The organism is Caulobacter sp. (assembly GCF_017744445.1).
GTDB lineage: Bacteria > Pseudomonadota > Alphaproteobacteria > Caulobacterales > Caulobacteraceae > Caulobacter.
In genome coordinates this window covers 1-57671 of sequence record NZ_JAGIBH010000019.1, presented here as the reverse complement: position 1 = coordinate 57671, position 57671 = coordinate 1, and the positions used below count along the sequence as shown (strand labels likewise).

At 67.5% G+C, this 57671-nt stretch carries 39 protein-coding genes and 2 pseudogenes (1 of these 41 running past the window's edge); 16 read left to right on the top strand and 25 right to left on the bottom strand.

Features of this window, described 5'->3' with window-relative positions; all coding sequences use genetic code 11:
• The 5 genes from J7528_RS21590 to J7528_RS21570 form a co-directional block, all read left to right on the top strand.
• Window positions 1-2027: the 3' portion of an acetylxylan esterase gene (locus J7528_RS21590; RefSeq protein WP_291878825.1), read on the top strand. The gene continues 58 nt to the left of window position 1, outside the view; only the last 2027 of its 2085 coding nucleotides appear in the window; the start codon falls outside the window, past its left edge; it ends in the stop codon at window positions 2025-2027.
• Window positions 2024-3400 carry a glycoside hydrolase family 28 protein gene (locus J7528_RS21585; protein ID WP_291878824.1) on the top strand — a complete coding sequence of 459 codons (1377 nt, stop codon included), beginning with the start codon at window positions 2024-2026 and terminating at the stop codon, window positions 3398-3400. Before J7528_RS21590 ends, J7528_RS21585 begins: the two co-directional genes overlap by 4 nt.
• 26 nt (window positions 3401-3426) lie before the next feature.
• Window positions 3427-4854 (top strand): glycosyl hydrolase family 28 protein, encoded by a 1428-nt coding sequence (locus J7528_RS21580; RefSeq protein ID WP_291878822.1) that lies wholly within the window; start codon window positions 3427-3429, stop codon window positions 4852-4854.
• Window positions 4855-4866: 12 nt separating this feature from the next.
• A complete protein-coding gene (locus J7528_RS21575; RefSeq protein ID WP_291878820.1) occupies window positions 4867-5877 on the top strand; it encodes an alpha/beta hydrolase in 1011 nt (336 codons plus the stop codon).
• A gap of 183 nt (window positions 5878-6060) precedes the next feature.
• On the top strand, window positions 6061-7083 hold the full coding sequence (locus J7528_RS21570; protein WP_291878818.1) for a helix-turn-helix domain-containing protein: 1023 nt from the start codon (window positions 6061-6063) through the stop codon (window positions 7081-7083).
• 300 nt (window positions 7084-7383) lie between these two features.
• Here the strand turns inward: J7528_RS21570 and J7528_RS21565 are convergent, their stop codons facing one another.
• Window positions 7384-10173, bottom strand: coding sequence for a TonB-dependent receptor (locus tag J7528_RS21565; RefSeq protein ID WP_291878816.1), 2790 nt, complete (start codon window positions 10171-10173; stop codon window positions 7384-7386).
• A gap of 379 nt (window positions 10174-10552) precedes the next feature.
• Between J7528_RS21565 and J7528_RS21560 the strand changes: the two genes are divergently transcribed.
• From J7528_RS21560 to J7528_RS21550, 3 genes are read left to right on the top strand one after another with little or no spacing between them, the layout of a single operon-like run.
• On the top strand, window positions 10553-11869 hold the full coding sequence (locus tag J7528_RS21560) for an MFS transporter (protein ID WP_291878813.1): 1317 nt from the start codon (window positions 10553-10555) through the stop codon (window positions 11867-11869).
• Window positions 11870-11871: 2 nt separating this feature from the next.
• Window positions 11872-13716: a hypothetical protein gene (locus J7528_RS21555; RefSeq protein ID WP_291878811.1), complete on the top strand. Its 1845-nt coding sequence runs from the start codon at window positions 11872-11874 to the stop codon at window positions 13714-13716.
• A 17-nt stretch (window positions 13717-13733) separates the two neighbouring features.
• Complete coding sequence (locus tag J7528_RS21550) at window positions 13734-15224, top strand: right-handed parallel beta-helix repeat-containing protein (protein WP_291878808.1); 1491 nt, start codon at window positions 13734-13736, stop codon at window positions 15222-15224.
• Between the two features lie 156 nt (window positions 15225-15380).
• Here J7528_RS21550 and J7528_RS21545 read toward each other — a convergent pair whose 3' ends face one another.
• From J7528_RS21545 to J7528_RS21485, 13 genes are all read right to left on the bottom strand, one after another.
• Window positions 15381-16946 (bottom strand): carboxylesterase/lipase family protein, encoded by a 1566-nt coding sequence (locus J7528_RS21545; RefSeq protein WP_291878806.1) that lies wholly within the window; start codon window positions 16944-16946, stop codon window positions 15381-15383.
• A gap of 61 nt (window positions 16947-17007) precedes the next feature.
• Window positions 17008-18018, bottom strand: coding sequence for a LysR substrate-binding domain-containing protein (locus J7528_RS21540; RefSeq protein WP_291878804.1), 1011 nt, complete (start codon window positions 18016-18018; stop codon window positions 17008-17010).
• 50 nt (window positions 18019-18068) lie between these two features.
• Window positions 18069-19013 carry a 5-dehydro-4-deoxyglucarate dehydratase gene (gene kdgD / locus J7528_RS21535; protein ID WP_291878803.1) on the bottom strand — a complete coding sequence of 315 codons (945 nt, stop codon included), beginning with the start codon at window positions 19011-19013 and terminating at the stop codon, window positions 18069-18071.
• Window positions 19014-19180: 167 nt separating this feature from the next.
• Complete coding sequence (locus tag J7528_RS21530) at window positions 19181-20545, bottom strand: DUF1501 domain-containing protein (RefSeq protein ID WP_291878800.1); 1365 nt, start codon at window positions 20543-20545, stop codon at window positions 19181-19183.
• Window positions 20546-20550: 5 nt separating this feature from the next.
• The gene (locus tag J7528_RS21525; RefSeq protein WP_291878797.1) at window positions 20551-22248 is read right to left on the bottom strand and encodes a DUF1800 domain-containing protein; all 1698 of its coding nucleotides are present in this window, start codon (window positions 22246-22248) and stop codon (window positions 20551-20553) included.
• Between the two features lie 67 nt (window positions 22249-22315).
• Window positions 22316-23299 (bottom strand): P-type DNA transfer ATPase VirB11, encoded by a 984-nt coding sequence (gene virB11 / locus J7528_RS21520; RefSeq protein ID WP_291878794.1) that lies wholly within the window; start codon window positions 23297-23299, stop codon window positions 22316-22318.
• Window positions 23296-24405, bottom strand: a complete 1110-nt coding sequence (locus J7528_RS21515; RefSeq protein ID WP_291878793.1) for a TrbI/VirB10 family protein — start codon at window positions 24403-24405, stop codon at window positions 23296-23298. Before J7528_RS21515 ends, virB11 begins: the two co-directional genes overlap by 4 nt.
• Window positions 24402-25145, bottom strand: a complete 744-nt coding sequence (locus J7528_RS21510) for a TrbG/VirB9 family P-type conjugative transfer protein (protein ID WP_291878790.1) — start codon at window positions 25143-25145, stop codon at window positions 24402-24404. The genes J7528_RS21515 and J7528_RS21510 overlap by 4 nt, the downstream gene beginning before the upstream one ends.
• Window positions 25142-26308 carry a type IV secretion system protein gene (locus tag J7528_RS21505; RefSeq protein ID WP_291878788.1) on the bottom strand — a complete coding sequence of 389 codons (1167 nt, stop codon included), beginning with the start codon at window positions 26306-26308 and terminating at the stop codon, window positions 25142-25144. Before J7528_RS21505 ends, J7528_RS21510 begins: the two co-directional genes overlap by 4 nt.
• Window positions 26308-28680, bottom strand: a complete 2373-nt coding sequence (locus J7528_RS21500) for a VirB4 family type IV secretion/conjugal transfer ATPase (protein ID WP_291878785.1) — start codon at window positions 28678-28680, stop codon at window positions 26308-26310. Before J7528_RS21500 ends, J7528_RS21505 begins: the two co-directional genes overlap by 1 nt.
• Window positions 28659-28946, bottom strand: coding sequence for a type IV secretion system protein VirB3 (locus J7528_RS21495; RefSeq protein WP_056045755.1), 288 nt, complete (start codon window positions 28944-28946; stop codon window positions 28659-28661). Before J7528_RS21495 ends, J7528_RS21500 begins: the two co-directional genes overlap by 22 nt.
• Before the next feature lie 4 nt (window positions 28947-28950).
• Window positions 28951-29259 (bottom strand): TrbC/VirB2 family protein, encoded by a 309-nt coding sequence (locus J7528_RS21490; RefSeq protein WP_291878778.1) that lies wholly within the window; start codon window positions 29257-29259, stop codon window positions 28951-28953.
• A complete protein-coding gene (locus tag J7528_RS21485; protein ID WP_291878776.1) occupies window positions 29259-29870 on the bottom strand; it encodes a lytic transglycosylase domain-containing protein in 612 nt (203 codons plus the stop codon). The genes J7528_RS21490 and J7528_RS21485 overlap by 1 nt, the downstream gene beginning before the upstream one ends.
• Window positions 29871-30452: 582 nt before the next feature.
• Between J7528_RS21485 and J7528_RS21480 the strand changes: the two genes are divergently transcribed.
• The 3 genes from J7528_RS21480 (at window position 30453) to J7528_RS21470 (ending at window position 35600) form a co-directional block, all read left to right on the top strand.
• Window positions 30453-30974 (top strand): MarR family transcriptional regulator, encoded by a 522-nt coding sequence (locus J7528_RS21480; RefSeq protein WP_291878773.1) that lies wholly within the window; start codon window positions 30453-30455, stop codon window positions 30972-30974.
• Between the two features lie 525 nt (window positions 30975-31499).
• Complete coding sequence (locus tag J7528_RS21475; protein WP_291878770.1) at window positions 31500-34445, top strand: TonB-dependent receptor; 2946 nt, start codon at window positions 31500-31502, stop codon at window positions 34443-34445.
• Between the two features lie 57 nt (window positions 34446-34502).
• Window positions 34503-35600 (top strand): pectinesterase family protein, encoded by a 1098-nt coding sequence (locus tag J7528_RS21470; RefSeq protein ID WP_291878769.1) that lies wholly within the window; start codon window positions 34503-34505, stop codon window positions 35598-35600.
• Between the two features lie 6 nt (window positions 35601-35606).
• Here J7528_RS21470 and J7528_RS21465 read toward each other — a convergent pair whose 3' ends face one another.
• Window positions 35607-37832, bottom strand: a complete 2226-nt coding sequence (locus tag J7528_RS21465; RefSeq protein ID WP_291878767.1) for a TonB-dependent receptor — start codon at window positions 37830-37832, stop codon at window positions 35607-35609.
• Window positions 37833-38007: 175 nt separating this feature from the next.
• On the opposite strand from J7528_RS21465, the gene J7528_RS21460 reads away from it, so the two are divergent.
• On the top strand, window positions 38008-39075 hold the full coding sequence (locus J7528_RS21460) for a sterol desaturase family protein (RefSeq protein ID WP_291878765.1): 1068 nt from the start codon (window positions 38008-38010) through the stop codon (window positions 39073-39075).
• Here the strand turns inward: J7528_RS21460 and J7528_RS21455 are convergent.
• The 3 genes from J7528_RS21455 to J7528_RS21445 all read right to left on the bottom strand — a co-directional run bounded on the left by J7528_RS21455 (window position 39072) and on the right by J7528_RS21445 (window position 45246).
• Window positions 39072-40019 (bottom strand): UDP-glucuronic acid decarboxylase family protein, encoded by a 948-nt coding sequence (locus J7528_RS21455; protein WP_291878763.1) that lies wholly within the window; start codon window positions 40017-40019, stop codon window positions 39072-39074. The genes J7528_RS21460 and J7528_RS21455 overlap by 4 nt on opposite strands.
• 80 nt (window positions 40020-40099) lie before the next feature.
• Window positions 40100-42397 (bottom strand): acyl-CoA dehydrogenase, encoded by a 2298-nt coding sequence (locus tag J7528_RS21450; RefSeq protein ID WP_291878761.1) that lies wholly within the window; start codon window positions 42395-42397, stop codon window positions 40100-40102.
• A gap of 59 nt (window positions 42398-42456) precedes the next feature.
• Entirely contained in the window at window positions 42457-45246 is a 2790-nt protein-coding gene (locus J7528_RS21445) for a PAS domain S-box protein (RefSeq protein WP_291878759.1), read from the bottom strand.
• Window positions 45247-45406: 160 nt separating this feature from the next.
• Here J7528_RS21445 and J7528_RS21440 point away from each other — a divergent pair, with 160 nt between their 5' ends.
• From J7528_RS21440 to J7528_RS21425, 4 genes and pseudogenes are all read left to right on the top strand, one after another.
• Entirely contained in the window at window positions 45407-46372 is a 966-nt protein-coding gene (locus J7528_RS21440; protein WP_291878756.1) for an ABC transporter ATP-binding protein, read from the top strand.
• A gap of 1 nt (window position 46373) precedes the next feature.
• Window positions 46374-47111: an ABC transporter permease gene (locus tag J7528_RS21435; protein ID WP_291878753.1), complete on the top strand. Its 738-nt coding sequence runs from the start codon at window positions 46374-46376 to the stop codon at window positions 47109-47111.
• A gap of 2 nt (window positions 47112-47113) precedes the next feature.
• A pseudogene (locus tag J7528_RS25635) lies at window positions 47114-47809 on the top strand (histidine kinase); the annotation flags it as partial.
• 429 nt (window positions 47810-48238) lie between these two features.
• Window positions 48239-48844 carry a response regulator transcription factor gene (locus tag J7528_RS21425; protein WP_291878833.1) on the top strand — a complete coding sequence of 202 codons (606 nt, stop codon included), beginning with the start codon at window positions 48239-48241 and terminating at the stop codon, window positions 48842-48844.
• Here the strand turns inward: J7528_RS21425 and J7528_RS21420 are convergent.
• The 7 genes and pseudogenes from J7528_RS21420 to J7528_RS25630 all read right to left on the bottom strand — a co-directional run.
• Window positions 48841-50412, bottom strand: a complete 1572-nt coding sequence (locus tag J7528_RS21420) for an MFS transporter (RefSeq protein ID WP_291878750.1) — start codon at window positions 50410-50412, stop codon at window positions 48841-48843. The two genes, J7528_RS21425 and J7528_RS21420, sit on opposite strands and share 4 nt — an antisense overlap.
• A 197-nt stretch (window positions 50413-50609) precedes the next feature.
• The gene (locus J7528_RS21415; RefSeq protein ID WP_291878748.1) at window positions 50610-51719 is read right to left on the bottom strand and encodes a glycoside hydrolase family 88 protein; all 1110 of its coding nucleotides are present in this window, start codon (window positions 51717-51719) and stop codon (window positions 50610-50612) included.
• Window positions 51720-51742: 23 nt separating this feature from the next.
• Window positions 51743-55507, bottom strand: coding sequence for a beta-galactosidase (locus J7528_RS21410; RefSeq protein ID WP_291878745.1), 3765 nt, complete (start codon window positions 55505-55507; stop codon window positions 51743-51745).
• A gap of 2 nt (window positions 55508-55509) precedes the next feature.
• Window positions 55510-55845: an L-rhamnose mutarotase gene (rhaM, locus tag J7528_RS21405; RefSeq protein WP_291878742.1), complete on the bottom strand. Its 336-nt coding sequence runs from the start codon at window positions 55843-55845 to the stop codon at window positions 55510-55512.
• A 45-nt stretch (window positions 55846-55890) separates the two neighbouring features.
• Window positions 55891-56796 (bottom strand): amidohydrolase family protein, encoded by a 906-nt coding sequence (locus J7528_RS21400; RefSeq protein WP_291878740.1) that lies wholly within the window; start codon window positions 56794-56796, stop codon window positions 55891-55893.
• Window positions 56797-56809: 13 nt separating this feature from the next.
• Complete coding sequence (locus tag J7528_RS21395) at window positions 56810-57562, bottom strand: SDR family NAD(P)-dependent oxidoreductase (protein ID WP_291878737.1); 753 nt, start codon at window positions 57560-57562, stop codon at window positions 56810-56812.
• Window positions 57559-57671, bottom strand: a pseudogene (locus J7528_RS25630) (2-hydroxyhepta-2,4-diene-1,7-dioate isomerase); the annotation flags it as partial. The pseudogene J7528_RS25630 and the gene J7528_RS21395, both read right to left, overlap by 4 nt.

The following is a 57671-nucleotide window of genomic DNA, read 5'->3' as shown; positions in this document are numbered from 1 at the left end:
TGGCTCAATCCGCGCCCGCCAATGGCCGCGCCGAGCTCACCGCCTATATCGACGGCCTGGCACGCGACCGCCTGAAGGTGCGCGAGGCCAGCGTCGCGGGGCTGAAGTCCCAGGCTGACGCCGAGGCCCGCAAGGCCGCCAATCGCGCCAAGATCCTGAAGCTGATCGGCGGCCTGCCCGAGCGCACGCCGCTGGCGGCCAAGACCTGGGGTGTCGTCCAGGAGGACGGCTTCAAGGTCGAGAAGGTCACCTATGACAGCCTGCCGGGCTATCACGTCACCGCCAATCTCTACGTCCCTGAAGGGAAGGGGCCGTTCCCAGCCATCATCGTCGCCCCGGGGCACGGCCTGGACGGCAAGATCGGCAACCGCAACTTCGCGGTGAACCTGGCCCGCGCCGGCATGATGGTGCTGGCCTACGACATCGTCTCCGAGGGCGAGCGGCTGCAGCACTACGATCCCGAGCTGGGCGCCTCCAAGGTGGGCCGGCCGACGGGCGAGCACAGCCTGGCCGCCTGGCAGACCGCCCCAGTGGGCGACCACGTCTCGCGCTACTTCATCTGGGACGCTGTCCGGGGGCTGGACTACCTGGCCGCCCGGCCTGACGTCGACGCCCAGCGCCTGGGCGCGTTCGGGTGCTCGGGCGGCGGCACGCTGACGGCGTTCCTGTCGGCCCTGGACGACCGGGTGAAGGCCACCGGCACAGCCTGTTTCATCACCGACTTCGACCACCTGCTGTCGACTGTCGGACCGCAGGATGGCGAACAGTCGATCCCAGGCTTCCTGGCCTCGGGTCTGGATCTCGCCGACTTAGTCGAGATGGCCGCGCCGCGCGCCTATGCGGTGATCTCGACCACCGAGGACATGTTCCCGTTCGAGGGGGCGAAGAAGGCGGTCAAGGAAGCGCAGGGCGTCTATGCCCTGTACGGCGCCGAGGACCGGTTGAGCTTCATCCACGGTCCGGGCGGCCACGGCGCCTTGCAGCCCATCGCCTCGGATATCGTCGCCTTCTTCAGCCGCTGGCTGAAGGACGTGCCGGAAAAACGCCCCTTCACACCGCCGCCCCGTCTCTCGCCGGAGAGGCTGTGGGTCACGCCGACCGGCCAGCTCTCGACCTCGATCGGCGGCGAGACGATCCAGAGCCTGAACGCCAAGCGGCTGAAGACGGTGATCGCGGCGCGGCCAACCGTGGCGTCGGCTGCCGAGGTCGCGGGCCTGCGCAAGCGGCTGGCGACCGACATCCGCGCGGTGACCTTCGCCACGGTCCAGCCGGGCGGCGCGCCGCCTGAGGTTGCTGAGGGCGCGAACGGCGGGCTGCGGTTCAAGGTCGAGGACGGCCAGTGGGCCGATGCAATCCTCACCAAGCCCGACGGTGACGGCCGCAAGCCGGCCGTGCTGCTGCTGACCAAGGATCCTCAAGCGGTGAAGGCCGAGGCCGCGCGGCTGGCCAAGGCCGGCCATGTGGTCCTGACCCTGGTCGCGCGCGGCGCGGGTGGGACCGAAGAACTAAAGGCTAGCGTCCTGGGCGACTGGAACCTGCTCGCCACCCGCATGCTGCTGGTCGACAAGACCCCATTGGGCGTGCGCCTGGACGACGCCGTCCACGCCATGGACTGGCTGGCGGCGCGGCCGGATGTCGATGCCAAGGCGATCAGCGTCTACGGCCTGGGCGCGCTGGGGCCGGTGGCCCTGCACCTGGGCGCGATCGATGACCGGGTCGCGGCGATCTATGCCGACAACAGCCTGACCGCCTTCCGCATGGCCGTGAACCAGCCGATCCAGCGCGAGTTGCCCGAGGTGCTGCCGCCCGGCGTGCTGCGCCGCTATGAACTGGGCGATCTGGCGCTGGCGGCGTTCCCGCGTCCGGTGACCTTCGTCAATCCGACCGACGCCGTCGGCACGCCGCTGACGCAAGCCGCCTTCGACAAGGAGCTGGCCTATGTCCGCGCGGCTGATCGCAAGCTGGGGCAGGGCGATCGTGTCCGCTGGACCTGGAGGGGCGGCCGCGAGCCGCTCGTGCTGCCATGAGCGTTTCCCGCCGTCATCTCCTGGCCTCGGGCGCGGTGCTGGCCGCCGCGCCTAGCCTGGCCCGCGCCGCCGACGACGCCTGGAAGGAAGCCGACGCCATCCTGGCTCGTATCAAGCCGCCGGCGATCCCGCGCCGCGACTTCCCGATCACCAGGTTCGGGGCCAAGCCGGGCGGTGAGGCCGACTGCACGAAAGCCATAGCCGCGGCGATCGCGGCCGCCGCCAAGGCTGGCGGAGGTCGCGTGGTGGTCCCGGCCGGTGTCTGGCTGACGGGCGCTGTCCATCTGAAGAGCCGCGTCGAGCTGCACGTGGCCAAGGGCGCGACCCTGAAGTTCTCGCGCGATCCGGCCGCCTATCTGCCCGCCGTGCTGACCCGGCACGAGGGCGTGGAGCTGATCAACTACTCGCCCTTCATCTACGCCCTGGACCAGCACGACATCGCCCTGACCGGCGAAGGAACCCTGGACGGCCAGGCCGATGCCGACCACTGGTGGCCCTGGGTCAAGCGCAAGCCGCCCGGCGTGGTCGACGACCGCAAGCGCCTGACCGAGATGGCCGAGAAGAGCGTGCCGGTCGAGCAGCGAGTGTTCGGGGCCGGCACGACGATCCGTCCGATGTTCGTCCAGCCCTATCGCTGCCGGAACGTGCTGATCGAGGGCCTGACCATCGTCGGCTCGCCGATGTGGGAGGTCCATCCGGTCGCCTGCGAGAACGTCATTGTCCGTGGGCTGCAGATCCACAGCCACGGCCCCAACAACGACGGTTGCGACCCGGAGTCGTGTCGCGACGTGCTCATCGAGAAATGCGTGTTCGACACCGGCGACGACTGCATCGCCATCAAGTCGGGCCGCAACGCTGATGGCCGCCGCCTGAACCGTCCGACCGAGAACGTCATCATCCGCGACTGCGAGATGAAGGACGGCCACGGCGGCGTCACCCTGGGCAGCGAGATCACCGGCGGCGTGCGCAACGTCTTCGTCGAGCGCTGCAAGATGGACAGCCCGCGCCTGGATATCGCCATCCGCTTCAAGAACAACGCCATGCGCGGCGGCACGCTGGAGAACATCCACGTCCGCGACATCGCCGTCGGCCAGGTGGCCAAGGCGGTGATCACCGTCGACTACAATTACCAGGAGGGCGCGAACGGGCCGTTCACGCCGGTGTTCCGCAACCTGGTGGTCGAGCGCCTGGTCAGCGGCAAGAGCCCGCGCGCGCTCGACCTGCAAGGCTTCCCCGCCGCGCCGATCCGCGGCGTGACGCTGAAGGACTGCGTGTTCGACGGCGTCGCCCAGCCCGACATCGTCAAGCATGTCGAGGGGCTGACCTTCGAGAACGTCCGCATCAACGGCCAGCCGGCCACGCCGCCGGCATGAACAAGTTCAGTGAGTTAGAGACGCCCATGACCCAAAGCCCAGTCTCCGCCACCCGTCGCCTGATCGTTGGCGGGATCGGTCTCGCCGCCGCTGCCGCCGCCTTGCCGGCGCAAGCCCAGGCCTCGAAGGCCAAAGCGCCCGCGCGTCCGGTCCTGCCAGCGCGCAAGCTGAAGAACCCCCTGGTGCTGGATCCTCGCGACTTCGGCGCCAAGGCCGATGGGGTAACCAAGGACACCGCCGCGATCCAGACCGCGCTCGACCGTTGCGCCACGCTTGGCGGTGGCGAGGTGGTGCTGAGCGGCGGGACCTTCCTGAGCGGCGCCATCCGCATCGGCTCGCGCACGACGTTGCGCATCGAGGCCGGTGCGACGCTGCAAGGATCTCCCGATCTGGCCGACTATCCTGTGGTGCAGGTGCGCTGGGAGGGCCGCTTCGTGCCGGGCTATATCGGCCTGGTCTGGGCGCGGGAGGCGCACGACATCGCCTTGACCGGCAAGGGCCAGATCGTGGCTTCGTCGGCGATCAAGCGGCGGATCGAGACGGCGACCGGCTATCGGCATCCGGCGCTCCTGGAATTCGTCGACGTGAAGGGCCTGAGCGTCACCGACCTGCGCACCGAGCAGAACGACATGTGGTCGATCCATCCGCTGTATTGCGAGGACGTGGTGTTCCGCGACGTGATCGTGCACGGCGGCGCCGACGGCATCGACGTGGACTCGTGCAGCCGCGTGCTGATCGAGCGCTGCGACTTCGACGTGGCCGACGACTGCATCTCGCTGAAGTCCGGACGCGGGCTGGAAGGCAACATGATCGCCCGGCCGACCGAGGACGTGACCATCCTGGACTGCGTGTTCCGCGACCGCCGCTGGGCTTGTATCGGTATCGGCAGCGAGACCTCGGCCGGGGTGCGCCGGGTGCTGGTCGAGCGCTGCAAGTGCCTGTCGGCCTACACCTTCGCCATCTACATCAAGAGCCGTCCGGGGCGTGGGGCGTTCATCGAAGACATCGTCATGCGAGACCTCGAGGTCTCGAACACGGGGCAGGGCTTCCTGCGGCTGAACTTCCTGGACAGCGGCAAGCAGGACCAGTTCCCGGTGCCGGGCCTGGCCGGCATCCCCACCGTGCGCAACCTGGTGTTCGAGCGCATCAAGGTCACCGACGTCCCGGTGCTGGTCGAGGCGGTGAACGTTCACCCCGACAAGCCGGTCGAAGGGCTGGTGCTGAACGGCGTCACCGGCACGGCCAAGCGCGGCATCCGCCTGGCCAACCTGCGCAATGTCGACCTGAAGGGGATCAATGTGACGATCGCGGAGGGACCGAAGCTGGCGACCAACAATGTCACCGGTCGCGGGCTTGAAGACGCGGTGGCCGGCGATCCTACGCCGCGGCCGGCTGACGTCGTGGCAACGGAACCTGCCTACCGCTTCGGTCAAGCCAGTGGCCGGCCCAACTAGGGAGAGACGAGCGTGCGAGACCTCCACCTGAACCGGCGGGCGCTGACTGGCGCCCTGGCCCTGAGCCTGGTCGCAGGGCGGGCCTTGGCCCAGGCCGCCAAGCCGGCGGATGCGACCCTGACCGGCACGCCCGCCGCGCCGGTGATCATCCCCGCGCCGCTGGAGCCGGCGGGCCTGCTGTCCAAGGAAGTGGTCGAGCTGTGGCCGGTCGGGCGCGTGCCGGGCTCGGCGGGTGTCACGGCCACGCGCCAAGTGCTGGAGCGCGGCTCGCCCGCCGCCCATGACCGCGCGGTGATGCATGTCTCGCGACCGATCCTGGAGGTCTTCCGACCCGAAAAGCCGAACGGCGCGGCCATGGTGATCCTGCCGGGCGGCGGCTACATGCGGCTGGCGGTGGACAAGGAAGGGGCGGGCGGCGCCCGGCGCCTGGTCAAGGCGGGCATCACCTGCTTTGTGCTGAACTACCGTCTGCCGGTCGACGGCTGGGCCGACGGCTATGACGCCGCGTTGCAGGACGTGCAGCGGGCCGTGCGCCTGATCCGCGCGAACGCCAAGACCTGGGGCGTGGATCCGGCCCGCGTCGGCGTCATGGGCTTCTCGGCTGGCGGGCACCTGGCCGCCGCGTCCCTGACTCGCTACGACGCCAAGGTCTATGAACCGATCGACGCGGCCGACCAGCTGTCGGCGCGGCCGGACGTCGTCATGGTGGGCTACGGCGTCATGACCGCCACGCCGCGGCCGGGCATCGCCACGGTCAGCGCCGAGACGGCCAAGCCGTTGAACGAGCGCGTCCGCAAGGGCCTGCCGCCGACCTTCGTCGTGCATGCCGCCGACGACCGGACCGTGCAGGTGACCAACAGCCTGACCCTGTTTCAGGCGCTGAAGATCGCTGAGGTCCCCGCCGAGCTGCATGTCTACCAGGAAGGCGGCCACGGGTTCGGCTTCAGCCTGCCGGCCGAGAACCCGGCCTCACGCTGGCCGGACGCCTTCGAGGCCTGGCTGCGTCGTCTGAAATTCATCTGAGTTGGGCGATCGGGTCGTCGAACCGGCGGGGTTCGACGACCACTCGCTTTCGCACCCCGTGCCCCACCGACATCTAGCGTGCTGCTGCACGTGGTTCTCGCTCACGGGGAGGGGGGCTGTCATTGATCAGAAATCCACGTTTTATTGTCCGCTGGTCCCCGAGTCCCGCCCGTAGAGACGTCCTTGCCCGATACCGCCTTGCGTAAAGATGTCTGGCTGCTGGACGCCAGGGAGCACGACGACGCCTTCGAGCAGTACCGCAAGGGCTGCGCGCACCTGTTCGACATCACGCTGCAATCGCCCGAAGCGACCTTCTTCAACAGTCTGGTGGCCCACCACCTGGGTCCGGTCGTCCTGGCCAAGTGCTCGGGCGTGCCGCAGCGGTTCGAGCGCAAGCTGTCACACATCCTGATCGATGGCGGCGACACGGTCCTGGTGGTGGTCGAGTTGGAGGACAGCGGCTGGCGTGGCGACTATGACGGTCGGGCGGCCGGCGGTCACATGGGGTCGATCCGGCTGATCGACATGGCCCGGCCGTACGAGATGTCGACCGGCAGCTATCGCTCGCTCTACGTCATGTTTCCACGGGGCTTGCTGGACGAGCAGGGCGATCTCGATTTCCACGGCCTGGTGGTTTCCGAGGACGGCGTCAGCGGCCGCCTGCTGGGCGCGCACGTCCGGACGTTGGCGGAGGTCGCCGACCGGATGACGCCGGATGAAGCCGAGGCCGGCGCCCGGGCCATGGTGGCCCTGATCTCCGGCGCCATCACTGCCCATGCCGCGCCCGCGACCGGCGATCATCGTCCCGTCGAGAAGATGCTGCTGGCCTCGGGCCGCCAGTTCGTCGAACGCAATCTGGAGGATGTCGAGCTGTCGCCTGAGGCCGTCCGCCGGCATCTGGGTGTGTCGCGCAGCCTGCTCTACAAGGTGTTCGAGCCCCTGGGCGGCGTCAGCGCCTTCATCCAGGGACGCCGGCTGGATCAGGCCTTCGACGCCATCCTGCATGACCGCGCCGAGCAATATACGCTGGGCGAGATCGCCTATCGTCACGGCTTTCGGTCCGATGCCCACTTCAGCCGCGCCTTCCGCGGGCGGTTCGGCGTCACGCCCGGGCGCCTGCGCCGGGTGGGCGAGGCGGCGCGGCGGGAAGGGCTGTCGGCGCTGGAGCGGCCGGACGACGTCTTCACCTGGCTGCGCGGCCTTTAGGCCGATCGACGCCCAGGGCGCCCAAGGTAAAGCTTCTTACGGTTAAGCTTCACGCATAGGGTGAGTGGGATTGCCTTACGCGGCCTCGGCGACGTAGGGTCCGCGCCCTCTCGTCACCCCACCGACGAGCAACTCGCCGGCGGCGTTCAGCGAATGCCGCCGGTCCTCTCCCTCCTAAATCCGCTCGAATCCGACGGCAGGCGCAAACAAACGCGCCGCCTCCGGGAGGAGAGGCGGCGCGAGTCGAACCAGGCGGAGGTAAAGGAAGGACGCCTGGGAAGTCCGGGGAGGACGTTCGGCTTAGAAGTTGTAGCGAAGGCCGACGATGAACTGGCGGCCGCTGTGGGTGTAGACGTTCAGGCGGTCGCTATCGCCGACGTACTGGTCGTTGAACTCGTCGGTCAGGTTCACGCCTTCGAGCGACAGCTTCAGGTTTTCACGGATGTTCCAGCTGGCCTGCATGTCGACGTTCAGGGTCTCGTTGGTGCCATGGACGGTGTTGCCGTCGCTGCCAGGGACCTGGCTCAGGTAGCCGTCACGATAGGCCAGCGAGCCGCGGATGCTCCACTTGGGGGTCTCGTAATAGAGCGTCGCGTTGGCGGCGTTCTTCGACAGGCCGATCAGGTCGTTGATCACCACCGGCGAGTTGGCCGCCGACGAGGTCGGGTATTCGATCTTCGAGGCGACATAGGTGTAGTTGGCGATCACGCCGAAGTGGCTCAGCCAGCCCGGCAGGAAGGTGAAGGGCTGCTGGACGTTCAGCTCGAAGCCTTTCAGGTCGCCGCCCTTGGTGTTCACCGGCTTGGAGACCTGGAACAGCATGTCCGGGGTGGCGGTGGTGCCGGCGATCAGCGAGTCCGGCAGGCCCAGGGTGTTGTAGACGCGCTGCTCGCTCTGGGTGGCCACGAAGGTGTTGATCTTCTTGTAGAAGAAGCCGGCCGCGAACATCGTGCCCGACGACGGGTACCATTCCAGAGAGACGTCCAGGTTCTTGGACTGGGTCGGGTTCAGGTACGGGTTGCCCGAGCTGAAGCTGCGGTTGGCGCCTTGCACCGAGACGTCACCGCCGGGCGACAGCGAGCCGATGCCCGGACGGGCGATCGTCTTGGCGGCGCTGAAGCGGGCCACGAAGGTGTCGGTGACGTCGGCGGCGATGTTGAACGAGGGCAGGGTCAGGTCGTAGTCGCGCTTGACCTCGACACGCTGGATCGAACCGCCGACGGCGGCGTAACCAGCCGACTCCTGCTCGGTGTGGACGCGGCGCAGGCCGGCGTCGCCACGGAAGGGCAGGCCCAGGGCCTCGAAGCGGAACTCGGCCTGGACGTAGGCGCCCGTGTCACGCTCCTCGACCGCGCCGTACTGGCCGCGCGCCGAGGTGTTGTTGGTGCCGGTCAGGGCGTAGATGCCGGTGTTGCTGTAGATGTTCAGCAGAGCGTTATACTTGTCGATGTCGGGCACCAGCCAGGCGGTGGCGTTGCCGGACGGCATGTCCAGACCCTTGCCGAAGCCGCTGTACACCGTCGACACCGAGGCCAGCTGGGCCGGGGTCAGGGTCTGGCTGACCGTCTCGCTGGTCCGGTACAGGCCGTAGCTGTCGTACTCGAACTTGCGCCAGTCGACGCCAGCCTTGAGCTTCAGGTTCTGGCTGGCTTCCCACTCGCCATAGACCTTGGCGGTCGAGAACTGGTTCTCGACGAAGGTCGGGCGGATGCGGACTTCCGAGGTGCCGTTGATGGCCGACCAGTTGGCCGGATTGGTCGGGTCGAAGCCCAGCGTGATCCCCGGGGCGCGGCCGTTGCGGAAGTCGTAGGCGTAGCCCTGGCTGTTCAGGCGGTCGAACGTGATGATCGTCGAGATCGGCTGGGTGAAGGTCGAGTCCGCAAAGCCCATCAGGCCGCCAAGGACGAAGCGCTCACCGAAGTTGTGCTTGGCCGACAGGGTGGTCTGCTTGAACTCGGTGTTCAGCTCGTCATAGGCTGACTGGGTGCGCAGATCGACATTGTCGATACGGGCGTAGACCAGATCCGTGCCTTGGACGACGCCATCGCGGATGATCGCTTCAGGCTTGCCGGTGCCGGCGCGCGACAGGCCGATGGCCTGCAGCTGAGCTTCCTTCCGCACGCCGCCGAGGTAGGCGTACAGCATGTCGAGATTGATCTCGGTATTGGCGTCCGGCTTGTACTGGATCGAGCCGGCCAGGCCCGTGCGCTTGTTCTTGATGTCGTAGCTGACATAGGCGGGGATGCGCGGGGCGAAGATGCCGGTGGTGGTGTTGGTGTTGTTGATCTGGGCCAGGGTGTAGCCCGGCACGGTCGAGGCGCTGTTGAAGCCGCCGTTGCTGCCGCCGACGGCCCAGCGGGTGATGTTGGCGCCTTCTTCCTTCAGGTGGCGCTCTTCGTAGGCGGCCGAGATCAGCACGCCCAGCTTGCCGTCGAAGAAGGTGCGGCTGGCCAGGGCCGAAACGCGCGGCGTCGTCTTCTCGGCGAGGTCGTTGTAGCTCGCGCCGGCCGACAGCACGAGCTGGGGCTTGCGGCTGTCGAAGGCGCGCGAGGTGTTCAGGTCGACCGTGGCGCCCAGCGAGCCTTCCTCGACATCGGACGAGGCGGTCTTGCGCACCGCCAGGCTGCTGAAGAGATCCGAGGCGAAGACGTTGAAGTCGAAGCCGCGGCCGCGGTTGGTGCCGCCGCTGTTGGCCGTGCCGCCGGTGGTGGAGATGGCCTCCATGCCGTTGATGCGGACGCGGGTGTATTCCGAACCCAGGCCGCGCACGGTGATCTGGCGGCCTTCGCCGTTGATGCGCGAGATCGAGACGCCGGGGATGCGCTGCAGCGACTCCGCCAGGTTCAGGTCGGGGAACTGGGCGATGTCCTCGGCCTTGATGGCGTCGACGACGCCGCTGGAGTTGCGCTTGATGTTCATCGCGCTCTGCAGGCTGGCGCGGAAGCCGGTGACGACGATGGCGTCGACTTCATCGGCGGCGGGGGCGGCCGGAGCGGCCTCCTGCGCGGCGGCTGCGGTGGCCAGCGTCAAAGCCAGGGCCGAAGCGCTGATCGCTAGGGCGGCGCGCGCGGGTTTGCGGTTGATCGACATCATCCCTCCCAGTGCCCGCGTGTCGCGGGTCTCTTTCGATCCGAAGGCGGCCGAACCACCTTCTTTGTTGGCTTCAGGATAGGAGCGGCTTTTCGTCGAGGGCCAATCTCAATCAGGTATGGACTGATGCGTGTTCGGCACGGATCGCGGCCGTGCGGCGCTCAAACGCTCGAGTTTCGATCCAATTTTCCGTGTTTCAGCCGGGGCCGCCTCGGCTTAAGGGGCGATCTGGACACATTTCGATACAGGAATGGCCTCGATCCATGTCGCCCGTGGATCGGTCGATAGGCTAATTGACTTAGACCTGGGGAACGGGCGCCTCTAGCGTCACCCTGAACGATGCCGACGACAGATCGGCTCTCAAAGGGAAGGGACGCGTATGACCGACACCACCAAGCGGACGCGGGTGCGCTGGCTGATCATCACGGTCCTCTTCATCATCACCACGATCAACTACGCCGACCGCGCGACCTTCTCGATCGCGGGCCAGTCGGCGTCGAAGGAGCTGGGCCTGGACCCGGTGGCGATGGGCTACATCCTGTCGGCCTTCGCCTGGGCCTATGTGCTGGGCCAGATCCCGGGCGGGGCGCTTCTGGACCGCTTCGGCTCCAAGAAGATCTACACCATCGCCTTGGTGGTCTGGTCGGCCTTCACGGCCCTACAAGGCTTCGCCGGCTTCTTCACTGGGCTGATGGCCGCTAGCGTGCTCTTCGCCATGCGCTTCGCCGTGGGGCTGGGGGAGTCGCCGTCGTTCCCAGCCAACGCCCGCATCGTCGCGGCCTGGTTCCCGGGCTCGGAGCGGGGCACGGCCTCGGCGATCTTCAACTCGGCCCAATACTTCTCGCTGGTCGCCTTCGCGCCGCTGATGGGCTGGCTGGCTCACAGCTTCGGCTGGCGCTCGGTGTTCTGGGTGATGGGCGTGGTTGGCATCCTGGCGGCGCTGGTCTTCGTCAAGCTGATCCACAGCCCGCTGACCCATCCGGCCGTCAACAAGGCCGAGGTCGACTATATCGAGGCCGGCGGCGGCCTGGTGCGGATGGAAGAGGCTGAGACCAGAAACGGCGCGGCCTTCACCTGGGCCGACGTCAAGCAGGTGCTGTCCAGCCGCATGCTGCTGGGCGTGTATCTGGGCCAGTACTGCATCAACGTACTGACCTACTTCTTTGTCACCTGGTTCCCGATCTATCTGGTCAAGGAGCGTGGCCTGTCGATCCTGCAGGCGGGCTTCACCGCCGCGCTGCCGGCCCTGTGCGGTTTCGCCGGCGGCATCCTGGGCGGGATGATTTCGGACGGCCTGCTGAAGAAGACCGGCAACCTGGACATCGCCCGCAAGACGCCGCTGCTGCTCGGCATGGTGCTGGCCACCTGCATCATCGTCTGCAACTACGTCGAGCAGGAGTGGCTGGTCATCGTGATCATGGCCGCGGCCTTCTTCGGCAAGGGCGTGGCGTCGCTGGGCTGGGCGGTGGTGGCCGACACCTCGCCCAAGGAGATGGCCGGGGTCACCGGCGGCATCTTCAACACCTTCGGCAATGTCGCCGGCATCGTGACCCCGATCGTCATCGGCTACATCGTCAAGGCGACCGGCTCGTTCGACGGGGCTCTGATCTTCGTCGGCGCCCACTGCGTGATCTGCATCCTGGCCTATTTCCTGATCGTCGGGAAAATCCAGCGTCTGGAACTGAAGACGGCTTGAGCATGACGACCCGACGTTCCGTCCTGGCTGGCGCCTCGGCCCTGGTCTTCGCCGCCCTGGCGCGTCCTGCCGCCGCCGCGCCGATCCTGTCGGTCTCGACGCCGATGGCGCCGCCCGAGTGGGCGCTGCTGCAGCGCGAACTGCTCAAGGCCAACGAGGAGGCCTGCGCGGCGTTCTTCGCCCGTTATTTCGACGATCGCGGCTGGCTGCGGGCGGTCGAGCGCTGGGGCGCCAATGACGGCCCCGACGACGCCATCGAGAACGTCAACGATTGGCCGACCCTGCACGCGCTGGGCGCCGGCGACCAGGTCCTGGCCATGGCCAAGAAGGCCTTCGACGGCAATGTCGCCCAGTACACGGCGGCCAAGACCATCGAGGTGCCGTTCGCCCGTGAAGGCATGTACTTCCGCGAATTCCCGGTCATGACCGACTGGCAGCACCTGTCCGAAGGGCTGTCGGTGTTCAACCTGCTGGGCCTGTCGGACCCCTACGACGCCCGCTATCGCGATCGGGTGAAGCGCTTTTCGGGCTTCTATACGGGCGAGGACAAGGCGGTCCCGAACTACGATCCCAAGCTGAAGATCATCCGCAGCATGATCACGGGCAGCAAGGGGCCGATGCTGCGGCAGGCCACGCCCCTGGACTGGGCCGGCGACCGGTTCGACCCGACCCACTTCTTCATGGAGCACGGCGAGACGACCTATCAGCAGACCCTGGATCACTATGCCGAATATGGCGACGTGGTCGGCGATGCGCCGCTGAACCTGCAGGCCACCAGCCTGGTCCTGAACGCCTACATGCTGGACCACGAACCGAAGTACCGCGACTGGATCGTGAGTTACGTCGACGCCTGGATCGATCGCGCCAAGGCCAATGGCGACGTGCTGCCCAGCAAGATCGGCCTGGATGGCAAGATCGGCGGACCCAAGGGGCAGTGGTGGAGCGGAACCTATGGCTGGGGCTTCAGCCCCATCGCGCCCCCGACCGGCAAGCGCGAGGACCGCAACCGCGTGCCGCGCGCCGTGGTCGGTTTCCTGAACGCCTATCTGCTGACCGGCGACGACAAGTATCTCGATGTCTGGCGTCGCCAGAACGACGTGATCAACGCCCAGAAGAAGACCGTCGACGGCAAGGTCATGACCCCGCGCATGTACGGCCCCAAGGGCTGGTACGGCTATGCGCCCGGCGAGTACCGGCTGAACGGCCTCGAGATCTGGTACATGTCGCAGAAGGCCAGCGACCGCGCCCGCGCCGCCGACCATCCGTGGGTCTCGTACCTGGAGGGCAAGGACGCCGGCTATCCGGTCAAGGCGCTGCGCGCCGACCTGGAGCGGGTCCGCGCCAAGGCCCAGGCTCAGCGGGACGACAACACCTCGCCCGACACCCGCCTGGCCGACGCCACCCTGGACATCACCCCGGCCAGCGTCACGGCGCTGATCCACCTGATGGAGGGCGGCATCAACATCGCCCGGCCCGCGTGGTCGGGGACCTCGCCGTCGCAGGGCGGAGCGCTGCGCTATGCCCGCCTGCGCTGGTTCGATCCCGAGCGCCGCCGCGCCGGCATTCCGCCGGACGTCTCGGCCTTGGTCGAGAAGCTAGGCGAGGACGAGACGGTGGTGACCCTGGTCAACACCAATCAAGTCGCCGCGCGCACCGTGACGGTGCAGGGCGGCGCCTATGCCGAGCACCAGATCCTGAGCGCGGCGGTGGGCGAGGGGCCTGCGAGCGCGGTCGATTCCTCGGCATTCACGCTGCGCCTGGCGCCGGGCGCCGGTGCGAGGCTGACGCTGAAGATGAAGCGCTATACGAACGCCCCGACCCTGACCTTCCCCTGGGACCGGGCTTAGTCTTTTAGGAGCGATCGATGATCGGTGTTGTCCTGGCGCTGGCGCTCGCCCAGACGCCTGATCCCAAGCCGATCGCGGCCGTCGCCGCCGGCGGTCCCGCCAACACTGGCGCCGAGACGACCTTGCTGTTGGTCGACCGCGAAACCGATGACGACGCCCAAGGCTCGCTGCGCTGGGCGATCACGACCAGCAACGCCGATCCCGGTCGCTACCGCATCGAGATCGCCGCCCCGACCATCGTGCTGAAATCGGCCCTGCCGGCGATCAAGGGCCCGGTCTCGATCGAGGGGCGCGCCTTCGCCCGCTCGGGTGGCCACAACGTGGTCGATGGTTCGGGCTACCTGCCGCGCGACCTGAAGTCCTGCCCGGGCATGGTGCCTGGCCAGTACGGCACCAATGTCCGCACCGCCAGCAATCCCGGCTTCGCGCTAGTCGACACCAAGGGCGTGACCTTGCGCGGCCTGGAGATCCGCAACTTCTGCATCGGCGTGCTGATCCTGCGCACCTCGAACGCGGTGGTCGTCGACAACCGCATCGTCCGTAACATCGGCGGCGCGGGGGTCATGCTTAGCGGCGACGACGGCAAGGGCGGCTCGACCTCGAACACGACCCTGGACAACAAGGTGCTGCGCAACACCTTCTTCGAGAATGGCGACGGCCTGGAGCTGACGCGTGGCGCGGCCTTCAACCTGATCGCCGACAACGTCTTCGACGGCGGGACCGACAATCTGGAGCCCTCGCAGGGCATCGAGATCCTGTGGGGCAATGACAACACCGTCGTGCGCAACCGCTTCCTGCGCTACTCGGACGGCCTGCAGTCGAACTGGGGCGCGCGCAACTACATCGGCGCCAATGTCTTCGAGGGCAACGCCTTCGGCGTCAGCCTGACCGGCGCGGGCAACATGGTCGTCGGCAACGAGATCAAGGGCAACGGCATCGGCATCGCCGTTCGGCCCGAAGCCAAGGTCGCCGTCAACCGCATCAGTCAGAACAGCATCGCCGGCAACGGTCTGCCGATCATGCGCTGCTCGGCCGGCGGCTCGTGTGATCCGAAGATGGCCCGGGGCGGCATCGTCATCGGCCCACCGGGCCTGGAGCACGGCAGCTTCGTTGGCTCGCGCGGCATGGGCGTGGTGTTCGACAAGGCCGGAGCGGCGACGATCTGCCTGAACCAGGACGACGCGAAGGACTGCCACGCGCAGCCGCAGTTCGGCTTGGCTCCGCCCAAGCTCTCGGTCGTCGCCCGGGCCGCCGGGAAGCTGTTGGTGAAAGGCGCGCTGCAAGGCCCGCCGGCCAGTATGGTCACGGTCGAGGTCTTCGCCGGCAAGGCCGGAACCGCTGAGGGCGAGCACTATCTGGGCGCGATCCAGGCGGTCACCGACGGCGTCGGCAACGCCGCCTTCGCCGGCGAGGTCGAGGGCGCGGCGGCCGGCTCGGCCATCACGGCGACGAGCACGACGGCGGTGGCGGCGACTTCGGCGTTCTCGAAACCTCTAGCACTGAAATAATACCCGCCTTCCTGGGCCTTGTGCCCAGGACCCATGGCGCCGCTAGGCATCTGCGATGGCGTTGTCGCAGAGCCTGTCCGCCTGGCGTAGCGCGCGCTGAACGATGGGCCCTGGGCACAAGGCCCAGGAAGACAGATTTATGGAATGGCGAAGCGCCTAAGTCCCTTCCTTGAGGAACGGCGCGGCCGAGAAGATCTCGCGCTCTTCCTTGCGCGGATCGTCGACCATCTTCGAGGTCTCGTTGAACAGCAGGGTCGGACGGCGGGGCAGGGTGTATTGCTCCCAGGCCGGGATCGCCGCGCCGTTCGGATTGCCCGTTCGCGCGAAGTTGACGAAGGCCCCGCTCATTTGATCTCGAACTTTCTGGGCCGCTGGCCCAGTGCCGGTCTTCGACTCCTTGGCATCCAGCGTGCCGAACACCAGCGGGATGTCGTAGGTGTGGTAGGCGCCCATCTTCGGGTCGGTCTGGGCGCCGAAGTCCAGCTGGTACATCCAGGCCGGCGCGCCGATCTTGGCGCGCTGCTCGGCCTGGATCAGGTGGCCCGGCCATGACCGGCCCGCCGTGGTGATGGCGAAGAAGCAGTCCGACGGGCTGTAGTTCGGATAGAGCGCGCGGTACCTGGCGACCAGGTAGTCGGGCGACATGTCCAGCACCAGCTCGTTGTCCAGCTTGCCGGGCAGCTCCTCCCAGGTCAGTTCGAAGTTCTTGGGATCGCCGCCCAGGAAGGCCTTCGTCTCGTCGTGGGTGTTGCCGATGATCATCGGGATGTGGCCGCTCTCGCGCGGGGCGTCCGGATAGAACGGGTGACGGGCCAGGACGCCGTGGTCCAGCACCGACCAGAAGATGATGTTGCCCTTGCGCTCCAGCGGGTCCTTCATCTTCAGCGCCGCGACCAGCTGGGCGGCGGGCAGGGTCTTCAGCGCTTCGGTTTGGTCGGGCTTGAGGCCCAGCTTCTCCATGAAGGCCTTGGCGCGGATGGTGGCGTGGATCGGGCCCATGGCGGTGACGTGCTGGCCGCTCATGGTCGCGACCTTGTGGTACAGGCCCGCCGCGCGCGGCATGGCCATCAGGGTGACGCACTTGCCGCCGCCGCCCGACTGGCCGAACGTCATGACGTTGCCAGGGTCTCCGCCAAAGGCGGCAATATTGTCGCGCACCCACTCGAGGGCCAGGATCAGATCCAGGTTGCCGACATTGCCGCTGTCGGCCAGCTCGGCCCCGCCCAGCCGCGCCAGGTAGCTGTAGCCGAAGCAGTTCAGGCGGTGGTTCACCGTCACCACCACCACGTCATAGGTCTTGGCCAGCCAGGTTCCGTCGTACAGCGGGCTGGAGCCCGAGCCGTTCGCGTGGGCCCCGCCGTGGACGTAGAACATCACCGGCCGCTTCTTCCCGTCGGCGATCCCCGGCGTCCAGACATTGAGGAACAGGCAGTCCTCGCTTGTGCCTTCGTCTGCTTTGCTCTGGGGGGAGGCTGCGCCGTAGGCCAGCGCGTCGGCGACGCCTTTCCAAGGCTGAGCGGCCTGCGCAGGCTGGAAGCGACGCGCCGAGGTGTCGGCGCCGTAGCGCACGCCCTTGAAGACCTTGATCCCGTCGACCTGCGCGCCACGCACTCGGCCCGCCATGGTGGTCGCGACCGGCGCGGCGACACCGGCGGCGTTCACACGGGTCGCGGCGGCCACGGCGAGTGTTCCCGCCAGGACAGCGCGGCGATCGAAGGTCATCTTGTCTCTCCCAAACTCTATCGTTGGGCGTTGGCCCGCCTTGGGAGAAGACAGCACGCTGCTAGCGCGCGTCGGTTCCCGTCGGCGAGGCCTCGGCCAGGCACAGGTCGATGAAGGTCTGCAGGATCGGGCTCTCGTTGTCCTTGCGCCAGGCCATGTAGAGCTCGACCGGCCGGTCGGGCGTGGTCGCGACAGGGCGGAACTGCACGTCGTCGAAGTGCAGGCTCATGGCGGCTTCGGGCACGATCGCCGCGCCCAGGCCCGCATGGACCAGGGCCAGCATCGAGTGGATCTGGGTGACGTGCTGGACGTAGTTGGGGCTCACGCCGTTGGCGTCGAACAGCGTCGTCAGCATGTTGTAGAAATAGCCCGCGCCCTCGGGCGAATACATGATCAGCGGCGCGGCGTCGAAGTCGGCCAGGGTCAGGGTGGCCTTGGCCAGGCGCGCGTCGCCGGTCGGCAGGGCCGCGACCAGGGGCTCGGACAGCACGCGGGCGGTGGCGAACTCGACCCGCTCCATCGGCGGGCGGACCAAGCCGATATCGATGCGGCCGGTCAGCAGGGCCTCGACCTGTTCGCGGGTGACCATCTCGCGCAGGGTCAGGTCGGCGTTGGGCAGACGGGCTTTGGACAGGATCACCAGCTGCGGCAGGAAATTGTAGCCCGAGGCGGCGGTGAAGCCGATGGCGATCTGGCCGGCCTCGCCGCTGGCGATGCGGCGGGTAGCGAGAGCAGCGCTCTCGGCCAGGCGCAGGATGCGGCGGGCTTCCAGCAGGAAGGCGCGGCCGGCGGGGGTCAGGCGGACCGAGCGGCTGGTGCGGTCCAGCAGAGTGACGCCGAGAATGCGTTCGAGAAGCTGGACCTGCCGGCTCAGCGGCGGCTGGGTCATGTTCAGCCGCTGGGCGGCGCGGCCGAAGTGCAGCTCCTCGGCCGTGGCGACGAAGCAGCGCAGCTGGCTCAGTTCGAACATCGGAAAACGCCCATCGACCACACCCTGGAGGCGCGACGCCAGGCGCTCGTTCGGACCGATCGCCAGCGTCTTCTTGCCAGGGAGAGGCGTGAACGCGTTCATGGGATGTGTAAAGCGGGTCGATGCGCCGAACGCATCGACCCGCCTGTCCTTTAGCCGTTGGCGGCGCGGCGCAGGTCGCCGGCGTTGGCGCGGGCGATCAGGCCCTGCAGCTCGCCATATTCGGCGGTGGTCAGCTCGGTCAGCGGCAGGCGCACCGGACCGGCGTCGCGGCCGATGGCCTTCATGCCGGCCTTCACGATCGAGACGGCGTAGCCCTTACCCTTGTTGCGCAGCGAGATGTACGGCAGGACGAAGTCGCGCAGGCCGGCCATGACGGTGTCGCGGTCGCGGGCGCGCACCGCCTTGTAGAAGTCCAGCGCCCACTCCGGCATGAAGTTGAAGATGGCCGACGAATAGGTCGTCACGCCCATCTCCAGATAGGGCAGGGCGAAGGTCTCGGCCGTCGGCAGGCCGCCGATATAGGTCAGGCGGTCGCCCATGCGGGCATAGACCCGCATCATCAGTTCCAGATCGCCGACGCCGTCCTTGAAGCCGACGAGGTTCGGATTGCGCTCGCACAGCGTCTCGAGCGTGTCCTCGTTGATGATGGCGTTGTCGCGGTTATAGACGATGACGCCCAGCTTGGTGGACTTGCAGACCGCCTCGATGTGGCCGGCGAGGCCCTCTTGGGTGGCGTTGGTCAGGTAGGGCGGCAGCAGCAGCACGCCGTCGGCGCCGGCCGCTTCCGCATCCTTGGCCAGGTCGGTGGCGATGGCCGTGCCGTAGCCGCAGCCGGCGATGACCGGGATCTTGCCGTTGGTCTCGGCGACGGCGGCGCGAACCACTTGGCCGACTTCCGCGGGACGCAGCGAGAAGAACTCGCCCGTGCCGCCGGCGGCGAACAGGCCGGCCAGCTCGCGTTCCAGCATCCAGCCGCAATGTTCGCGGTAGGGCGCTTCCAGGAACTGGTGGTTGGTGTCGAAATGGGTGACGGGGAACGACAGCAGGCCGCCGCCGAGCTGGCGGGCCATTTCCGTCGGCGACATTCGGCTCATGAAGTCCTCTCCGAGCGGCGGCCGTCGTCCCGGGTCACTCCCGGAGGGCCGCTTCTTGATCGTCACGGTAGAGAGGGCTTGGGTCGCGGTCTAAGCCAAAGGCGCTATGGACCGATACAGAATTTGGCTTGATGCGGCGGAGAGCAGGCCCTCCGCCGCGATCGGGTCTAGCCGAACAGCGGCACGGGCCCGCGGCCGCCGCCGTTCCAGTTGGCCCAGTTGGGGAAGATGTAGGGCATGTCGGCGGGGCTGACGCCGTACCATCGGGCGATGGCGCCAACGTACTCCTCGGTGGCGATGGAGGGGATCCAGCGGCCGTCGTTGGAGGTATCCTCGGGGCCGCCGAAGGTCATGTCCGGATAGCGGCCATGGACCTTGCCGTTGGCCAGGGCGCCGCCGATGACGAGGTGGTTCGAACCCCAGGCGTGGTCGGTGCCGCCGCTGGCGTTGCCTTTGAACACGCGGCCGAAGTCCGACATCGTGAAGGCGGTGACATTATCCTGCAGGCCCAGGGCCTTCATGGCGTTGTAGAAACCGGCCAGGGCGTTGGCCAGGTCGCCGTAGAGATTGTTGTGCGCCGCCAGCTCGTTGGTGTGGGTGTCGTAGCCGCCTTGGCTGACGAAGAAGGTCTGCTTGGCGTGACCCAGCGAACCGCGTGCCTCGATCATCCGCGCCGCGCGCAAGAGCTGGCGGGAGATGTCGGAGGTAAGCGCCGCGCCGGTGGTCGGGTGAACGAAAAACTTGTCCACGGCCGAAGTCGTCGACGAGATGATGGTGTTGGCGGCCACGGCTTGGGCATAGGCCGACGACATGCCCTTGCTCGTCAGGTCGGTGATCGCACCGTACGAGGATGCGTCAGCGAAGACGTCCAGCGCGGCCTGACGGGCCTTCACGGCCGCATCGGTCGAGGTCGCATTGTAGCCATTCCGCACAATCGAACCGCTCGACGGCAGGATCAGCGGCGCGGTGCGGTCGCCGATCATACACAGGTTCGAACCGGCGATCGAGATCAGCGGCGGCAAGCTGGCGGCCTGGGCCCGGTCGTTGATGCGACCCATGAAGCCGTCATTGTTGGTGGCGCGCGTGCGCATGCCTTGCCACTGGTTCTGCTGGTCCTCGTGGGACATCAGGTTGACCGGGCGCAGGTCCGGCCGGCTGGTGTAGAGCGACTTGGTCAGCGGCGCGAACAGCGTGCCGGTGTTGAGCACCGCGCTCAGGGCGCCTTCGTCCCAGGCGGGCTCCAGCGCGGCCATGGCGCCATGCAAGCCGAACGCCGTGCCGGTCAGCGGGACCAGGGTGTCCTGTTTCAGCGCGATCCCCGACCCGCGCTGCTTGGCGTAGTCGACGTAGCGACCATCGTTTGGCACGACCATGTTCCAGGCGTCATTGCCGCCAAACAGGAACACCCCGACCATGGCGCGATAGCCCGAGCTATCGGCAGCCAGAGCACTGGAGATGCCGAGCTGGCCCAGGGCGGCCACGGCCGAGCCGCCGGCGGTCAGGCGCAGGAGTTCACGACGAGAGACGGTCATTACGCTTACCGATCGACTTGGAAGAGGGGGGAGCTGGCGGCGATGTAGAGCGCCACCTGGGCGCGCTTGCGGGTCTGCAGGGCCGCGTTGCTGTTCTTGACCGCGGCCATGGCGGCCAGCATCGACTGGCGCTGGGCCTTGGTCATGGTCCCGTTCAGCAGGACGAGGTTGATCCGGTCGACGATCTTGCCGTCGTCGGTTCCGAGGGCTTCCCAGCTCGCCCAGTCCGGGATCGTCCCCAGGACGCCCAGGGTCGGCTTGAACTCGCCACGCGTGCCGTCGCCGCCGACCGTCCAGTCATAGAGGAAGTTGTGCCGCGCCATGGTGGTGGACGTGGTCATCAGCTTGCTGACCGGGCTGAGCAGACCCGCGCCTTGCGGCAGGGGGAACTCGTAGGGATAGAAGTTGAACACCGACGGCGCGCGGAACGGGGCCTGGCCCATGCCGGCGTCGCGGGTTGTGAAAGCATAGCCGTCGGTCTGATAGCCGATCGCCCGCGCCAGCGAGGTCGCCAGCAGAACAGGTTCTTTCACCTTGCCCGGCAGCTGCGAGACGGTGCGCGCCTCGGGGTCCAGATAGATGGCGCGGATCACGGCCTTCATGTCGCCGCGCACGCCCGCGCCGTTGTTGGCGAAGGCGGCCGCCACACGCTCGACATAGGCCGGCGTCGGGTTGGCCACGGTCAGCTGCTGGATCAGTCGCTTGCTGATGTAAGGCGCGGTGTTGGGATGGTTGAACATGGTGTCGACCACGGCGTCGACATTGGCTTGCTGGGTCGCGTTGGCCGCGATCGTCCGACCCAGGAAGGTCTTGGATCCGGTGTCGAAGCGCGTGGCGTACATCACCATCGGTTTGGACCAGTCGCGCTTGCTGTTGTCGGTCAGCGCCGCATTGTCCAGGCGAGCATAGGTCCAGCCGGTGAGGGCGCGGGCCACCTCCTTGACGTCGGCGTTGCTGTAGGTCGCGATGGTCGCGCCGGTATTGTCGGTCTGCGGCGTGCCGTCCGGGTTCAAGAGCACGGTGCCGACCGAGAAAAGCTGCATCAGCTCGCGCGCATAGTTCTCGTTGGGCTGGCTCTTGTTGCTGTCGGCCATGTCCAGGTACTCGCCCATGTACGGGTTGAGCGTCACGGCCTGGAGGATGTCGCGGTAGTTGCCGAAGGTGTTGGAGAGCAGGATCTGGTTGAAGGTCGCCAGGCCCGCCGTATTGCCGACGTCGACCGCCGAGGCCACGACGATCTGCGACAGCGCGAAGGCCACGCGCTGGCGCAGCTGGTCGCCGTTGCCGATGGCGTTTGAATAGAACCGCAGTTGCATCGGCGTGGCCGAGAAGTTGTCGCGGTTGCAGTTGTTCAGGTCCGCGCCCGACGGAAACTGGGCCGAGCAAAACGTGCTGGGCACCGGCCTGATCAGGTCGGCATAGGTGCTGGTCGACAGGTTGAACTGCTCATCCATCCAGGCGGCGACCGAACGCTTGGCGACAATGGTGTCGATCAGCGCCGGCGTGGGGCCGAAGCTGGCCTGCTTGGCGAAGCGCGCGGCTTCGTCGGGCAGGATCTCGCCGGTCGGGGCCACGCCGATCATGTCGGGGATAGCCGGGCTGGAAGCGGGCTTGCCGCCGCCGCCGCTGGAGCTCCCGCCGCAGGCGGAGAGGAAGATCGACAAGCTCAGCGCCGCGGCCGAGCCAAAGTACTGTTTACGCATGACGAGGTCCTCGACGCGTCGCGGGATGCGGCGCGCCTGAAACTAAGAACTGAACAAAATCGGAGGATTAGCGGTCCTGGAAGGTGACCTCCTTGACCGCTCTGACGCCGCCTTGGCGGTGAAGTTGGACGAAGATGTCGACGACGCGCCGGACGTGATCGACCACGTCGGCGCGCCGCAGATTGGCGCCGGCCTGCAAGGCCATCAGGGCCAGTTGGTCGACCGCGCCGGCCGGATCGTCGGCATGGACGGTGGTCATCGAGCCAGGGTGGCCGCTGGACACCGCGCGCAGGAACGAGAAGGCCTCGGCCCCACGCAGTTCGCCCAGGATGATGCGGTCGGGGCGCAGGCGTAGCGAGGCCTGCAGCAGGTCCTCGGCCGTTACCCGCGCTTCGCCCTGATCGCCGCGCACGGCCACCAGGCCAATGGCGTTGGGATGAACCAGGCGGATCTCGGGCGCGTCCTCGATCAGCACCAGGCGCTGGTCGAGCGGGACCTCCTTGAGGAGGGCGTTGAGGAAGGTGGTCTTGCCGGTCGAGGTGCCGCCGCTGACCACGATATTCTTGCCCGCCCGAACGGCGGCGGCCAGGAAGTTCTTGATGTCGCCGGCGTTCAGGAAGGCGCGCAGGATGGCGTCGGCATTGGGCTGGGGCTTCAGCGCGAGATCGAAGGCGCCGTTGCTGGCGTAGTCGGTGAGGCTGAGGTCGCTGACCACGTGCTTGCGGATCGCCAGGGCCAGGCCTTCGCGGGTCGCCGGCGGGGCCACGACCTGCACGCGGGCGCCGTCGGGTAGGACGGCCGACAGCAGGGGATGCTCGCGGCTGACGCCCTGACTGGACAGGCTGGCGACCTGGCGGGCCAGGCGCCACAGGTTGGTCTCGTCCAGGGACGGAACCTCGACGCGTTCAGCGGCGCCGCCGAGGCGCTCGACCCACAGCTCGCCGGGGCGATTGACGTAGAGATCCGTCACCACAGGGTCGGCCAGCCATGGCGCCAGGGGCGCGAGATAGGCTTCCAGGTAGACGCCGAACTTGGTGGCGAGCGCGGTCATTTGCGGACGCCCGAGAAGTCCAGGTCGCGGGCGACGAAGATCGTCACCGGTGCGCCCTGGCTGGTCTGGATGGTCGGCGAGACCTTGTTGTCGATCGGCGTGACCGCGCCGGCCAGCGTGGCGGCCTGGGCCGCCGAGCCGATATAGATCTGCGAGGTCGAGCGGGCGTTGCCAACGGCGGCGACGCCGGCGTTCAACACCGACATCAAGATCGAACCGCCGAAACGGCTGAAGAAGTGCCGGTCGACCTTGCCCTCCAGGCCGCCACGACCCAGCGGGTCGGCAGCGGGAGACGCAATTTGAATCGAGACGCCGTCGGGACGGATCACCCGAGTCCAGATCACGAAGACGCGCGAGGCGCCTTGGGCCACGCCCGACTTGTACTGGCCGATCACCCGGCTGCCGCGTGGGATCAGCACGGTGGAGCCATCGAAGCTCTTGATGTCACGGGTGACCATGGCGCGGGCCAGGCCCGGCAGGTCGGAATTGATCGCCGTCTCCATGACCGCCGGGATCACCGCGCCTTGCGGGATCAGGGCGTCCAGGTCGCGCATGGCGGTGGCCTTGGCGGGCTCGCTGTCGTTGCCGCCGATGCGGTCGGCGAACTTCTCATCGGGGTTCAGGCCGCCGTCGACGGCCCTGGCGGCCATCGGCGAGGTCGGCGTCATTTCGGCGTTGGCCTTGATCAAGGCCGGGGCCCCGCCGAAGTCGACCACCAGGGTCGGGGCGCGGCGGCGCTGGTCCATGTCGACGGCAGGAACAGGCGGCAGCGGCTCGGCGGCCATGGCGGCGACCTGAGCCGGCGTCGGCGGCAGGCTGTTGTTCTCGGTGAACTGAGGGCCGGGGATCACGGCCGGGGGCGCGGCGGGCGCGGTGAGCGCTGTCGCGGCCACGGCCGGGGCGTTGGTCGGACGCGGAAGCCGGGCCTGCGCGTCGGCGCGATGGCTGGCCATCATCATGAACACCCCGATCCCGAGCACGCCGAAACCGGCCATGATCACGGGCGTCGGCAGGCCGGCATGGGCGCGGGCCACGCGCGGTTGGGCCTGGGCGTCGGCGGCGGCGAGGTCTTCCTGCACCTGGGCGGACTGGCGGGGATCGATCATCGGACGCCTCCCCCGAAGGCGGCGTTGGTCACCGTCAGGGCTGATTTGCCCGAGCGCAGCACGAACTTCGGCGCCAACTGGTCGACGACTAGGTAGCCGTCGCGGACCACGGCGTTGGCCAGGCCCTCGACGCCATCGGCATTGACGACGAACACGGCGGGCAGGTCGGCCTGGGCCGGCCAGGCGAAATAGGTCGCCGCGCCATCGTCGAAGACCTTGGCCGGCTGGATGGCGGCGTCGCCCTTGACGCTATAGGCGGCGTTGCGGGCCACCGGCGCGGCGGGAGGGGCCGGCGGCGGAGGCGCGGTGGTCACCATGACCGGGGCGGGAACCAGGAATCTCACGACATAGGCCAGGTCCTTGGTCGTGGCCTTGGGGCCGGCGACGACCAGCTCGAACACATAGCGGCGACGGTCGGTCACCACGGTCATGTTGGTGGCTGCCGTGCGGTCCAGGGGCTTGAGGAACAGAAGGTTGGCCTTCTTGTTCGGCGTCACCTGCCAGCCCAGGGCGTCGCCGATCGAGACGTTCTCGATGCGCTCGTCGGGGGCGAACTCCAGCATGGTCTGGATGCCGAAATAGCCGGTCAGGCGCACGACCTGGTCGGGGTCGTAGGCGACGGTGCGGATGCGCGGGTCGACGGCGCCGGGGCGCGGAGCGTCGGCTGCCAGCACCGGGCCGGCCAGGGCGGCGCCAAGGGCCAGGACGGCCAGCAGCGTGCGGGGGTAAGCGAAGGTCACTGGTCTCTCCGGGCGCCCGAGGCGGCGCGGCGGGGGGCGGGGGTACGGCGATAGGTCTGGCCAAGCGGCGCGCCGGGGGCGGCGTACGCGGCTTGGGCGGCCGGACCGCGATCCGAGACCACGGTCAGCAGGCGCGGACCGATCGGATCGGGCGAAGTCGGAGCGTCGCGACGGTCGAGGGCGACAGCCGCGGCGGCGACGGTGGCGGCGCGGCTCAGCGGCTCGACCTGTGAGGTCGCATAGCGCGGCGCTTGGGGCGCGGCGGCCACGTCGTTCCAGGCGGCGCCGACCAGGCCGCGCGGCAGGCGCAGGCCGGCGGCGATGACGCCCAGGGTGATCACCGACAGCACCATGACCAGGGCGAAAACCAGGGTCAGGACCAGCACGGTCACGGCCGGGCCGATGTCGAAGGCGGCGAACTGCTGGGCGGAACGCGCCTCGCCCAGAGCCTTCAGTGACGGGGCCAGCATGGCCAGCTCCAGCGACAGGGTCAGGGTGGCGGTCAGCGGGATCAGGGCCAGGGCGATCATCGCCTTCAGCCAGCCCTCGACCAGGCCGCGCGTGGTTTCGAACAGCAGCAGGCCGGCGATCAGCGGAGCCAGGGCCAGCAGCATGGCCAGCACGACCTTGGACGCCAGCAGCACGCCCAGCGAGGACAGCACCAGGGTCATGCCGCCGGTATTGACCGCGAAGGCGCCAAAGCCCGGCCCGCCTTGCGTCGCGGCCGCGCCAACACTGGCGCGACTGGCCATCAGGGTCGCGGACTTCTGCAGGCCGTCGAACGCATCCTGCAGCGCCAGGAAGGGATGGGCGTCCTGGCCCAGCAGCAGGCCGCCAATCTCGGCAGGGGCCTTGGTCAGGGTGTCGTAGACCAGGGTCTGGAAGAACGGCCAGTTGGTGGCCAGGGCCACGACGATACCGACCTTCAGCACCGACATGGTGGCGTCACCGACCCGAAGGCCGCCACGGCCCAACATCAGGCGATAGCCGATGAAGACCACATACAGGGTCATCAGGCCGGTCAGCAGCATGGCGACGGGCGAGCCAGGGCCCGCGAGAGCGGCGTAGCCGCTCGTGGCCAGTTCGTGCACCCGGCAGTCGACCGAGCCGATCAGGCCCTGGACCATCGGGGCGTCGACGGGGAGTTGCGCGCAGGTCGCCATCACGCGGCCCTCACCAGTTGTGGCATCCAGGTCTCCGGGTCATCGCCCAGCTGTTCGCGCAGGGCGTCCAGCTTGCGCACCGTGCTCTCGCGGCCTGACAGTACGGTCAGCAGCTCGGGCGAGCCGGCCAGGTTCAGGCGGGCCACGACGCTGTCGGTCCCGTGCTTGATCAGGAAGCAGCGCGAGGTGTCGGGCAGGGTCTTCACCAGCTCGAACTCGTGCGCGGTCAGACCGAAGCCTTCGCAGTAGTCTTTCGCCTGCGCCTTCGGGTTGGCCATGAAGATCTGGGTCGCGGCCTGCTCGATGATGGCGCTGGCGATGCGGCTCTCCAGGGCGTCCTGGGCGCTTTGGGTGGCGAAGCCGACCACGCCGTTGCGCTTGCGCAGGGTCTTTTCCCAGTCGCGGATGCGGGCCACGAAGACGTCGTCGTCCAAGGCTTTCCAACCCTCGTCGATGACGATCAGGGTCGGGTGGCCGTCCAGGCGCTGCTCCACGCGGTGGAACAGGTACATCATGGCCGGTGTCCGTAGAGCCGGATCGTCCAGCAGCTGGGTCATGTCGAAGCCCAGGGTCAGCTGGTTCAGGTCCAGACCGTCGGTCTCGTTGTCGAACAGCCAGGCGTGCTCGCCCGCGCCATGCCAGGGGGCGAGGCGCGCGGCCAGGTCGGCGGCGTCTGGGCGGCGTGAACCCCGGAAGAGTTCTGCGAAATAGCGCAAGCGGCGCAGGCTGGGCGCCTGGTCGTAGGAAGCGTCGACGGCGTCCTTGATCCGCGCGGCGTCGTCGGCCGACAGGGTCTCGCCGGGGACCGACACTAGCTTGGCGACCCACTCGGTCAGGAACTTGCGGTTGGTCGCGGTATCGGCCAGGGCCAGCGGGTTGAAGCCCGTCGGCTGGCCCGGGCGCAGGGTCTCGTAACGACCGCCGATCGCGCGCAGGAAGATCTCCGCGCCCCGGTCCTTGTCGAAGAAGACGATGCGCGGGCTGTACTTGCGGGCTTGGGCCAGCAGGAAGTTCAGCACCACGGTCTTGCCCGAGCCTGACGGGCCGATGACCGTGAAGTTGCCCAGGTCGCCCTTGTGGAAATTGAAGTGATACGGGCCGGCCGAGGTGGTCTCCAGCAGGGTCACCGCGTAACCCCAGTGGTTGCCGTCCGCTTGGCCGACCGGGAAGTTGTGGCCGCTGGCGAAGCCGGCGAAATTGGCGGTCGAGATTAGAGCTTTCCGGGCGATGTCCTTGAGGTTGCCCGGGAACTGCGCCCAGAAGGCCGGCTCCAGATTGACGTCCTCGCGCACGGCGATGGCGCCCATCTCGGTGAAGGCCGACATCACCTCCGCCGTGGAGCGGTCCAGGCCGTCCAGGGTCTCAGCCCGCACCAGCACGGTCAGGTGATGCTCGCCGAAGGCGGCGCGACCCGAGACGACGTCGTCCTTGGCGCGGGTCAGGTCGGCGCGGAGGCTGAGGCCGTCATCGTCTGCGGCCTTCATCCGGCGCAGGGCCAGGTTCATACGCTCCAGGGTCGGCTGGCGGTCGACGAAGCCGAAGCTCTGGGTGACGACCATCTCGCACGGCAGGCGCAGCAGGTCGTCCAGCATCCCCGGCGTGGTCTGGGCGGGATAGTCCTTGATCGACACCATCGACCCGAAACCGCGCGCCAGGGCGCCGGCGCGCGAGAGTTCCAGCGTCTCCAGGCCGAAGCAGGCGCGGCGATAGGGCAGGTACTCGCCGGCGTCGCCTTGCGGGACCAGCACCGGGCGCATCTCGCCATTGTAGAGGCAGGACAGGAACTCCAGTGGCTCGGAGCAACGGCCGGTCGCGCCTTCGTAGGTCCCGAGCACGCGCGCGCCATAGGGAGCGAGGGCCGAGATCAGGCTGTCGCGGGCGCTGTCCAGCTCGCGGCGGTCGGCGGCCTGGATGGCGGCGGCTTCGGCCTTGCCGGTCCCCTTGAGCGCGCGCAGCAGACCGTCGATGACGCCGCCATGGCCCTGCAACGGGCGGCGGACGATCGTCAGGAAGAGGTCATTGACGTAGAGCTTCCGCGCGGCCAGACGCTCGCTCCAGGTCGCGTCCAGCGCGGCGCTGAACGCGTCGGCGAAAGCGCCTTGGGTGCGGGCCTCGACCTGGCGGCGGACGATGTGATGGTAGATGGCGAAGCGCGAGCTCGACAGGCCGCGCAGCATTACGTCGCGCACGGCCTTGCGGTAGTTCAGTTCCTCGCTGTCGGCCGTCTCGAACGGCAGGCCGGCCAGGTGGATGACCTGCATCAGGAGGCCGTCTCGCGTCTCGATCGTCACGTCGTCGAGATGGCGGGCATAGGGCAGGCGCTTGCCGGCCGTGGCTTCTTTGCGCGGGTTCAGGCGCTGTAGCTGTTGCATCGCCAGGCTCGGAAATTGGGTACGCGGGGACAGCGGCTGACCTTGGTCAGCCAGAGATCGAAGATGCGGGGCTCGCGCAGGCAGGCGGCGTAGCCGATCGCGTGGATCACCAGCGCGGCCGCGATGGCCCAGAATGACTTGGTGATCAGGAAGAGTTCGGCGGTGACCACCCCGTTGATCACGAAGTAGCTGTAGGTCACGCCCGCGAACATCTGCGGGCGGGTCAGGGCGCCGAACACCACGTCGCGATCCAGCGGAGCGGCCATGGTCTTAGGCGGCGCCCGAGGCGGCGCGGATGCCGCTGACGATCGTGGTGGCGCCGAACAGGATGAAGCAGCCCAGGATCACGGTGGCGCCATAGCGCCAGTTCAGGCGGCCGGTCAGCATCATGAAGCCGACGGCGGCCACGGCCATGACGGCCACGGCGGTGGCGACATTGCCCATCAGGGTGCCTTGCAGCCAGGTGACGCCGGCCAGCAGGGCGCTGGAGCCCTGCGGATCGGCCTGCACGGCCTGGGCGTGGGCCTGCGAGGCGGCGGTGGACAGAGAGGCCGCGAGGGCCAGAAGGGACTTACGCATCACTGAGGAGCTCCGAGGGCGAGGGCGGACCCGGTCGCGGCCATGCGGCCGAGGATCGAGGTCACGTAGGCTTGGGTTTCGGCGTAGGGCGGCACGCCGCCGTGCTTGCGGACAGCGCCGGGGCCGGCGTTGTAGGCGGCCAGGGCCAGGCGGACGTCGCCGCCGAACTCCGAGAGCATGCGGCGCAGGTACATCGCGCCCCCGCGAATGTTCTGGGCGGGGTCGTGCGGGTCGACGCCCAGATCGCGGGCGGTGCCGGGCATAAGCTGCATGACGCCGATCGCGCCCTTGTTCGATAGGGCGGTCGGGCGAAAGCGGCTCTCGCGCCAGGCCACGGCCTCGACCAGCTTGGGATCCAGGGCATAGGCGGTGGCGGTGGTCGAGATTTGGGCGCGCACCGTTTCGACGTCGGGCGCGGCGACGGCCAGCGGGGCAGGGGCGGGCGCGATGGACTGAACGCCGTCTTGCGTAAAGACCGACGGGCCGTCGAAGCGCGTGACCGCGCCGTTAGAGCCGATTTCCAGCACCTGGGCCGTGGCCGGCAAGGCCATCAGGCAAACGATCGCGGCGAGCGCCAGCAACAGAGCCTGGCGGGCGATATCAAACGTCACTGCGCCCCCTCAGGTCCGTGGGTTCAAATCAACGTAGTTAATTGGTATCGGGCGCGCCGTTTCAGTGTAATGCGGCAGGACAGCGCATCTATTTTTGCTGTCATCGTCAAAATTGCTGATAGTTAAGCAGAATTTATGCTCAAGCTCGACATAAAGTCGGATGTCGGACTTATCTAAATTCTTAATAGATGGTTAATTCGGTGTGGTGTTGACCTGAATACATAACTGCGTTGGTCGAAGGTGGTGGGAAAGCCTGAAGATTGCTTGCCTGTGGATAGAATCACTTGCCAACTTGGGCTCAAGTGCGTTCAGGGGCGTTGCATGTTGGCGTTGAACAAGACTCGCGAGTGGCTGATCCGGAACTTCGCCGGCTGCCTGCTCGGTGGATGGCTGGTGATCGCGGTGGTGGGGCTGACGGCCCTCAACGGCTGATCCGTAGGCGGTTTCCCGCGATCGGCGAGAGGTCTTAAGCAGCCCGCCTATGGCGCTTATGCAACTTGGTTAAAGAATGTTGCGGAACGCCGTCATCTGAAAGCCCGGTTTTTGCGTTGAAAGCTTGTCTACAGACGCCGGAACCGACTTTTGCCGCTCGATATCGAAGACCTGAACCGATTGCTTTTCCAGACTGAACAGGCTCGCCGCCTGCTCGTCGGCGACCGGCTGAGCGAGCATGGGATCATCTTCGGCCAGTGGCTGGTGCTGGACGCCCTGTACAAGGAGGGGCTGTCGTCGATGACCGCCCTGGCCGCCGTGATCGGCGCCGACCGAACCACCCTGACTCGAACCGTCGATGGCCTGGTGTCGGCTGGCTATGTGGAACGCACCACGCCCGCCGAGGATCGCCGCCTGGTGGTCGTCGACCTGACGCCAGCCGGTCGTACGGTCGCCGAAGCGGTGTTGGCCGGGCTGGCGCCGACCCACGAGAGCATTTTCGCCGGCTTCACACGCCAGGACCTGGACGCTCTATCTGTCCTTCTTGCCCGGTCGCTGGCTCAGATAAAGTTGGCCGCCGCTGAAGGTCCAGGGCCCAAGGCGCTTCCCCGGCTGGAGCGGCGGGGGTTCCGAGGCACCGAGACGAAGGGGCGATCGCGCCTGCGGTCCTAGGTCGACCTCGGCCAGCACGTGGCCGGCGTCGTCGAGAATGACCATCTGCCAAGGACCGGGCTGGGCGAAGGCTGCCGGGTAATCGCGGATCAGGGCCGCGCCCAAGCGCCAAGCCTCGCGTTTGGCCTCGTCCAGATTGCGCAACAGAGCGCCCTCCGGATCGGGAAAGTGTTCAGGCGAGACGATCTCGAACCGAAACCTGCGCATCACACCCTACGGCGACGCTGAATGCGTCGAGTCGATGAACGCGCCTCCGACAAAAAGGCGCCGCATTCAGACAAGGGGGAGTTGAAAAAGACGGTCTCGGTTCCCCTGTGGCGCGCGGGTGACACCCGAGCTTGTCCCTCGTTTTTGTTTCGCTTTTTTTCGATTTTTGCGGCTGAAGCCCCGTCGGCAACAGCTTTCGCGACCTCCCGCGTCACTAAGCCTCACGAACAGTGGCTTGCAAAAAATGGAAGTCGATCGCAGCATGTGGGCAATTGATACCGGTGTCATAAGAACACCGTTCTGGGAGGGACTAAGGAAATGGCAGCATCACATCTGCGCGCCCGTCTGCTCTGCGGGGCCGCCGCTCTGGCTTCGGTCCTGGCCGCCGGCGCCGCCAACGCTCAGCAAGCCGCGCCGCCCGCCGCCGCTGACGACACCGTCGAAGCCGTCGTCGTCACGGGCTTCCGCAACAGCCTGGCGCAAGCTCTGAACGTGAAGCGCTCCTCGGCAGCGGCCGTGGACGCGATCTACGCCGAGGACATGGCCAAGTTCCCGGACCTGAACCTCTCGGAATCCATCCAGCGCATCCCGGGCGTCGCCATCGCGCGTGACGCCGGCGAGGGCCGCCAGATCTCGGTCCGCGGCCTGGGCGCCCAGTTCACCCGCGTCCGCATCAACGGCATGGAAGCCCTGACCACCTCGGGCGGCACCGACGCCTCGGGCGGCACCAACCGCAGCCGTTCGTTCGACTTCAACGTCTTCGCCTCGGACCTCTTCAACCGCATCACGGTGCAGAAGACCGCCTCGGCCGAGACGGAAGAGGGCTCGCTGGGCGCGACCGTCGACCTGAACACCGCTCACCCGTTCGACAAGCGCGGCTTCAACTTCGCCGTCTCGGGCAAGATGGGCTACAACGACCAGGCCGAGAAAGCCTCGCCGCGCGTCGCCGCCCTGATCTCGAACACCTGGCGCGACGACACGATCGGGGCCCTGTTCTCGATCGCCTATTCTCAGCGCGACCTGCTGGACGAAGGCACGAGCACCGTGCGCTGGCAGACCGGCACGGCCACGGCTCCGGGCTTCCGCAGCGTGAAGGGCGCGACCTGCGCCACCAACGCCGCCGCCTGCGCCGAAGCCAACGGCGCGGTCCACCCGCGCATCCCGCGCTTCGACTGGTATCGCAACCAGCAGGACCGCCTGGGCATGACCGGCGCGCTGCAGTGGGCGCCGGACGATAAGACCACGGTCTCGTTCGACGTGCTGTACGCCGACTTCAAGGGTAAGCGTAACGAGGACTTCCTCGAGACCTTCACGCCCCAGACGGCCGGCGCCTGTACCGCGACCTCGCCGGCCTCATGCGGCATCAACCAGGTCGACGTGGTGGACTACACGGTGACCAGCCCGCGGTCGGGCTTCCCGGTCATGACCAAGGGCGTCTGGAACAACGTCGACCTGAAGACCGAGCAGCGCTACGACGAGCTGGAGACCGAGTTCCGCCAGTTCACCCTGGCCGGCGAGCGCCAGTTCACCGACAAGTTCAAGGCCAAGGGTGTGCTCGGCTTCTCGAAGTCGACCTTCTCGAACCCGGTCCAGAACACGGTCCAGTGGGACCAGTACAACGTCCAAGGCTACAGCTTCGACTATAGCGGCGGCGACACCTATCCGGTGATCAAGTACGGCACCGGCGACACGGTGAATGCCGACGCCTGGACCTTGGCCGAAATCCGCATGGTCCAGGGCTATGTCGACAACAGCTACAAGACCGCCCAGTTCGACCTGCAATACGACTGGAGCGACGCCTTCAAGCTGAAGGGCGGCCTGGCCTACAAGGCCTACAACACCGACAGCACCGCCTTCGCCCGCTCGAACGGCACGACGTCGAACATCAACCCAATCAACTCGAACGACCTGAAGAACGTCGCGCGCTCGTCCTACGCCCAGACGATCGACTTCTCGAGCCTGAACATCCCGGCCGGCAACGTGACCTCATGGGTCACGCCCGACCTGCAGAAGGCCATCGCGGCCCTGCACATGAACGACCCGAGCTACGGCAAGACCGTCACGACGACGCCGGGCACCGTCTGGACCAGCCCGTTCGGCAACTCGTGCTTCACCCAGGGCTGCGGCATCTACAACCTGGGCCGCGAACCCAGCCTGGGCAGCAACTATACGATCGATGAGTGGGACACGACCGGCTACGTCCAGGGCGACTTCAACTTCGACGTCGGCGGCGTGCCGGTTCGCGGCGACATCGGCGCCCGCTACGTCCAGACCCGCCAGAAGGCCCTCGGCTACGGCGTGGTGCCCTCGACCGTCAACGGCGTGAACTACCAGACGATCTCGGCCACGACGGCCACGCGCTCGTACAACGACTTCCTGCCGGCCCTGAACGTCGTCGTCGAGCCGACCGAGAGCCTGCTGCTGCGCTTCGGCGCCGCCAAGGTCATGTCGCGTCCGAACCTGGGCTCGCTGACCCCCGGCGTGAACATCGGCACCGGCTCGACCAAGTCGGTGACCTCGGGCAACCCGTTCCTGGATCCGTACCGCGCCAAGACCGCCGACGCCGCGGTCGAGTGGTACTTCCAGCCAGGCGCGCTGCTGTCCTTCGCCTACTTCTACAAGGACATCTCGACCTTCGTTCAGAGCTACACCTCGGCTCTGTCGACCTTCGACAAGAACCCCTTCGGCCTGCCGGACAGCGCCGCGGTCGCGGCCTGCGGCACCACGCCGGGCTGCGCCCCGAACCTGCCGGTCTGGCAGTTCAGCACCTCGGTCAACACGCCCGGCGGTCCGCTGAAGGGCTTCGAGATCAACTACCAGCAGCCCTTCACCTTCCTGCCGGCGCCGTTCGATAAGTTCGGGGTCCTGGCCAACTACACCCACGTGACGTCGAACGTGACGTACCTGTCCTCGACGGGCGCCGTGGCCGCTGTCGGCCCGCTGACCAACCTGTCGAAGAACAGCTACAACGCCACGCTCTACTATGAGACCAAGAAGATCAGCACCCGCGTCTCGGCGGCGTATCGTTCAAAGTACCTGACCCAGATCCCGGGCCGTAACGGTTCGGACGTGGAAGGCACCAAGGCGACGCTGAACTTCGACGCCTCGCTGACCTACACCTGGAACAAGCACCTGGCCTTCACGCTCGAGGCGGTCAACCTGAGCAACGAGAAGCAGGACCAGTACTACGACAGCAGCCAGCTGGTGTCGTTCTACCACGAGACGGGCCGCGAGTTCTTCGCCGGCTTCCGCTACACCTTCTAAGACAACAGGCGGCGCGGTTCTTCGGAACCGCGCCGTTTCTCTTTACAGGCTCCCCCGATGTCCAGATTTCCCGATCGTCGGTCGGTGGTGCTGGCAGGCCTCGCGGGCCTGACGGCCGCGCCGGCCTTCGCCAAGCCCGCACGCTTTGACGCCATTCTCTCGGCCAAGCCCGATCCCCGCGCTGCCCGTAACTTCGCCACCCTGGCCGAGGCGCTGGACGCCGCGCCGACTTCCGGCGACCGACCCTTCCGTATCCTGGTTCCCAAGGGGACCTGGCGCGAGCAGGTCACCGTCCGCAAACCCAACATCCATCTGGTGGGCGAGGGCAGGGCGGCCAGCGTCATCGTGTTCAACGAGTACGCCGCCGGCCGCAACCGTCCGGGTGGTCCGCCCGAGATCGCGACCATGACGGTGCTGGCGCCGGGCTTCCGCGCCGAGCGCCTGACCATCGCCAACGACTTCGACTATCCGCACAACATGCCGGCCGAGGTCGACTACGACCGCACCGGCGCCAGCGGGGCCCAGGCCACGGCGTTGAAGCTGGGCGAGGGCAGTGACCGCGCCTATTTCGAGGACGTGGCCCTGACCGGCTGGCAGGACACCCTGTTCACCGACGCCGGCCGCAGCCTGTTCCGCAACTGCTACATCAGCGGCTGCGTCGACTTCATCTACGGCCGGGGCGTGGCGGTGTTCGACCGCTGCGAGATCCGCTCGCGCACGCGGCCGGGCAAGGACTTCCACGGCTTCATCGCCGCGCCCGACACCGACCGCCGCCAGCCCTATGGCCTGGTGTTCCTGGATTGCCGCCTGACGCGGGACGCCGACATGCCCAGGCATACGATGGCGCTGGGCCGTCCGTGGCGGCACACCATGACCTTCCCGGACGGCCGCTACGGCAATCCGAACGCCGTGGGGCATACCGCCTTCATCCGGTGCTGGATGGACGATCATATCGTCCCCGAGGCCTGGTACCCGATGCACTACAACCTGAAAGGCGGACGCCGGGCTATGTACCAGCCCGAAGACGCCCGCCTGTTCGAATACGCCAGCAAAGGCCCCGGGGCCGGCAAGCCGTCCAAGCGGCGTCGCCAGCTGACCGCGTCCCAGGCCAAGGCCTATACGGTCTCCAACCTGCTGAAGGGCTGGAGACCGTAGGGGGCGTTACATCGGCCCCACGCCGCCGCCCGGTGAGCCGAAGTCGAAGGCCGGCTCGCGGGCGCGGCGGGGATTGGGAACGCCCTTGCCGCCGAAGCCGTAGGTGATGCCGATGAAGACGGCCCGCAGGTCCAGGTCCATGGTCCGGCGGTCCTTCAGGGCGGCGGTGTTGATCACCAGCTTGTCGCCGAAGGTGTTCAGGGTGTCCTGAACGGTCACCACGCCCGAGATGCGGTCGTTGAACTTGTGGCGGTAGCCCAGGTTCACCATGCCGGTCGGCTCGCGATAGCCCTGCGGCGTCAGGCGCTTGCCGATGGCGAAGCCGCTGATCTGGATGAAGTCCTTGGGCGTGGCCTGTACGTTCAGCGCCGCATAGCCCGAGACCGTCCAGGCCGAGCGCTTGTCGGCGAAGCCCAGGTCCGTGGCGCCAATCTCGTTCCAGGCCGCGTTGCCGCTGATCGTGTAGCTGACCTTGGGCGACAGGCGAGCGTTGGCGACCAGCTCCAGGCCGCCGCTGCGGCTCTTGGCGAGGTTGGCCTTGGTGGTCAGCAGCACGCCGCCGCCCAGGTCGCGGACCACGTCGGTGACGCCGTCGCGGGCCTCGCGCCAGTACAGGGTACCCAGATAGTAGTTGAAGCCCTTGCGCCGCTGGTAGGCGACCTCGAACGAGTCCGTGGTCTGGGGTTTCAGGCGCGGGTCGCCCTGGCGATAGCTGTAGGGGTCCTGATAGATCCGATAGGGGTTCAGGTCCGTAGCCGAAGGACGCTGGATGCGACGGCTGTAGCTGGCGTTGACCTGCCGCATGTCGTCGACCTTGTACTGCATGTGCAACGAGGGGTAGGCGCGCAGGTAGTCGTAGCTATCCTTGAGGTTCGAGGTGACCTGGTTGGTGTCGATCTTCACGTCCTCGACCCGCAGACCCGGCATCACGGTGAAGTCGCCGAACACGCGGCTGTAGGTGACGTAGCCGGCATTGATGACCTGATCGTACTTGAACTGGTTGGTCAGGGCGGGGTCGACGACCAGGGCGCCGCTATTGGGCCCTCGGGCGCCGTAGTTGTCGTAGTCGTTGTCGTCGACCTGCAGCTCGTAACCGACGTTCAGCTTGGCGCCGCCGGCCAGGGTGCGCTTGTAGTCGGCCTTGACGCGGCCCTGGACCAGCTTGTCGCCGACGCGGACGCGCTCGACATAGTTCGAGACCACCGGCAGCTGGTTGAAGGCGTCGGCCAGGGTGGTCTGGGCGTCGCGGGTGCGCTCCAGGCTAGTGTTCAGCGTAAACTCCTCGTCCTGGTGCGACAGCTTGCGGCGCAGGTCGCCCGACAGGCCGGCCACCGAGCGCTTCATCTGGCCGTCGGCGCGGCGCTGGAAACGGGCGTTGGGCGCGCCGTTGACGTCCTTGCCGTCGTAGAACGAACCGGCGTCGGTGTCGTAGGTGACGTCGTTGTAGCGGGCCTCGGCGCTGAGGCGGGTCTGCTTGTCCAGGTCGTAGTCGACGCCGGCGCGGGCGTTGTAGGCGTTGCCCCGGCTGGCGAAATTGATCTGCTGGTGGCTGGTCGCGTACTTGCCGCTGAGGGCGTCGAAGCGCTCGCGGTCGTCGACGATCTCGCCCTTGGCCTTGTCGCGACGCCAGCCGGCGTCGGCCGATAGGGTCAGCTGCTTGGTGTTGCGGGCCAGGGTGATGCTGGCGTTCTTGCGCCCGCCCGTGCCGACATTGGCGCGGACCGAGCCGGTCGTGCCGACGCCGCGCTGCTGCTTGGTGATCAGGTTGATGATACCGGCGGTGCCTTCGGGGCTGAAGGCGGCCGACGGGTTGGTCATCACTTCGACGCGCTCGAACTGGCTGGCGGGGATCTGCTGCAGGATCTGGCCGCGGTTCTCGCCCCGGAACATGCCCGACGGCTTGCCGTCGATCATGATCGTGACGTTGGCGTCGCCGCGCAGGCTGACATTGCCCTGCACATCGACCTGCACCGAGGGCACATTGCGCAGCACGTCGGCGACCGAACCGGTCGTGGCCTGGATGTCCTTGCCCAGGCTGTAGCTGCGGCGGTCGATCGAGGTCTTCATGTCCTGCTGGCCGGGGGCGGTGATGGTCACGCCCTGCACCTGTGTCGATTGCTCCTTCTTGGCCGGAGCGGGCGTCGTCGTCGGGGTCTGGGCGGCGGCGGCGGTGCTGATCGCGGCCAGGCCCGTGGCGGCCAGCAGGGCGGCGCGGCGGGTCGGGAAGGTCATGGAAAGTCTCCTCTGTTGGCGAGGAAACTGACCGATCGACTCGAAGCGTTGCAGTGTCTGGGGTCACGCCTTCGGGGTGACGTTTGTCATGTCGCGACCTCCGGTAGCGCCGCCACACCAAGTTTTAACGGCGCCGGGCGCATGAATGCCGTGGATTTCCTGGGGAGCGGACGTCTTGAAACCCGCAGCGCTACATCCTGCCGCCGAGATCGGCGTCGAACAGGCACCGTCGAACGGCCTGGGCCGCGTGGCCCTGATCGCCGGCTTCGTGCTGTACGCCGCCATCGCCGGCGCGGCCTGGTGGCTGTCGTTGCAGCTGATCCCCGCCGAGCTGACCCTGACCTTCCTGGGCAAGAGCCTGCACACGGACTCGGCCCACGCGCACCTGAACAACATCTTCCTGGTATTCCTGCTGCTGCCGACGGCGCTGGGCATCGAGGCGGCCATCGTAGGCTGGCCGGAGAGCTCGCTGCGCCAGCTGCTCTTCGCTCGCACCCCATCGCTGAACACCGACCTGGCCGTCTTCATCCTGGGCCAGGGGCATGTGCTGGACATCGTCGGCCGCGTGCTGATGCTGGGCGTCTCGATGATCTCGGGCGCGTGGATCCATGACGCCATCGCCGCCTCGACCGGCGTGAACCTGGGCCCGCCGCCGCTGCCGTTCGCGCTGCAGCTGCCGCTGTACTTCGCGATCTACACCTTCTTCGACTACTGGACCCACCGGACGGACCACACCAAGTTCTTCTGGCCGCTGCACCGCTATCACCACTCGGCCGAGGACTTCGGCGTGGTGACCTCGGTGCGTCAGCATCCGGCGACCTTCACGGCCATCTTCCTGGTCAACCTGCCGCTGGCCGTCCTGGGCGCGCCAGCCGAGGTGATGATCTATGTCAACGTGCTGGTCGTGGGCATCGGCCTGATCATCCACGGCAAGATCGACGCGAACTGGGGCTGGGTGGGCCGCTGGCTGATTCAGTCGCCCAACCACCACCGGGCCCACCACAAGCTGGACATGACCCACCCGACCGGCCACTTCGGCATCATGCCGATCTGGGACCGGCTGTTTGGCACCTGGTACGAGGACAAGCCCGACCCGAAGCTGGCGATCGGCGTCGACACTGCCTACCAGCACGGCTTCTTCATCCCGCGCGACATGCTGCGTGACTACTACCACTTCTGGATCGGCTGGTTCGGCGGCAAGAGCGACGGGCCGAACGCCGCGCGGTTCTTCGAAAAGCGCTAGGCGGTCTTCAGAAGCCCGTCGAAGTACTCGATCGTCCGCATCAGCCCGACCTTCAGCGGCGCGGTCGGCGCCCAGTCCAGGTGCTGCTTGGCCAGGGTGATGTCGGGCTGGCGCTGGCGCGGGTCGTCCGAGGGCAGGGGACGGTGGACCAGGCCCGATTTGCTGCCGGTCAGCTCTAGGACCAGGTCGGCCAGCTGCTTCATCGTGAACTCGACCGGATTGCCCAGATTGATCGGGCCGGTCACGTCGTCGCCGGTGTTCATCAGCCGCATCAGGCCGTCCACCAGATCGTCGACATAGCAGAACGAGCGCGTCTGGTTGCCGTCGCCGTACAGGGTGATGTCCTCGCCCTTCAGCGCCTGGACGATGAAGTTCGACACCACACGCCCGTCGTTGGGGTGCATGCGCGGGCCATAGGTGTTGAAGATCCGCGCCACCTTGATGCGCAGCTTATGCTGGCGCCAGTAGTCGAAAAACAGGGTCTCGGCGCAGCGCTTGCCCTCGTCGTAGCACGAGCGGATGCCGATCGGATTGACGTTGCCCCAGTAGCTCTCGACCTGCGGATGGATGGTCGGGTCGCCGTACACTTCCGAGGTCGACGCCTGCAGGATCTTGGCCTTCACCCGCTTGGCCAGGCCCAGCATGTTAATGGCGCCGTGGACGCTGGTCTTGGTCGTCTGCACGGGGTCGAACTGGTAGTGCACCGGGCTGGCCGGGCAGGCCAGGTTGTAGATCTGGTCCACCTCGACATATAGCGGCATGGTCACGTCATGGCGCAGCAGCTCGAAGCGCGGGTTCCCCAGGTTCTGCGCCACGTTCAGGCGCGAGCCGGTGTAGTAGTTGTCGACGCACAGCACTTCCGCGCCGGTCTCCAGCAGCCGGTCGCAAAGATGCGAGCCGACGAAGCCCGCGCCGCCCGTGACGAGAATTCTCTGCGTATGCATGGACTGAAACAGACCCCTCGGGACTCAGCGTCGACCTGTGTTTGTACAGCGACGCCGAGCCTTGCTCCAAGGTGGTGTTTCTAGGCGGGGGCGCGACCGATTGTCGGCTCGGCGATGACCGCGGCGCGGCGACGCTTGGACGTCGCGGCGGGCGGTGGTTCGGAGGCGGGGGCGCCCAGCTCCTCGGGCGCGAAGTCGTCCACGGCGATGACCTTGGCGACGGCGGCGTCGGCGGCTGTCAGGGCGGCGATCTCGTCTGGGGTCAGCAGGCCCTTGTCCAGGCCGTCCTTCCAGGCGCGGACGCCCTGGTCCTTCAGGCGGTCGTGGATCGGCTGGGTGGCCACCACCCGCTCGAAGGCGTCGATCAGCTGGCCGATCGCCTCGTCCTCGCCGCCGACATAGACACCCTCGACCAGGCGGGTGCGGGTGGGCGAGGGGTTCAGGATCAGCTCGGCGCAGGCGCGGGTGACCCGGTCCGACGGACCCCGCCGGCGCGCCCCGAACGGCAGCACCGCCGCGCGCAGCAGCCAGCCGGCCAGACGGCTGGGCAGGTTGGCGAAGATCTCGTCGAAGCGCTGCTCGATCGTGGCGAAAGCCGTCTGGGCGCACCATTCCAGCAGCGGGAAGTCGTCGTCCTGACGGCCCTCATCCTCCCAGCGCTTCAGGGCGCCCGACAGGAAGTACATCTCCGACAGGATATCGCCGAGGCGCGCCGACAACATCTCCTTGCGCTTCAGCTCGCCGCCCAGGGTGAGCAGGGCGATGTCCGAGGTCAGGGCGAAGGCGGCGCTGTAGCGGCCCAGCTTCCGGTAGAAGCGGTTGGCCCGGCCGGCGTCCGGTGCGGGCGACAGGGCCCCGTCGGTCCAGGCGCGGGCCGTGGCCTTGATGCCGTTGCGGATGGCGTGGGCGACATGGTCCCAGAAGGCCGCGTCGAACGCTTCCAGGCCCTTTTCTTTGTCAGCCTCACCCAGGGCCAGGATCTCGCGCAGCATGTAGGGATGGGCACGGATCGCGCCCTGGCCGAAGACCATCAGGCTGCGGGTCAGAATATTGGCGCCCTCGACCGTGATGCCGACCGGCACGGCGCGGTACTGCCCGCCCATGTAGTTGCGCGGGCCCTCCATGATCGCCTTGCCGCCATGGACGTCCATGGCGTCGTTGACCACCACCCGCATCCGCTCGGTGGCGCCCGACTTCAGCAGGGCCGAGATCACCGAGGGATGCTTGCCAAGGTCCAGGCCCGCGCAAGTCAGTCGCCGCGCGCCGTCGACCAGATAGGCGTTGCCGGCGATGCGGGCCAGGCGCTCCTGCACGCCCTCGAACTTGCCGATGGCGATGCCGAACTGCTGGCGCACGCGGGCATAGGCGCCGGTGGTCAGGGCGCTGTAGGCCGCCGCCGCTCCGGACATGGCCGGCAGGGAGATGCCGCGCCCGGCCGCCAGCGCCGTCATCAGCATCTTCCAGCCCTGACCCGCGCGCTCGGCGCCGCCGATGATCAGGTCTAGCGGGATGAAGACGTTCTCGCCCCAGTTCGGACCGTTCTGGAAGGTCTGGAAGGCCGGCAGGTGGCGACGGCCGATGCTGACCCCGGCCGTGTCGGTCGGGACCAGGGCGCAGGTGATGCCGATGTCCTCCTCGCCGCCCAGCAGGCGGTCGGGGTCGCGCAGCTTAAAGGCCAGGCCGAGCACCGTGCAGACCGGCCCCAGGGTGATGTAGCGCTTGTGCCAGTTCAGCCGCACGCCCAGCACGGTGTCGCCCTTCCACAGGCCGCGACAGACCACGCCTTCGTCGATCATGGCGCTGGCGTCCGAGCCAGCCTCGGGGCTGGTCAGGCCAAAGGCGGGTATCTCACGCCCGTCGGCCAGGCGCGGCAGCCAATAGTCCTGCTGTTCCTGCGTGCCGAAGCGCAGGATCAGTTCGCCCGGACCCAACGAGTTGGGCACCATCGCCGTCACCGCGGTCGAGGCCGAGCGGGTGGCGATCTTGCGGACGATTTCGGCGTGGCCCAGGTGCGAGAAGCCCAGGCCCCCGTACTCCTTCGGGATGATCATGCCGAAGAACTTCTCGCTCTTCAGGAACTCCCAGGCCTCGGGCGGCAGGTCGCGGGTCTCCCAGGTCATGCGCCAGTCGTCGATCATGGCGCACAGGGTCTCGACCGGGCCTTCCATGAAGGCCTGCTCGTCCGCGCTCAGCGTCGGCTTGGGCAGGGCGAGCAGTTCGTCCCAGTCCGGATCGCCGGTGAACAAAGCCGCGTCCCACCAGGTGTCGCCGGCCTCGATGGCGTCGCGCTCGGTTTCCGACAGGGCGGGCAGCACGCCCTTGGCCCATTGGAAGATCGGCCGGGTGATCGTGTCCCGGCGGAAGGAAGAGCTCGTCATGACGCCACCTCGTTGTTACGCGAGGTGAGAACGCCGGTGGAGCCTTGCGGCTCCCGGTTTCAGGCCGCCGCCGAGATCCCGCGACGGATCATCACCGAGGCGACGCCACGCAGCAGGGCCGCCGGGTCCAGCGGCTTGCCCAGCAGGCCGTCGAACAGCCGCTCGTCGATCCGCGTCGTGCCGTCGGCGGAGAAGGCGATCATCGGCGTGGTGCGGTTAGGACCATCGCCGTCGCGGATGCGCCGGGCGGCCGCCTCGCCATCCATGATCGGCATACGCTGGTCCATCAGGATCAGGTCGAACGCGCGGGTCTGGGCAATGGCCAGGGCCTGGGCGCCGTCGCCGGCCTCGGTCATCTCGACCGACAGGCCGCGCAATACGGCCGAGACCAGGTCGCGATTGACCGGATTGTCGTCGACTACCAGCACGCGACAGCCGGAGGCGCAGTCGGTGGTCCGTTCCGGCGTGGTCGCCGCCACGGGAGCGCCGATCACGGCGGCCGGCAGCTCGAACCAGAAGCACGAACCTTTGCCGACCGTGCTCTCGACGCCGATCTCGCCGCCCATGGCCTCGACCAGGCCCTTGCAGATCGCCAGGCCCAGACCCGTGCCGCCATGGCGACGCGTCGACGAGCCGTCGACCTGTGAGAAGCGAACGAAGAGGGCGCTCAGGCGATCAGCGGGAATGCCCGCGCCGGTATCACGTACAGCCAGGCGCAGGCGACCGTCGGCATAGGACGCCTCGACGGCGACTTCGCCCTGGTCGGTGAACTTCACGGCGTTGCCGACCAGGTTCAGCAGGATCTGGCGAACGCGGTCGGCGGCCAGGTTCAGGCTGGCGGGCAGGGCGGCAAGGCCCTGGCTGCGCAGCGCCACGCCCTTCTCGCCGGCCTGCAGGGTGAAGAGGTCCAGGGTCTCGGCGACCAAGGCGGCAGGCGCGGCCGGCGCGTGGACGATCTCGACCTGGCCGGCCTCCAGCTTGGAGAAGTCCAGGATATCGTTGACCGTCGACAGCAGCGCCTTGCCGGCGCTGGACACGCGCTCGACATAGCGGCGGGTGGCGTCGGTCAGCTCGGGCTGCTCAGCGATCAGGCGCGAGAAGCCCAGCACCGCAGTCAATGGGGTGCGCAGCTCGTGACTCATGTTCGACAGGAACTCGGCCTTCACATTGGCCGCGGCCTCGGCCTCGTTGCGAGCCGCTTCCAGAGCCTCTTCCATGGCCTTGCGGCTGCTGATGTCGCGGATGACGTCCTGAACGCCGGTCATCTTGCCGGCCTCGTCGAAAAAGAGTGTCGGCTGACCTTCCAGCCACAGCCATTGGCCGTCGCGCTTGCGACCGCGAAATTGCAGCGGCTCGGCCACCGCGCCGGGGCCTGCGGCGATCAGGGCCGCGTAATAGGCCAGGACGCTGGGGACGTCCTCGGGATAGGTCAGGTCGATCACCCGCCGGCCCATCAGCTCCTCGGGCTTGAAGCCCAGCATGGGCTTGCAGGCGGGCGACATGAAGGTGATCGCGCCCTTGGCGTCCAGGCGCGAGATCATGTCCGATGCGTTGTCGGCCATCAGGCGATAGCGCGCCTCGCTGTCGGCCAGGGCGTCGTCAATGACCTTGCGGTCGGTGATGTCGCGAATCACGTCCGTCACCGCGTTGGGGACGCCCGTCACTGGATCATGGGTCAGGCGCGGGCGGGCCTCGACCCAGCGCACCGAGCCGTCCTTGCGCACGATGCGGTACTCGATGCTCCAGCCCGGCGGCCCATAGAGAGCGCTGTTGAAGATCTCGGCCACGCGCGCTCGGTCTTCGGGGTGGATGAACTCCATGGCCAGGCGGCCGACCGCCTCTTCCGGCGCGTAGCCCGAGATGGCGCGTACGGCCGGCGAGACGTAGCTGAAACGGCCGTCCAGGCCCATCCGGGTGACCAGGTCGTTGGCGTTCTCGGTCAGCAGGCGATAGCGCTCGCCAGTCGCCTCGACCGCGCGCATGGCGTTGGAATAGTCGGTGACGTCCTGCAGCAGGCCAAACAGGGCGCAGACCTCGCCGTGATCGTCCAGTTCGCAAAGGCCGCGCGCCATGACGTCGCGAACTTCGCCGCTGGCCCGGATCAGCTGCACTTGCAGGTCAAAGCCGCCCTTCTTCGCGATGGCCTGTTCGATGCCTTGCTCGAGCACCGCGCGATGCGCTGGAGAATAGTGGGTGAGAGAGCTGTCGATCGTTGGCGTGTAGCTGTCGCGGCTGAGGCCGAAAATCTGAAAGGTCTGATCCGACCAGGTCAGATGGTTGGTGGCGATGTCGATGCGCCAGTGACCGATGGCGGCGACGCTCTCCGCCAGCTCCAGCAGGCGCTGCTTCTCGGCGGTCTGGCGTTGAGCCTTGGCCAGTTCGAATTCGTCGACGACGATCCGGGCCAAGAGCTTCAGGCGCTCGAGGTCGGTCTCGGCGGGGCGCGCGCGCGGCTTGTCGTCGATCACGCACAGCGTGCCGAGGTTGTGGCCGTCCTTCGTGGTCAGGGTCGCGCCGGCGTAGAAGCGAATATCGGGCGCGCCGGTGACCAACGGGTTGGCGGCGAAGCGGGGATCCTGGGTGGCGTCCTCGACCACCAAGACCGCTTCCGGCCCCATGGCTATGGCGTGGGCGCAAAAGGCGTCGCTACGTGGCGTGGAGGGGGCGTCCAGCCCGACCTTGGCCTTGAACCACTGGCGCTCCTCGTCGACCAGCGACACCAGCGAGATGGGGGTGTCGAACAGGTTGCCGGCCAGGTCGGCCAGGCGATCGATGGCCGCGTCCGCGGGGGTGTCCAGGACCTTGTAGGCCTTCAGGGCGGCCAGGCGCTGGGCTTCGCGAAGGTCCATGGGGTCGGTTGCGCCTTGATACTCGAACGGTTGCGGGACCGTACGAGGCGGGCGCCGTCATCGTCGTTAAGAGCGGGCGCGGCGGATTGGCGCAGGTCGGCGAACGATGGTCATTCAGCGGGTGACGTTTGTCATGTCGGCCCGGTGACGCCCGGCACTGATGCGCCGGGGCAGGGGGAGGCATGTTGGCTTCATATCGAGGGAGCCGACCATGTCACCCAATCTTCCGCCGCCTATCGCGGCGATCTCCAAGGCCGTGAAACGGCGGGGCGCGACTCTGGCCCTGAACGGCCTGGACCTGATGATCCGCCCCGGCCAGTGCGTGGCCCTGTTGGGTCCCAACGGCGCGGGCAAGAGCACCAGCGTCGCCCTGCTGACCGGCCGCCTGCGCCCCGACGCTGGTGAGGCCTCCCTGCTCGGCGGCGATCCGCGCGACCTGGCCGCTCGGGGGCGGATGGGCGTCATGCTGCAGGAGGCAGGCTTACCGCGCACTCTGAGCGTCCGCGAGCAGATCGACCTTTTCCGAGGCTACTATCGCAAGCCTCGCCCGACCGACGAGATCGTCCGTCTGGCCGGTCTGGAGGGGCTGGAGCGCCGCCGCTGCGGCGCCCTGTCGGGCGGTCAGCAGCGCCGCGTGCAGTTCGCCCTGGCCATCGCCGGCAAGCCGGACTTTCTGGTGTTGGACGAGCCGACCACCGGCATGGACATCGACGCCCGCCGCGCCCTGTGGAGCGCCGTGCGGGCCGAGATCGCCCGCGGCTGCGCCGTGCTGCTGACCACCCATCACCTGGACGAGGCCGAGGCGCTGGCCGACCGCATCGTGGTCATCGACCACGGCCAGGCCATCGCCGACGGCACGCCGGAAGCCATCAAGTCGCGGGTGTCGGGCGTGGCTATCCGCTGCCGCTCGCGGCTGTCTGACGCCGAGCTCTCGGGTCTGGCCCGCGTCACCGGCGTCAGCCGCGACGGCGGCCGTGTGACCCTGCTGACCACGTCGGCTCCCGCTACGCTCCGCGAGCTGCTGGCGCGCGACGAAACCGTCGATGACCTTACCGTCGCCGGCGCCTCGCTGGAGGACGCCGTCACCCGCCTGGTCGGAACCCAACGCCAAGCCGAGGCCGCCTGAGATGCACACCCTGTCCGTCTATTTCCGTGAAGCCCGCGCCCAGGTCCTGGCCACTTGGCGCACCCCGCAATTCCTGATCCCCAGCGTGGCCCTGCCGCTGCTGTTCTATGGGGTCATGGGCCTGGGTCTCAGCAGGGGGCGCGAGGAAGTCGCCCACTTCATGCTGGCCAACTATGTGATCTTCGCTGCTATCGCCCCGGCCATGTTCGGGTTCGGCGCGGGCGTGGCGGCCGAGCGCGAGGCCAAGCTGATCGAACTGAAGCAGATCGCGCCGCTGCCGGCCGGCGGCTACCTGATCGGCCGCCTGGCCGCCGCCTTGGCGCTGGTCGGCGCCTCGATCGGCTTGCTGGGCGTGCTGGCCTGGTTCGGCGGGGTGAAGATGGAGCCGGGGCGCTGGGCCGCGACCCTGGGACTGGGCCTGGCCTCGGCCATTCCGTTCGCCCTGATCGGTCTGAACGTCGGACTGCGCTTCAGCTCGCAAGGCGCCACCGCCATCGCCAACCTGCTGTTCCTGGGCTTCTCGCTGTTCGGCGGGCTGTGGATGCCGCTGAACATCATGCCCGATTGGTTCACCCGCATCGCCAAGGTCATGCCGTCCTACCACCTGGGCCAGCTGTCGCAGATGCTGTCGGGCATGCAGCCGATGGCCGATGTGCAGCAACACGTCTCGATCGTGGTCGGCATCAGCGTCGCGGCCCTGATCGGCGCGTGGGCGGCGTGGCGGCGGCAGATGGCTTGACCATGACGAGCCTCCCGCGCGACATCGCCGCCATGGATCAGAGAACACGCAGCACGGACGAAGCCCCGACCGGCCTCCGGCGTCACTGGAGCTTCGTGTTCCTGTCCTACCTGCCGTTCTACTTTATCTCGTGGTTCTTCAAGAAGCCTGGGACGCTGGAGTTCGTCTGCTCGATCGCGGGCCTGGTGGTCTTCCTGGTCCTGTTCTGGACGATCTGGCGCAGGCAAGGACGTCCGCTGCTGTGGCAGGTGGTGTCGATCTTCGCGATCGGGATCTCGCTATCGTCCTTCGCCGCGGGATGGAGCGTCTACACGATCTATTCGATGGCCTTCGCCTCGCGTTTGGCGCCGCGGCGGACGGCGGTCCGGACGATGATTATCCTGGAGATCGTGTTGCTGGTCGTGGGTCTGACCTTCTACCGGCACTTCTGGCAGATCTGGGCCTCTGGGGTGCTGTTCGGTGGCATCACGGGCTTTGCCAGCCTAATGCAGGTCGATGTCGAGCGGAAGAACCAGGAGTTGGCTCTGGCCCACGAGGAGGTCCGGGCCCTGGCCACGACGGCCGAGCGCGAACGGATCTCCCGCGACCTGCACGACCTCTTGGGTCACACCCTGACCTTGGTGGCGGTGAAGGCCGAGCTGGCCGCCAAGCTGGTCAGCCGCGACGCCGAGGCCGCCGAACGCGAGATGCAGTCTGTCGCCGCCGCCGCTCGCGAAGCGTTGGCGGAGGTCCGCACCGCCGTGGTCGGCATGAAGGGCGCCTCCCTGACGACCGAGCTGGAGCGCGCCAAGATCGCCCTAGCCGCCGCCAACATCCAGGCCGATATCTCCGCTGCCGAGATCGAGGGCTATCCCGGCCAGGAGGCGGTGCTGGCCATGGCGCTGCGGGAAGCGATCACCAACGTCATCCGCCACTCGGGCGCCTCGCACTGCAAGATCCGCGTGGCGCCCAGCCCCGTGGCCCTGACCCTAAGCATTGTCGACGACGGCAAGGGGGGGCGGCCTGGCGGAGGGCTCGGGCCTGAAGGGCATGCGCACGCGCCTATCGGCCATCGGCGGCGACCTCGATATCGTATCGGACAAGAGCGGAACGCGCCTGGTGGCCACCGCGCCTGTGGAGACTGCTTCGTGATCCGCGTCGTCATCGCCGAAGACCAGAAGATGGTGCTGGGCGCCCTCAGCGCGCTGCTCGAACTGGAGGGCGACATCCAGGTCGTCGGCCGCGCGCCCGACGGCCAGGCGGCGCTGGAGCTGGTGCGGTCCGAGAAGCCCGACGTGCTGATCTCCGACATCGAGATGCCGCACCTGACCGGCATCGACGTCGCCTCGCGGCTCAAGGCCGACGGCGCCAGCACGCGGGTGCTGATCGTCACCACCTTCGGCCGGCCGGGCTATCTGCGCCGGGCGATGGAGGCGGGGGTGAAGGGTTATCTGCTGAAAGACGGCCCCAGCAGCGTCCTGGCCGCCGCCGTCCGCACCATCGCCTCGGGAGGCCGAGCCATCGCGCCGGAACTCTCCGAAGCTATCTGGGACGCCGCGCCCGATCCGCTGACCGACCGCGAGCGCGAGATCCTGCGTTTGGCCGAGGAGGGGCGCTCGAACAAGGACATCGCCGAGGTGCTGGATCTCTCGCCCGGCACGGTCCGCAACTATCTATCGGAAGCGGCCCAGAAGCTGGGCGCGGCCAACCGCGTCGAGGCCGGCCGTATCGCGCGCTCGAACGGCTGGCTCTAGGCCCGACCCCAGAGGCGCTCCCACTTCCAGCCGGTCAGGTCCTCGACGATCTGCTTGGACTCGGGGCTCTCGGCCTCGGTGGCGCCGGCGCGCAGGCGCTCGACTTCGTGGACCAGCACCGCGTGGGTGCGGGCGTTGAGGTGGAAGCGCCACGAGATCAGCATCCCGGCGATCATCACGATCAGCGGACCGCCGACCATGACCAGCACCAGGGCCTGGATAGCGGACGGCGTCTGCACCGGCATCGGCTGGCCCTTGGCGGCCGAGACGAAGCCGCCCATGCCGATCAGGGTGGTGGTCACCAGGATCGCGCCGGACTGGGCGATCTTGCGCACGAAGGTCATGACCCCGGCGAAGATGCCTTCGCGGCGTTGGCCGGTGACGGCTTCGTCGACGTCGGGCAGGTAGTTGTAGACGCCCCACGGCACGAAATTCAGCGTGCCGCGGCCCAGGCCGGCCAGGATGATCGGCACGAACAGCCAGAACAGCACGGCCGGAGCCGCGCCCAGATTGAAGATATTGCCGCCCAGGCCCGCCACGCCCTCGGCGAAGCCCGCCGGCTTGATCAAGTAGAAGGCCAGGAACAGCAGCAGGGCCGCGCCCACGAAGCTGATCGCCATGCGATAGGCGGCGGTCGGGCCGGTGCGGATGATGACGCGGATGGCGATCATCACCGAGATCAGCTGGGCCACGTACATGGTCGTCATCAGCTGCGAGATCAGCAGGGTCGAGCCCAGCATCACCGTCGCCACGAACAGCGGGAAGGCGGTGTTGAAGATGTCCTGGCTGATATAGCCGCCCAGATACAGCGACAGGTGCTGGCGGAAGGCCTTGATGCGCAGGGTTGAGAACAGGTCGCGGAACATGTTGACCGGGATCATCGCCGCCTTGGACCAGTCCATCGGCTCGGGCTGGATCAGCTTCTCGGCCTCGGTATAGGGGCGCTCCCACGACAGCAGGACGACGATCGTCACGACGATGCTGAACAGCACGCCGAAGATGCCGGCCATGATCAGGAAGGTGTTGGGCGAGTCCTTGCCGCCGAAGTGGCTGATGATCAGGGTCGGCAGGTACGAGGCCAGGATCGCCGAGCTCTGGGCGATCAGCATCCGCGCGCCGGCGAACTTGGCCTTCTCCTTGTAATCCTTGGTCATCTCCGCCGCGAGGGTTTCCCACGGGATCAGGAACATCGTGTACAGGAACTCGAAGAAGACGAAGGTCACCAGGTAGTAGGCGAAGGTCTGGCCCGTGACGAAGATCAGGGCGAAGGCCGGCAGCAGCGGGATGGTGATGATCAGGAAGATCTTCCGCCGGCCGATCCTGCGCCCCACCCAGGTGTGGCGCAGGTTATCGGAGATATAGCCGATCAGCGGACAGGTGATGGCTTCCAAGAGGCGCGGCAGGCCCAGGATCAGGCCCGTCTCCACCGGCGAAAGCCCGCAGAAGGTGATGAAGAAATAGGCCAGCCAGCCGGTGATCACGGCCTGCGCGCCGGCCCCCAGCATGTCGCCGGAGCCCCAGCCCCAATAGTTCACCCAGGTGGGTTTGCGGATGTCCGGCGCGGCCATGGTGTTCTTCCCGAATGTCAAAGGGGTCTAGCGCCCCGCTAAGCTGTGGGTGTCACCGAAGCGAACCCTCCACCGCCGTCTTCCCGGCGAAGGCCGGGATCCAGAGTCATCCAGAGAGGCTCGTGGGTGTCATCTGGGCCCCGGCCTTCGCCGGGGAGACGGAAGAAATAATGGCGATCCGATCGCGAAGGGTGGTCCTAGATAAACGCCCGCTGGAACTCGCCCAGGGCCAGCATGGCCAGCGACTGGCCGTAGGGCATCGAGGTCAGCGGGATGTCCTTGTAGCCCTGGATCGTGTCGAACACCGGGGTGCCGAACGAGACCTGCTGCAGCTCGCCCTTGTCGTCGATATTGGCCAGCACGCCCTTGATGGCCCGGATGGCGACGGCCTCGTATTCCTTGCCGATGTAGCGCTTGCGCACGGCCTTCAGGACGCCATAGGCGAAGCCGGCCGTGGCCGAGGCTTCCAGGTACGAGGTCTTGTCGTTGATGATCGTGTGCCAGAGGCCGGTCTCTTGGTCCTGATATTGCGTCAGCGCCTTGATCTGGGCTTCCAGCGCATCGATCAGGAAGGCGCGCAGGCCGTCGCCGGGCTTGAGGTCCAGCAGCTCGATGAATTCGGGGATGGCGATCGTCACCCAGCAGTTCCCGCGCGCCCACAGGGCGTCGGCGAAGTTGTGACGGCCTTCGAAGGTCCAGCCGTGGAACCACAGGCCGGTCTTGCGGTCGGCAAGGTACTTGATGTGGACCATGAACTGGCGCTTGGCCTCCTCGACGAAGTCGGGGCGGTCGATCAGCAGACCGATCTTGGCCAGCGGCAGCACGCTCATCATCAGCGTGTCGTCCCACAGTTGCTGCGGGTTCTCGCTGTTGAAGACGATGTGCTGGAAGCCGCCTTCCTCGGTGCGCGGGCCCTCGTACATGACGTAGTCGGCCCAGGTCTCCAGATAGGGGATGTAGGTGTGGTCACCGGTGGCCTCGTACAGGTAGGCCAGGGTCAGGAACGGCGAGACGGTGTTGATGTTCTTGGTCGGGGTGCCGGCCTCGAAGCGGTCGGCGAACCACTTGACCATGATGTCGAAGGCGCGCTCGTCGCCGTGCATCTCGTACTGCTTCCACAGGCCGTAGAGACCCACGCCGTGGGTCCATTCCCAGTCGTTCCAGCCCTTGGTGTCGATGACGCGGCCGTCGTCCAGGCGCAGCAGGAACTCGCCGGTCTCGTCGGTGATGTCGACCAGGTTGCTGATCAGCGAGGCGATCTTGGCCTTGATGTCCTTGGCGTCGATGCCGTGGGCGAGATTGGGCACGGGTAGTCTCCAGTCGTCGGGTATCAGGGTTTGAAGTCGGGGGCGGGCACGCGGGCGACGGGGATCCCGCCGCGCACGGTCCGCAGGTTCACGAGCTTGACGGCCTCCAGGGCGTCGCCGGGAGCACCGTCGCTGGTTACCGCCAGGGCGATGGTGTTCTTGCCGCGCGGATCGACAATACCGTTTGGCAGCACGAAGGTCCGCTGCGGGCCGACATGGGCGATGAACTGGCCCATGTTCCAGCCATTGACGAAGATCAGCACGCGGTAGCGCTTGTTCGGCGAGCGCGGCCTGTCGGGATCGCCGATGGTCAGGCCCAGGGTGGTGTCCTGGTCCTTAGGCAAGGCGAGGTCGAAGCTGGTGCGGTACCAGGTGGTGCCGGCATAGGGCGTGGTTGCGGCCATGTCGGCCTTGGCCCAGGACGCGTCGGGGAAGCCCGGCAGGTGCCAGCCCTCGCGCTCGCCGTATTGGCCGCCGTTGTTGGGATTGCCGCGCACCGGGTCCTGGATGTCCTCGCCGCCTTTGTTGCCTTGGATCTTCCAGGCGATCGGCACGGCGAAGCTGTAGGTCCCCGGACCCGACAGCGAGGCCGAGACCAGGCCGCGGGCTTCCTTGTGGAAGTCGTCGGCGTCGAGGTCCCAGTTGTGGCCGTTGTTGCGGACCATGACCGAGAGGACGTGCTCGCCGGTCCCGCGCAGGTCCTCGGGCAGCTTGAAGGTCGCCACGCCGGTGGTGATCGGGCGGGGCAGGCCGCCGTCCAGTTCGTGCTCACCGAGGAACCGGCCGTCCAGCCAAACCTGAAGCATGCCAGCGCCGCCGGCCCCGTAGTGCAAGGTCAGGGTGTCGACGTCGGCCTGGCCCTGATAGCGGCCGCGATACCAGACATCGCCCTGGTGGAAGCCGTAGGTGCTCATGTCCAGCGCCGGCTGGCCGGTGGGGCCGCGCACGGTCGAGCCGCTGCGGCGGCCTTCGGTCTTCAGCCAGGCGGCGTCGTCGAACTTAGGATCGGCCTCGGGCGAGCCGGGGGCGGTCTTCCAGTCCAGCTTGGCGAGATCGGGCAGGGTGATGACGCCCGGGCCGGACAGCGCTTTGTCGGCCAGCAGGCTGCCCGAGGCGGTGGTCCTGGCGGCGACCTTGGCGCCGTTCCAGCGGAGGGACGTCACGGCCTTGGGCGCGAAGACCTCCAGCGGGCTGTCGGTCTCGGTGTCGCCGGTCAGGGAGAGGATCCCGCCCTTGGTCGCGTCGCTACGGACGAGGCCCGGACCACGCACCAGGGTGTTCTCGCGCTTCCAGAAGGTCTGGCCCGTCTCGGCGTCGGCCAGCAGCAGGGTCAGGGGCGGGCGGCCGCCGCCGGTGATCCGCACGCGGGCCAGGCCCTTGTGCTGGTAGGTCAGCTTCAGGTCGCCCTTGGCGGCGTCGAAGGCCGAGGCTACATCGCCCTCGAGCACCTCGACCTTGGGCGCGGACGCATAACGCAGCACCGTCTCGCCCGCCTCGCCGGCCCGGCCGTAGAGTAGGGCCAGATCGCCGTCGTTCCACTTCAGATGCGTCTGGATCTCGGACGTCGAATAGACCAGCCGCTGGCCGCCCAGGTCGTAGCTGGCCATCAGCATCTTGCTGTCCTGGCCCTTGATCCGGCTCGGGACCACATACTCGCCGTCGCGGGTCTTCAGCTTGAAGGTGAAGGCCTCGTCGCCGGTGGCGCTGCTGGGATTGTGGACCACTACATAGAGGTGGCTGCCGGTCTCGGCGTTGACGTTGTGATAGACGCGGACCTTGTCGTTCGATGGAACGACGGCCTCGCCTTTGTCCATGCGGGTCAGGTCGGGGACGGCGGCGATGAACTCGCCCATCTGCTTGGTCACCCGGATCTTGTCGCGCAAGGCCCGCGTCTCGTCGATCGCCGAGCCGTAGTCGTATGAGGTGAACACCACCGGGGCCGGCAGCCAGCCCCAGCTGGTGCCGCCATAGGTCATGTAGAAGCTCTGCAGCGTCAGGCCGTTGGCGATGTTGGTTCCATAGAACACCCGCTGATAGCCGACGCCGCGATGGATGGCGGTGCAGTCGTAGTCGCCGTTGCTGCCCCAGTAGTCGAACCAGCCGCCGCCGAACTCGGCTAGGAAGCCGGGCGTATTCGGGCTGGCCAAGGCCCCGCCCTTGGCGCCGTTCGCGCCATAGAGGCCCCAGTCGGGCGCGATGCCCGGACTGGCCGGCTTTGAGTCCACCCGGCAGTTGCCGCCCGGATAGCCGTCGAAGGCGTAGAGGTCGTTGGGGCCTTCCACCGTGCCGGGGACGTTGGAGCCCTTGGGCACCCAGTAGCCGTTGCGGCCCTTGTCATTGTGGAAGATCGGGACGGTGATGCCGTCGGCTTTCGCCTTGTCGTACAGCCACTGCATGTAGCGCTGCTGTGGGGCGCCGACGACGTCCAGTTCGTTCTCGATCTGGTGGGCGATGACCGTGCCCTGGCCGGTGGTCAGCTGGTGGCGAGCGATGACCGCGTTGATACGTGTCAGCCACTCGTCCGAGGCGGCGATGTATTCCGGCGCGTCGGTGCGGGCGCGGGCCGCCTGATTGACCATCCAGCCGGGATAGCCGCCCCGGGTCAGCTCGGCGTTCACGTACGGCCCGGCGCGGGTGATGACGTACAGGCCTTCTTCCTTGGCCATGGTCAGCACGCGGTCCATGTCGCGCACGCCGGTGAAGTCGTAGACCCCCTGCTTGGGCGAGTGGTAGCCCCAGTCGAAATAGATCGCGACCGTGTTGTAGCCGCTGGCCTTCATCTTCTGGAGGATGTCGCGCCACAGGTCGGGGCTCGGCACGCGGAAGGGGTGGAACTCGCCCCCCCATGAGAAGATGCGCTGGCCGTCGACCTTCAGGGAGTACTTGTCCCAGGTGATCTTGTGCGCTTCGGCGGGCTTGGTCGCGACCGCCTGATCGCCGCCTTCCTTCAGCACCGTGAAGTGACGCACCGTGCCGGAAAGCTCAGGCAGTTCAGTCTTCTGGCTCCAGGTCCTGAAGCCGTCTTTGCTGTCGGAGTACCAGTAGCGCTTGTCCTGGTAGGCGTCGAAATAGATCCGCCAGGCGCCGTCCGGCGTGCGGCTCATGGCCGGGCCTTCCAGGTAGCGGCCCCAGCCGGCCCAGTCGCCCGTACCCTTCGGCGCCCATGACCCGTCCAGCGACGGGGCGGTGTAGAGCTCGATGAACTTGCTCGTCTCGTTCTTGGCGAAGGCCTGGTACTGGCCGTCCTGGCGGACCACGAAGGTGTCGATGAAGTTCGGGCCCAGGCCCGACAGGATCTTGGGCGCACTCCAGCTGGCCAGCGAGGCGTCGGACGCGACGATGCGATAGGGCTGGAATTGGCCGGCGATGCCGGTGGTCGAGACCGACAGGATCAGGCTGATCGAGCCGTCCTGGTCGACGAACCACTCTGGCGCCCAGCTGTTGGTCGCGCCGGGAACGTCGATCTTCACATCGCGCAGGAAGGTCCAGTCGGTCAGGTCCCGGCTGCGAGCCAGGCCGATCGTGTCGCCGGTCCAGCCGGTGGTGTATGCGACATAGTACCAGCCGTCGGTATGCTTCATCACGCTGGGATCGCGGATGAGGCCCTTGGGCGGCGTGTAGGCCAGCGGCTTCTTCAGCGTGAAGCGTGTGCCGTCCGCCGAGTCGTACACGCTCATGTTCGACTGGCTGGCGTTGGTGAACGCCGTCATCGTGTAGCGGACGGGCTCGGCCAGAGCGGTGGTCGCGAGCAGCGTGGCCATCAGGCCGAGAGCGGGGAGGGCGCGCATGCTCAGCCCTCGAAATAGAAGACGGGCTTCAGCGGCCACTCGACGGGCTTGTTGTCCGGATGGACCTCCATCAGGTCGGCCATGAAGTCCCACCAGCGCTTCATCACCGGTTGCAGCGGCAGGGCGTCCTTCTTGTTGTCGGGGTGCAGGCGCAGCACGGCGAAGAGGCTCATGGTCTCCTCGTCCAGGAAGATCGAATAGTCGTGGATGCCCGCGTCGCGCAGGGCCTGCGCCAAGTCCGGCCAGAGTTCGTCGTGGCGGCGCTCGTACTCGGCGGCGACGCCGGGCTTCAGCTGCATGCGGAAGGCGAGGGGGCGGCTTTCCGTCGTCGTCGTCATCGTCTTCCTCCCGAGTGTCGTCTTTTTGTTTTTGTCTTGGTCTAGTCAGCCCAGCCGGTAGATCCGCCTGGCTGTTCCCGCGAACAGCGCGTCGCGCTCGTCGTGACTGAAGCTGGCCGTGATCGCGTCATAGGCGGCGTAGAAGCCGCCGAAGCTGCCGTGCGCCCGCTCGACCGGGAAGTTGCTGGCGAACATGCAGCGCTCGACCCCGAAGGTCTCGATGACCTGGAGCACGAACGGCTTGAGGCTGGCGGTGGTCCACGTCCGATCGACCATGGCCAGGCCCGAGATCTTGCAGGACACGTTCGGACGCTGGGCCAGCACGGCTAGGCCTTCGCGCCAGGCGACTAGACCCGCCTCGTCGCGATCGGTGGGCATGCCGGCGTGGTTGACGATCAGCGGGATGTCCGGATGGGCGTCGGCCAGCTGCGCCGCGGTCGCCATCTGCGAGGCGTAGAGCTGCAGGTCGAACGACAGGCCATATTTGGCCAGCAGGGCAAAACCCTTGCGCCACTGGTCGTCCAGCAGCTTGTCGGTCGGGCCGTAGGTCTTGGCCGGGTCCTTATGCCAGTTCACGATCTGGCGGATGCCGCGAACGTTCCGGCGCGCGGCGTGGGCCGCCAGCATCGCCTCGACGTCGGGATCATCCAGGTTGGCGCCGGCGACGATGCCGCCGATCACGCCGCGCTGGTCGGCGATGCTTTGCAGCCAGTCGGTCTCGGACAGCTGGTCCTTGGGCGGCAGGCCGCACTCGACATGCACGACCTGGACGACGTTCCAGCCCTTCGCATCGGCCAGATAGTCGTCCAGCCCATAGGACTTGTAGGCGATCCCGGACATGTCGCCGGCCGGGTTGTTCGGCAGCGGCGTGTCCTGGAGCCAGGCGTAATAGTGCCGATCGAGGTCCCACAGATGCATGTGGGGATCGACGATGGGGCCCGTGTACGCCATGGCTCCAGTATCCTTAGAAAGTGGTCCGGCCGCCGGAGGTGTCGAAGGTCGAGGCGGTGGTGAAGCTGCACTCCTCCGACGCCATGAAGCAGACCATGGCGGCGCTCTCGTGGACTTCGCCCAGGCGACCCATCGGGATCTTGCCCTTCATGTACTCGACCTGGCTGGCGGGCAGCTGCTCCAGGATCGGGCTCTCGAAGGTGGCCGGGGTCAGGCTGTTGACGATGACGCCCTTGGTGGCCAGTTCCTTGCCCAGCGACTTGGTCAGGCCGATCACCGCCGCCTTCGACGCCGAATAGGCGCCGGCGTTAGGATTGCCTTCCTTGCCGGCCACCGAAGCGACGTTGACGATCCGGCCATAGCCCTGGGCGATCATGATCGGCGCCACGGCCTTGCAGCAGTAGAAGACGCCGTTGACGTTGATGTCGAACACGCGCTTCCAGCTGTCGGTCGGGTACTCATAGACCGGCGCCGTGGCGCCGGTGATGCCGGCCGAGGCGACCAGGATGTCGATGCGGCCCAGGGCCTCGCTCGACGCCTTGCCGGCGGCCAGTACGGCGGCCTCGTCCGAGACGTCCAGCGCGACGGTGAAGCTGGTGCCGACTTCTTCGGCCGCGGCCTTCAGGCCATCGGCGTCCAGGTCCCACAGGGCGACCTTGCCGCCTTCGGCGACGATGCGGGCGGCCACGGCCTTGCCCAGGCCCGAGGCGCCGCCGGTGACGACCGCGACGCGGCCGGCGAAACGATTGGGATAGACGGTGCTCACTGGGCGCCGTCCTTCGACCAGGCCACGACGATCTGGCGCTGCTCGCCCAGCTTCTCGATGCCGAGACGGATCTCGTCGCCGGCCTTCAGGTAGACGGGCTGCGGCTTCT

Excerpts from the sequence above, each read along its gene's own strand:
- J7528_RS21445 (WP_291878759.1), bottom strand. The coding sequence starts at position 45,246 with ATGGACCTTCGCGAAGCCCAGCGCCTGGCCGCCCTGAAGGCCTACAAG.
- J7528_RS21560 (WP_291878813.1), top strand. The coding sequence starts at position 10,553 with ATGACCGACACCACCAAGCGGACGCGGGTGCGCTGGCTGATCATCACG.
- J7528_RS21585 (WP_291878824.1), top strand. The coding sequence starts at position 2,024 with ATGAGCGTTTCCCGCCGTCATCTCCTGGCCTCGGGCGCGGTGCTGGCC.
- J7528_RS21555 (WP_291878811.1), top strand. The coding sequence starts at position 11,872 with ATGACGACCCGACGTTCCGTCCTGGCTGGCGCCTCGGCCCTGGTCTTC.
- J7528_RS21420 (WP_291878750.1), bottom strand. The coding sequence starts at position 50,412 with ATGGCCGCGCCGGACATCCGCAAACCCACCTGGGTGAACTATTGGGGC.
- J7528_RS21500 (WP_291878785.1), bottom strand. The coding sequence starts at position 28,680 with ATGCAACAGCTACAGCGCCTGAACCCGCGCAAAGAAGCCACGGCCGGC.
- J7528_RS21475 (WP_291878770.1), top strand. The coding sequence starts at position 31,500 with ATGGCAGCATCACATCTGCGCGCCCGTCTGCTCTGCGGGGCCGCCGCT.
- J7528_RS21470 (WP_291878769.1), top strand. The coding sequence starts at position 34,503 with ATGTCCAGATTTCCCGATCGTCGGTCGGTGGTGCTGGCAGGCCTCGCG.
- J7528_RS21540 (WP_291878804.1), bottom strand. The coding sequence starts at position 18,018 with ATGAACGCGTTCACGCCTCTCCCTGGCAAGAAGACGCTGGCGATCGGT.
- J7528_RS21505 (WP_291878788.1), bottom strand. The coding sequence starts at position 26,308 with ATGGCGACCTGCGCGCAACTCCCCGTCGACGCCCCGATGGTCCAGGGC.
- rhaM (WP_291878742.1), bottom strand. The coding sequence starts at position 55,845 with ATGACGACGACGACGGAAAGCCGCCCCCTCGCCTTCCGCATGCAGCTG.
- J7528_RS21465 (WP_291878767.1), bottom strand. The coding sequence starts at position 37,832 with ATGACCTTCCCGACCCGCCGCGCCGCCCTGCTGGCCGCCACGGGCCTG.
- J7528_RS21400 (WP_291878740.1), bottom strand. The coding sequence starts at position 56,796 with ATGGCGTACACGGGCCCCATCGTCGATCCCCACATGCATCTGTGGGAC.
- J7528_RS21565 (WP_291878816.1), bottom strand. The coding sequence starts at position 10,173 with ATGTCGATCAACCGCAAACCCGCGCGCGCCGCCCTAGCGATCAGCGCT.
- J7528_RS21450 (WP_291878761.1), bottom strand. The coding sequence starts at position 42,397 with ATGACGAGCTCTTCCTTCCGCCGGGACACGATCACCCGGCCGATCTTC.
- J7528_RS21440 (WP_291878756.1), top strand. The coding sequence starts at position 45,407 with ATGCGCCGGGGCAGGGGGAGGCATGTTGGCTTCATATCGAGGGAGCCG.
- virB11 (WP_291878794.1), bottom strand. The coding sequence starts at position 23,299 with ATGACCGCGCTCGCCACCAAGTTCGGCGTCTACCTGGAAGCCTATCTC.
- J7528_RS21530 (WP_291878800.1), bottom strand. The coding sequence starts at position 20,545 with ATGACCGTCTCTCGTCGTGAACTCCTGCGCCTGACCGCCGGCGGCTCG.
- kdgD (WP_291878803.1), bottom strand. The coding sequence starts at position 19,013 with ATGAGCCGAATGTCGCCGACGGAAATGGCCCGCCAGCTCGGCGGCGGC.
- J7528_RS21545 (WP_291878806.1), bottom strand. The coding sequence starts at position 16,946 with ATGACCTTCGATCGCCGCGCTGTCCTGGCGGGAACACTCGCCGTGGCC.
- J7528_RS21495 (WP_056045755.1), bottom strand. The coding sequence starts at position 28,946 with ATGGCCGCTCCGCTGGATCGCGACGTGGTGTTCGGCGCCCTGACCCGC.
- J7528_RS21410 (WP_291878745.1), bottom strand. The coding sequence starts at position 55,507 with ATGCGCGCCCTCCCCGCTCTCGGCCTGATGGCCACGCTGCTCGCGACC.
- J7528_RS21525 (WP_291878797.1), bottom strand. The coding sequence starts at position 22,248 with ATGCGTAAACAGTACTTTGGCTCGGCCGCGGCGCTGAGCTTGTCGATC.
- J7528_RS21580 (WP_291878822.1), top strand. The coding sequence starts at position 3,427 with ATGACCCAAAGCCCAGTCTCCGCCACCCGTCGCCTGATCGTTGGCGGG.
- J7528_RS21515 (WP_291878793.1), bottom strand. The coding sequence starts at position 24,405 with ATGATCGATCCCCGCCAGTCCGCCCAGGTGCAGGAAGACCTCGCCGCC.
- J7528_RS21435 (WP_291878753.1), top strand. The coding sequence starts at position 46,374 with ATGCACACCCTGTCCGTCTATTTCCGTGAAGCCCGCGCCCAGGTCCTG.
- J7528_RS21550 (WP_291878808.1), top strand. The coding sequence starts at position 13,734 with ATGATCGGTGTTGTCCTGGCGCTGGCGCTCGCCCAGACGCCTGATCCC.
- J7528_RS21490 (WP_291878778.1), bottom strand. The coding sequence starts at position 29,259 with ATGCGTAAGTCCCTTCTGGCCCTCGCGGCCTCTCTGTCCACCGCCGCC.
- J7528_RS21455 (WP_291878763.1), bottom strand. The coding sequence starts at position 40,019 with ATGCATACGCAGAGAATTCTCGTCACGGGCGGCGCGGGCTTCGTCGGC.